Below are 57,671 nucleotides of genomic sequence, written 5' to 3' on the forward strand. Positions count from 1 at the left end.
GTTGAAAAGAAATTGTCCAACGAAAAATTTGTTTCCGGAGCGCCTGCAAACGTTGTAGAAATGGAACGTAAGAAGCAGAAAGATGCACAGGACAAAATTGTTTTGCTGGAAGAAAAACTGAAGACACTTTAGATTATTTCAAATTAACTTGAATAGTATTTATAGTGTCACGCTGAGCGTAGTCGAAGCGTTGCTAATAATGGAAACTTACTTTGTTTACATATTGAAATGTTCTGATAACTCTTATTATACGGGGGTTACAAGTGATTTAGAGAACCGTTTGGTACAACATCAGTCGGGCTTTTTTCCAGAAAGTTATACTCATAATAGAAGACCAGTTCAAGTGGTATTTCAACAAGAATTTAATGAAATAGACTTAGCGATTTTATTTGAAAAGAAACTAAAGGGATGGAGCAGAAGTAAAAAGGAGGCTTTAATAACTAATGATTGGACTGAGTTATCGAAAAATTCTGAATGTAAAAACGAATCTCATTTTAAAAATTTTAAAAAAGATTCCAATTGAACGCTTGGACTACGCTCAGCGTGACAGTGTTAATAATTTCGCGTTATTTAAAAGTTATCATTATTTAAAACATATTTCAAGGCTAAAAAACATTGCTTTTTTAGCCTTTTTTCTTTTATCTTTACTCTTTCATCTCACTTATGGAACACATCGATAACATCGCGAAACTATTTTCCAAAAATTTTGTGGAATCTCCTGCTTTAGAGACTTTCGAAGCAGGCAAGATTAATCTTCCAACGGGTAAACTTATTGCTTGTGACCCTTTGATTAGCAATGATATGCCCGAATTCGAGCAGGTTTTTCCAACCGGAAGTTTTGCCGTGAACGTTCATAAAGAGCGCGAAAGCAATTGCGTGGCTTACGTTGAAATTATTTTTTCGGAAAGGGAAATTGCAAATTGGAAATTGGCGACACGTTCCGGTGAAAATGCTTCTGAGCTAAAAGAAGGGGAAATTTTCGGATATCCTGTAGAAAGCGGAATGGGAAGTTTTATGGATTTTGAAACTCAGGATGGTCTAAATCATCTTGAAAAAAGACTGTTCCACAGAAAAGGAGCAGATTTCATGGGGATTTATGAAGAATTTTTCCACGATCATTTTTTTGATGAAAATGGCGCTATTGATCAGTTCGCTTTTCTGAAACCTGAAGATGAGAAGGAGGGAAATATTTTTGCTTTCGAAACCGGTTATGGCGAAGGTTTTTATGCAAGTTATATCGGATTGGATGGTGAAGGAAATCCTGCGAAAATTATTACAGAATTCATCGAAATTGAAAGTTAAATAAGCGTTAAATTTTATATCCGTAGTTTTTTAGTAATTAAATTTGAAACAAGAGTTAATTAAAGTAATGAACATAAGCGATCAGCAGCCGAAGATTATTGTAGTGGGAAGTTCTTCCGTGGATTTGGTACTTAATACCAATCACCATCCATTGCCTAACGAAACGGTGATGGCGGAAAAATCTGAAAGTTTTTTTGGAGGTAAAGGTGCCAATCAGGCTGTAGCAACATCCAGACTTGGTGCAAGTGTATATTTCGTGGGCTGCGTTGGGATGGATCCCTTTGGACAGCAAGTGATGCGTAATTTGGTAGATGAAGGTGTAAATGTAGGTTTTGTGAAGGAATCTGAAGAAACTTCAACAGGAACCGCTTACGTTACCGCAGCAGAAAATAAAAATGCCATAGTGGTTGTTCCTGCAGCAAATTTTGATCTTAAACCAAGAAATGTAGATGATGCTGAACGTTTTTTTCAAACTGCAGATTTGGTTTTAATTCAGTTTGAAATTCCAATGAATGTCGTAGAACATACCGTAAAATTGGCAAAAAAATACGGGACAAAAGTCGGGATATATGCTGCTCCTGCCATGAAATTGAGTGATGAAACCAAAAGCTACGCTTCTTTTATAGTAGCGAAAAGTAACGACCTTTCTGTAGTTTTTGGAGATGAGTCCCGCGATGAAATTCTTAAAAAATATGCCAATAAATTATTTGTTCGCGATGATACGAATTCCACCACCTATTTCAATGGTGAGGAAATGAAATATTACCGCAACGAAAACGAAGATTTTTCCTATAAAATGGGAATGGGAGACGCTTTTACTTCCGGTTTTGCAGTGGCTCTTTGCCATGGAAATTCTATTGACGATTGTGTAAAATTTGGTAACGAAGTTTCTAAAAAAGTTGCAGGAAACAGAGGTTCTCAACGCGGATTACCTTACCTGAAAGATTTAATGAACTAAACTGGCTTCAGCATAACGAAAATTAGTTTTGAAGAATGCCATATCAAAATAAATGTCCACTTTTACGTGGATTTTTTTATGAAAGAACTCAAGCTTTTTACCTCTGATAACGCTCTTATTACGGTTCATCTTTTTGAACCGCAAAATCCGAATGGAAAACTGTTGCTCATTAATTCTGCAACCGGTGTAAAACAGCAGGTTTATTTTTCTTTCGCGAATTATTTTAAGGAAAACGGTTTTACCGTAATCACTTACGATTACCGAGGAATTGGGCTTTCAAAACCTCAGAAAATGAAAGGCTTCAAAGCTTCCATGAGAATTTGGGGAACGCATGATTTCAAGGCGGTTACGGATTTTATTCAGGAAAAATATTCGGGTTTTCGAAAATTTTGTCTTGGACATTCGGTTGGTGCTTTAATTCTAGGGATGAATGAAGATTCCAAAATTTTTGAAAAATTTATTTTCGTCGGAACTCAGGATGCTTACATTGGGAATTTGCCGAAAAAAGTCGCCGCAACAGCTGTTTTGGGATTTGGTTTGGCAGTGCCGTTAACGTCCCATCTTTTGGGATATTTTCCTGCGCATTGGTTCGGTTTGGGCGAAACTTTGCCGAAAGGAAGTGCGATGGACTGGAGAACTTTAATTCTGAATAAAAAATCTACGTCAAAATTATTTGAAAAAATTGAGGAAGACCATTCGAAAAATCTTCATCAGGAAACCTTTGTAATTTATGCTGAAGACGACCCTTGGGTAAAAATGAAAGGAATGGAAAGCTTGATGAACAACGGTTATCCAAATCTCAAAAAAACCTATCGCGAAATTAAGGTCTCTGAATCACCGAAAAAAGAAATTGGACATATCAATTTTTTCCGAAGCTATAACAAGAAACTTTGGGAAATTGTTCTGGATGAACTTTGACCAAGTTTTGGAATCTTTTTAAAAGCTGAGTCATAATTTTAGTAATGCCAACTTTCCCTAACCTGAAGGGTAGCGAAAAGTTAGCATAAATTTGAATAAGGTTGTCAGTAAAAAACATGTAGAATGAGCAACTTAATACAAACCACCATTTCATTCGTTAAAGAAAAACTTCACGGAGCTGAAGCCGGACACGACTGGTTTCATATCGAACGCGTTTGGAAACTCTCCAAAAAAATTGCCGAAACCGAAAACTGCAACACTGAAGTTGTTGAATTGGCTGCACTTTTACACGACATTGCAGACCCGAAATTTCACAATGGCGACGAGAATTTAGCGCTGAAAATTTCACGAGAATTTTTAGAAAGCCAGAATGTTTCCGAAGAACTCATTGGACAGGTTTTGTTCATCATCAAAAATATCTCATTCAAAAACAGAGGAGAAGTTCCTGAAAATTTACCTTTAGAACTGAAAATTGTTCAGGATGCAGACCGAATTGATGCCATTGGTGCGATTGGAATTGCCAGAGCGTTCAACTTTGGCGGATTTAAAAATAATGTAATGTACAACCCACAAATTCTTCCGAAACTGAATATGAGTAAAGAAGAGTATAAAAAATCGGACGGAACCACAATTAACCATTTTTACGAAAAACTGTTGCTGCTGAAAGATATGATGAATACTGCAAAAGGAAAGGAAATCGCTGCGGAAAGACATGAGTTTATGCTGCAGTTTTTGGAGCAGTTTTACCATGAGTGGAATGTGGACTAAACATTCTGCCTAAAAATTTTATCTTTGTGCTGTTTATGGGATTTGCCGCTTTTTTAATTTGTATTGCTTTGTGTTTTGCGCTGTTTCTTTCTTTGGTAAAGAGAGGAAGGTTTGTTCTGCAGGCTAAACTTGCAAGATTTTTTATTGTTTTGGCAGCGCTTGCGTTTTTTGCCTTTTGGTTTGCAAAGAGCAGCATCGATAAATTTCAGGAAGAATCTATGGTGCTTCAAGTGATTAATCGTTTGCCGCAACCTATTGATTTTTATGTTATTAAAGTAAATAAAGCATCGGCGAAAAATAAATTTTTACTCAAGCATCTCGGTAAAATTCGTCCTGAACATTTTAGGGTAGAATATCTGAAAATGGAAAACTCCGATGAATATTGGATTGCAGGATATCTTGGGAAGAAAAATATGGTGTACTTTTCTCAACACGCCGTTCCGAATAAAAATATGGACCAAATTATTGATGTGAAAAACTACATCAACCAAAGTGTAAAACTTTCCGGAGAGGCTGCAAAAGAAGTGGATATCCACAAAAAGGAAGTGAACGGAACTTCAGTTTGGGTGTGTTTGGATTTGCTTTTAATATTCCTAAATACCGTCCTTTTAATCAGAAGAAAATAAAAAAATCCTGAACGAAATGTTCAGGATTGCTATTTGTTATTTGCCTTGTTTTTCTTTCAAAGCTTCTTTGTCTTTATCCGAGGGATTCCAAACTTTCACTTCGGAGTCTTTGGTTAATCCACTTAAAATCTGAACGTTAATTCCGTCTGAAGCACCCAGTTTTACATTTCTTTTCTTGAATTTCCCGTCGGGTTGTTTTACTTCAACAAAAGGTTGATCTTTTCCGTTTACTTTTTCGTACTGAATAAGAGATTCATCCAAAAGCAAGGCATTTTTCTGTGAGCTCAAAATAATTTCGCCGTTCGCTGAAAATCCGGCTCTGATGTATTCATTCGTGCTGTTGAAAACGTCGCCTTCAATCGGAAATTTAATGGTTCCGTTCACATCTTTACCTTTCGGAGCAATCATCGTTACACGTCCCGGAAAAGATTTGTTTTGTAGAGCACCAATTACAACGTTCATATTCATGCCTTCTTTCAGTTTTCCGGCTTGTGCTTCATCAATTTCGCCTTCAAAAATAAGGGAATTCAAATCCGCTACAGAAACAATCGTAGTTCCGGCGTTGAAAGAGTTAGCTTCAATCACCTGTGTTCCCACTTTTACAGGAACTTCTAAAACAGTTCCATTGGCTTTGGAACGGATTTGCGTCGTTGCCAAACTTGCCAGTTCCGGAGTTGCGCCGGTTCTTGCAATCTGTAAATTTTTCTGTGCTGTTTGAAGCTGTTGATTCGCATTTCTCAAAAGTTGCTGTTGGGATTGAAGCTGAGATTGTGCATTGAGATATTCCTGTCTGGAAATCACACCTTGGCTGTACAATCTTTGCTGCATTGCGAATTGTTTTTGCTGATTATCAACATTAATTCTCGCATTGCTGATTTGTAGGTTTGCGTTGTTGATTTCCTGTTGAGCAGCATTAACGTTCTGTACGCTTGGAACAATTTTTAAGGTCGCAACCAATTGTCCTGCAGAAACCTGGTCGCCTTCAGAAACCAGAATTTTATCAATAATTCCGGACATATTCGGTTTTATTTCTACTTCTTCGCGAGGTACAATTTTTCCGGTTGCCATTACTTTATCATCCATGTTTTGGATAACAGGTTTTTTGGTAAGGAAAGATTCGCTTTCCTTCGAATTGGATTTTACCAGATACGCAATTCCGGAAAATAATGCTGTCGCCAGAATTAATCCAAGGAAGATGTACAGTGCTTTTTTCCAGGTGAACTTCTTTTTCATATAATTAGTTTATTCTTTTTTTCTATTTTTTCAATCTTAAAATCTCAGAAACTCCGTTATTCGCTTCTCAATGCTTCAATTGGTCTGATTTTTACAGCTCGTTGCGCAGGAATCATTCCGACAATCAAACCTAAAATTACCATTACCGCCATTGCTCCGAAAACCTGTGCATAATCTACAGTTGGATTGTAGAACGGAAATTTATCCTGATCTCGCGTAAAAACATCAATCACCATCAACAATAAAATTCCGAAAATAAATCCGAGCAATCCGGAAGTAAGGGTAATCACTACACTTTCAAGCAGAATTTGGTTTCTTACTTCTGCGGGTTTTGCACCTAAAGCTCTTCGGATTCCGATTTCTTTGGTTCTTTCTTTTACGGTAATCAACAAAATATTAGAGATGGCAATAACGCCGGCCAAAATTGTTAAAGTTCCTACAACAATGGTCAAAAGCTGCATTCCGGTTAGAAATCCTGTGAGTTTTCCAAATTCTTTTCCAAGGTTGAAACTTCCATAGGCATTAGTGTCGTCGGGAGCAACATTGTACTTTTCCTTCATTACGCCTTTGGCTTCTTCTTCCACTTTTTGTAAGTCTGCTTCAGGTTTGCTTACAATCGCGAAAAATCCTACTTTATCGCCGTCATTATACATTTTGGTGTAGGTAGAAAGCGGGATAAAAACCGACTGGTCATTATTCATTCCTCCGTTTCCTTTTACTTTGAAAACTCCGATAACATTGAAGAAAATTCCTTTAATATTGAAGGATTTTCCGATAGGATTTTCGTTCTTTTTGGCATCAAAAAAGTTTTTGTAAACGGCTTCTCCAATCACGGCGACGTTTTTATTTCCGCTCACATCAGCGTCATTGAGATAACGTCCGAAGATGAGTTTTTTTTCTGAAATTTTGTTCCCAACCGGTAAATCTCCGGTTAACTGGTAAGATGCGGTTTTTCCGTCCTTCGTCATCTGTTCTGGTGGACTTCCAAAGTTTCCCCGCGAGTTTTGAGGTGAAATATAATCGATTTCCGGAATTTTTTTTATCAGCAAATCGCTGTCCGAAAGATGAATTTCTGTTGGTCTTCCTTTCGGAAAACCTTTGTATGGAATTGTGGTATTCTGCGCCCACATAAAAATTGAATTCGTTGCAAAGCCTGAAAAAAGTTTATCGAAACCGTTTTCCATTCCTTTTGCTGCGCCCAAAAGAGCCACGAAGAGAAACATTCCCCAACCAACGCCAATCATCGTAAGGAACGTTCGCAGCTTATTATTCCGTAAGGAATGATAAATTTCCTGCCATGTGTCTGCTTTAAAGAGGATGTTCATAAAGTCAATTTTTTTTGCTTTGCAAAAAGTGAATTCGCTTTGCTTGTCAATTGTGAATTTTTTCTCCTGTTAATTTTAAATTTTTAAAATTCACTATTCACTTTCAACAAAGTTGAAAAATTCACCATTCACACCATTCATCATTCGCTTCTCAACGCTTCAATTGGTTTAATTCTACTTGCTCTGTAAGCCGGAACAAATCCTGCGATCAATCCGGAAATCACCAAACTGATAAATGCCACGAAAATTAATCCCCAACCAACACTCGGGTCTTTGATGAAATATTTTTCGAGACTGTCGCCAATTAATTTTAATGTTAAAACACCGAATGCAACGCCAATAATTCCGGAAATTACTGTGATTACAATACTTTCCTGCATAATTAAACTCACAATGCTTTTGGGTTTTGCACCGATGGCTTTTCTGACGCCAATTTCCTGAGTTCTTTCTTTCACGATATACACCATGATGTTGCTGATCCCTATAATTCCTGCCAATAATGTTCCCAAACCGATAAATCCAACAATTAATGTAATTACAAAAAGAAACATGAAAGAATCTTTCAAACCTTCGGCTCTGTTGTTGACATATACTGCGTTTTCGTCATCAGGAGAAACTTTTTTACGTGCTTTTAAATCTTTTTTGAGTTTGTCGCTGTATTTGATGGCTTCTTCCGGACTCATTTTTTCATCATACGCGATAAAAACTGTACTTACCGTGTCCGAACCTTTTTTCATTTGTTGAAGTGTGGTAATCGGGATAGAAATCATCCTTTCGTCCCAGTCTCCACCATCATCCTGAAAAACGCCAATTACCTTGAAAATACTTCCGTTGATGTCCAGATTTTTTCCAATGGGGTCGCCGTTTTTAATTAAATCTCGCTGAACCATTCTGCCGATAACGGCAACATTCTGTTTGTTATCAATATCTCGCGGAGAAATAAATCTTCCGTTCAGTAATTTTCGGTTTTCAATTTTTACTTCATCCTGATTGGCACCGCTGATTTGATAATTTCCGCTTTCCTGACCATATTTTACATTCAGGTTCGTGGAATATCGTGGTGTGGAATACTGAACTTTCGCTGTGTCGGATTCGATAATTTTATCGTAATCATCATTGTTCATCGTTACAGTTCTGTCGGATTGAAGTCCGCCGTAAGCTATCGTAGTTTTCCCTGTAGAGATTGAAATCAAGTTCTGTGCGTCTCTTGTAAATCCTTCCTGGAAGGCATTTTGGAGTCCGTTTCCAATTCCGAAAAGCACGATAAAAATATAGAGACCCAACGCAACCGTAAAGCCCGAAAGCACCGTCCGCAATATATTACTGCGAATGGAATCAAAAATTTCTCTCCAGCGGTCGATGTCAAACATATTACTTTGTCAAATTTTGCTTTGCAAAGTCAATTCGCTTTGCTGTCAATCTTCAATTTTTTTAATTCACTATTCACTTTCCAAAAAAGTTGAAAAAATTCACCATTCACTATTTTACGCCAAAACTCTTTGGGTAATAAATTCATCACTTTCGATGATGCCGTCTTTCAATACGACGTTTCTTTTGGTTTCTGCAGCAACATCGGGTTCGTGCGTTACGACGATGATGGTTTTTCCTTCGCGGTTAATTTCCTGCAACAGTTTCATAATATCGTAAGTGGTTTTGGAATCCAAAGCTCCGGTTGGTTCATCAGCTAAAATTACTTTTGGGTCGGTAATTAAAGCTCTTGCAATGGCAACTCTTTGTTTTTGTCCTCCGGAAAGCTCATTCGGAAGGTGATTTGCCCATTGTGCTAATCCAACTTTTTCCAAATATTCCAGCGCCTTTAAGTTTCTTTCTTTTCTCGGAACGTTTTGATAATAGAGTGGAAGTGCTACATTTTCCAGCGCTGTTTTGTAACCGATAAGATTGAACGATTGGAAGATAAATCCTAAAAACCGGCTTCTGTATTCAGCAGCTTTTACCTCGGAAAGGTGTTCGATTGGAATTCCGTCCAGTTCGTAGATTCCTGAATCTTTTTCATCCAAAATTCCGATGATGTTCAGCAATGTGGATTTTCCTGAACCGGAACTTCCCATGATGGAAACAAATTCGCCTTCATCAATATTCAGGTTGATACCTTTTAGAACGTGAAGCTTGCTTTTCCCGGTGTCGTACGACTTGTGAAGATTCTGAATAACTAGCATGAGTTTCCGGATTGATGTTTAATGATAAGTAGCGCTAAAAAATGTTTTGTTACACCAAACCGTTTTATGCTAAGATTAAAAATGTGTTGTTTAATATATATTGCCTTAATTTAAAGTAAAAAGTTTGTTCTGTTTAACATATTTTATAATGGAATTCCCTTTATTTATTGAAGTTAATTAAAGAACCCACTGATACTGCAACTTCTGTGTTATTGTGGAAAACTTTTGATGCTTAAAGTCAGATATTTAATCGTTGCGTCTTTTTTCATTGGGTTGTATTTTCTATTTTTGTGATTCACTCTCTGAGAAAATATTATTGTAATTTGTTGATAAATTTATATTCTAATTATCTTTTAATCAATAAATTGCAGATTATTTTAACTTTATCCACAGAGAAGCTTAACATTTAAATATAAACGAGAAAAGAAATGGGAATTTTTGAGAAAAGAGTAAGTTACAAGCCATTTGAATATCCTGAAATTTTGCAGTTTGTTGAGGCCATCAACAAATCTTTTTGGGTACATTCTGAAGTAGATTTTACCGCAGATGTGCAGGATTTCCACTCTCAGCTGGAGCCGCACGAAAAAAATGCGGTAAAACATGCGCTTTTGGCTATTGCTCAAATCGAAGTTTCCGTTAAAACCTTCTGGGGAAATTTATATAACCATCTTCCAAAGCCGGAGTTCAACGGATTGGGTTCTACTTTTGCGGAGTGCGAATTCCGTCATTCTGAAGCGTATTCCAGATTGTTGGAAGTTTTGGGTTATAATGAAGAATTTCTTCATGTGGTAGAAATTCCTGCCGTGAAGAAAAGAATTGATTTCCTTAGCAATGTGTTGAAGCACGCTAATTCTGCAACGCCGAAAGAGTATGTTTCGTCTTTACTCCTTTTCTCTATTTTAATTGAAAACGTTTCTTTGTTCTCTCAGTTTGCGATTATCCTTTCTTTCACAAGATTTAAAGGATACATGAAAAACGTGTCCAACATTATTGCCTGGACTTCTGTTGATGAGCAAATCCACGCCAACGCCGGAATTTTCCTAATCAACAAAATCCGCGAAGAACAGCCTGATTTATTAACAGATTCTGATATCGAAGATATTTACACTTTGGTCGACCAGTCTGTGGAATTGGAAGGTGAAATTTTAGACTGGATTTTCGAGTTGGGTGAAATTGACAATTTCTCGAAAGAAGATTTGCTGAACTTTATGAAATACCGTGTTGATGATTCTTTAAAGAAAATCAACATGAACACAAGATACAACATAACGCCGGAACAGTACAGACCAATGGTTTGGTTTGAAGAGGAAGTTTTCGCCAATTCTCTGGATGATTTCTTCGCAAAAAGACCGGTAGATTACACGAAGCACGATAAATCGATTACCGAAAACGATTTGTTTTAGGAGCTGGAAGTCTGAAGCTGGAAGCTGAAAGTTTTTGGCGCGAGCGAAGCGAGCGTCGAAGAATGAAGATTGTAACCTCACATTTTTAGCGCGTTGATAAAGCTCAAGAGGAGCGAGACGTTTGTAGAAAAATTTCCCTGAATTGGCAGCGCTCCGTAGGAGCGAACATCTAAAACGACAACATGGAAATTTCGATAAACAAACCACCCGAAATTCTAGCCGCGATTGCACCGTCATCCTTTTGCAGAACGAAGTGGAGCAAAAGATACAGCGAAACCTAACGAAGTGGTTCGACGGAGTCAAAAGCGGGACACAACTTCAAAAGAAGCGAAAATGGTGGCGCTTCTAAAAAATAAAAACAAATAATCGCGAGATAGCTTCGCTACGCTCGCAATGACAAAAAAATATATGGATATGGAAGAGCAAGTAAACAATATATGGTGGCTTAACGAGGAGTCGGAGCAAATGCTGAACAGAGGTTACCTGTTGAAAGGAGAAACCGTAAAAGGCGCGATCGAAAGAATTACCACTGCCGCTGCAAAAAGATTGTACAAACCTGAACTGCAGCCTGCTTTCGAGGAAATGATTACGAAAGGATGGATTTCTTTCTCGTCTCCGGTTTGGGCAAATATGGGAACGCAGCGTGGATTGCCGATTTCGTGCTTCAACGTGCATATTCCGGATAATATTGAGGGAATTACGCACAAACTGGGCGAAGTGATTATGCAGACCAAAATTGGTGGCGGAACTTCGGGATATTTCGGGGAGCTTCGTAACCGTGGAACTGCAGTAACCGACAACGGAAAATCTTCGGGTGCGGTTTCCTTCATGAAGCTTTATGATACAGCGATGGATGTGGTTTCTCAGGGTGGTGTTCGTCGTGGAGCTTTTGCTGCGTATTTGGATATTGACCACGGAGATATTGAAGAATTTTTGTCGATTAAAGATATTGGAAGCCCAATTCAGAACCTGTTTACAGGAGTTTGTGTTCCGGATTACTGGATGCAGGACATGATTGACGGCGATATGGACAAACGTAAAATCTGGGCCAGAGTTTTGGAATCTCGTCAACAGAAAGGTTTGCCATATATTTTCTTCACGGATAATGTGAACAGAAACAAACCTCAGGTTTACAAAGATCTGGGAATGCCGGTTAACGCAAGTAATTTGTGTTCTGAAATTATGTTGCCTTCGAGCGCAGAAGAATCTTTCATCTGCTGTCTTTCTTCCATGAATCTTGAATTATACGATGAATGGAAAGATACGAACGCAGTAAAATTGGCAATTTATTTCCTTGATGCGGTACTTTCTGAATTTATTGAGAAAACAGAAGGAAACTATTATCTTCAGGGTGCAAGAAACTTCGCAATGCGTCACAGAGCGCTTGGTTTGGGAGTTTTGGGTTACCATTCTTACTTGCAGAAAAATATGATTCCGTTTGAGAGTTTCCAGGCAACACAGTTCAACGCGAGAGCTTTCAGACAGATTAAAGAACAATCAATTCAGGCATCGCAGGAATTGGCAAATATTTATGGTGAACCGGAACTGTTGAAAGGTTACGGATTGAGAAATACGACAACCATGGCAATTGCGCCTACAACGTCTTCGTCTGCAATCTTAGGACAAACTTCTCCTGGAATTGAACCTTTTGCATCCAACTATTACAAAGCAGGTTTGGCGAAAGGAAACTTCATGAGAAAGAACAAATATTTGGCAAAACTGTTGGAAGAAAAAGGTTTGGACAATGAAGAAACCTGGAGAACCATTATGTTGAACCACGGTTCAGTTCAGCATTTGAAAGAATTAACGGAAGATGAAAAAGCAGTCTTCAAAACATTTAAGGAAATTTCTCCGATGGAGATTATTTCTCAGGCAGCGCAAAGACAGCAGTATATTGACCAAGCGCAGTCTCTGAACTTGCAGATTCCTTCCACAATGCCGGTAAAAGACGTAAATTATCTTTACATTGAAGCTTGGAAAAAAGGCGTGAAAACCTTGTATTACCAAAGAAGTTCTTCAGTTTCTAAAGAACTGATGGTGAACTTTGTGAGTTGTTCTTCGTGTGAAGCGTAATTACAGATAATCAAATATGCAAAAACCGCAGAATTTCTGCGGTTTTTTTGATATCTCCAGGGTTACTAGTTTAAGAAATAATTTTGTGTAATCTCGTTTTCGGCGCTATTTCCGCAAAGCTTTTTCATGCTGCATTTGATGTTATTGTCTCTCCATAAACCATCGCTGGAACTCGGTGGGTTCTGTGAGTAATTATCTACACTGTAGAACAGCAGAAGCTCCTTACCATAACTTTTCATCGTAAATTGCCACTGACTTTCAGTTTCGTTCCAGAAAATTTTTGCGGGAAGACCCAGGTGAAATCCAAAATAGAAATTTCTTCCGTTGCAAATTTTCTCCGAAAGGTTGAGGTTGATTAAGGCATCAATTTTTAGAATCTGTAAATCGGTGTCCTGAGATTCTGTGTAAGGAATTTCGTGACTGTTTACCAGCTTTACCACCGCTTTGTAATCGGAATATTCCAGTTTTTTTTCTACATCACGTTTTAATGTAGGAAAATCGTGTGCAGAAAGATTCAGAACAAAAAAAAGCGCTAAAATGCAGTAAATGAGTCTCATGGTTAAACAAATATAATAATATCCTTAATTGTTTTAAATGTTTTCTGAAAACACTAACTTTGATTTTCAACAAAAAAAATCATCATTCCATGAAATTCGGACAGGTTGAAGACCCATCAAAAATAGATTTTACGCTTCCAAAAGACAATTCGCATACGAAAGAGATTCTGAAAAAATCGAAAGCAAAAAACATGGATATTTCCATCGGCTGTGCAAAATGGAACAAAACAGATTTGAAAGGATTTTATCCCAAAGGAACCAAAGATGAACTCACGTATTATGCGACGCAGTTTAATTCGATAGAATTAAATGCCACTTTCTACGGAATGCCTTCGCCTGATCAAGTTGTAACCTGGAAAGAAAAAACACCCTCGGATTTTAAATTTTTTCCGAAAATCACCAATACCGTTTCTCATTTCCGCAGACTTTTGAATATTGATGATGTGGTAACACAGTTTGCCACTGCCGTGATGAATTTTGATGAAAAACTGGGCATGGTTTTCCTGCAGCTTCATGATAATTTTAAACCGAAAGATTACGAAAGGCTCGAAAGCTTCATTAAAAAATGGCCAAAAGAAGTTCCTTTGGCTGTGGAATTAAGAAACAACGAGTGGTTTGCAGACGAGGAAATTTTTGAGAAAACCTGTCAGCTTTTTGAGGAAAACAAAATTGCGAATATCATTGTAGATACTGCCGGAAGAAGAGATATGCTTCATATGAGATTAACGACGCCAGTTGCTTTTATCCGCTATGTAGGAGCGAATGCCGAAAGCGATTATGAAAGACTGGACGATTGGTTGGAAAGAATTAAAAAATGGAAATCCGAAGGTTTGGAAAAACTGTATTTTTTTGTTCACCAAAATGTAGAAAAAGCATCACCATTACTTTCAGCCTATTTTATTGAAAAAATGAATAAGGAATTCGGTACAGAAATACATATTCCGGTAATGGCTGATACAAAAACGCTGTTTTAAATAATTACAAAATTTTCTTAGAAATGATTCCCCTTCTCTGAACGGGTGGATTTCGGACTTGTCCGAAAGACAGGGTAGTCAATTTTCACGCAGATTTTACAAATTTTTCTTTTTTTACAAAGTCAAAAAACCTTGCCCCTTAAAAGCTGTGGAAATTTGAAAAGAGTTTTCGCCTTTGCGTATAAGAACGTCTAATATAGAAAAGGCTTCTCATTCGAAAAGCCTTTTAATTTTATGCTAAAAACTCAAGTTCCTTATCCTTGAATTTGTTTTTCTGAACCAGCTTGTTCATTGCTTTCAGCATCTGTTTACGAAGTTTTGCGATCTTACGAACGTTTTTATCTTCACTGTAATCGAAAATATTGTCTTCAAACGAAAAAGTATCTCCTTTTTTAAACGTGATATTGTTTTTCTTCAGCTCTTTCAGCAACATCAAATTCGTCATTGTTTCCAGTAAAGCGTGTTCAGAATAAGCTAAGTTTTTCAACGATTTTAGCAGCTGTTTTTTATATTTCTTGTTTTTCTTCATTGTTTTTGAAATTTTTTAAGACCGTAAAGATACCCAAATTCTAATGAATTGCGTAAATTAGCGCAAAATAAATCTAAACATGCAAGACCCGATTTTCGACCTTATTGAAAAGGAAAGACAAAGACAAACCCACGGAATTGAATTGATTGCTTCTGAAAATTTTGTTTCAGAGAATGTGATGAAAGCAATGGGAAGTGTACTGACGAACAAATATGCTGAAGGATATCCCGGAAGAAGATATTACGGAGGTTGTGAAGTAGTGGATGAAGTTGAAAATTTGGCTATCGAAAGAGCAAAACAGCTTTTTGGGGTAGAATATGTAAATGTTCAGCCTCACTCAGGTTCTCAGGCCAATGCTGCAATTTATCTGGCCTGTTTAAAACCGGGCGACACTATTCTTGGTTTGGATTTATCGATGGGAGGTCACTTAACGCACGGAAGTTTTGTCAACTTTTCAGGAATTCAGTATAATGCTCAGTTTTATGGAGTCGATAGAGAATCCGGCCTGATTGATTATGATGCAATGCGTCAAAAAGCACTGGAAGTAAAACCTAAAATGATCATCGCAGGATTTTCAGCCTATTCCAGAGATTTAGATTATAAAAAATACCGTGAAGTTGCCGATGAAGTTGGAGCAACACTTTGGGCAGATATTGCGCATCCAGCAGGTTTAGTAGCAAAAGGCTTGTTGAACTCTCCGTTTGAGCACTGTCATGTCGTTACAACAACTACCCACAAAACTTTGCGAGGACCAAGAGGCGGAATGATTATGGTGGGCAAAGATTTCGAAAATACTTACGGACATAAAACTCCAAAAGGAGAAACCAAAATGATGAGTGCCGTTCTGGACAGCGCTGTTTTCCCAGGAATCCAAGGTGGGCCTTTGGAACATGTGATTGCTGGAAAAGCGGTGGCTTTCGGTGAAGCAATTGACGGTAAATTCGAAACCTACGCAAAACAGGTAATTTCAAATGCACAGGCTTTATCAAAAGCAATGGTAGATAATGGTTTTGATATTGTAAGTGGCGGAACAGACAATCATTTGATGTTGATTGATTTAAGAAATAAAAATGTCAACGGTAAAGAAACCGAAAAAGCATTGGTAAAAGCAGACATTACCTGCAACAAAAATATGGTTCCTTTTGATGATAAAACTGCATTTACTACTTCCGGAATCCGTTTGGGAACTGCTGCAATTACCACCAGAGGTCTTAAAGAAAACGATATGGCTACCATTGCAGGACTCATTAACGATGTTGTAATGAACATTAAAGACGAAAACGTAATTTCTGGTGTCCGCGAAAAAGTAAATGCTTTAATGGACGGAAAACCTTTGTTCAGCTAAAAATAATGACATAGAAGTCATTTGCGTTAAAAAAAATAAAATATTCTTCTTTAAAAAATTTCCACTGTTTGAGTGGCGGCAATAATTTTCTTAATCAAAAAGATTTCTTGTCCGCCCGAGTTTGGAAATTTTAGAAGAATATTTTATTTTTTAGCAAAATAAATTCAGTCTTGAATTTTTGGTTTTTTTGGTTCAAGCCAAAAGAACATTATTTCAAAATTAAGTACATTTATTTCTCATCATTTACTTTATGGAACATAAATCCTTTACTTTCGAAGAAATCAAACAGAAAATGGTGAACTATTGTGTTTATCAGGATCGCTGTCATTCCGAAGTAGAGAAAAAGATGCGTGATTTTCTGCTGAATCCGGAAGCAAAAGATGAAATACTGCTTTATTTGCTCAAAGAAAATTATCTGAATGAAGAACGGTTTACAAGAAGTTATATCCGTGGAAAATTTTATATAAAATCTTGGGGGAGGACAAAAATTAAAAGTCATTTGAAATTGAAAGGTGTTTCTGAAAAGTTGATTAGCAAGTGTTTTGATGAAATTGATGATGTGGATTACAGGAAAACCATTCAGAAAATTTGGGAACAGTATTATTCTAAACAGAAAATGTTAAAAGAATACCAGAAAAAATCAAAAACCATTAAATATTTATTGAGCAAAGGCTTTGAATATGAGGAAGTTTTGAGCGTTTTGAATGATAAAGAATAACTGTTAAAAAAAAATTATTTTATTTAAAATAATTTTAATTAATTTGCAAAGTCTCAGACAAAAAACTAATAATTCAGATAACCAAAAAATAACATGAAAAGACTGTCCATGTTAATAGCATTTCTAGCTATTTTAACTCTTAATGCCCAGGAAGAAATGAAGTGGGGTGTCACTGCCAATTTTCATAAGGGTTCTATCGTTGGAGTACATGATTATTCAAAAGGAAGATACGGAGGTGGATTAGGAATTTTTGGAGAAGTAGCCTTGGTAGAAAACGATGTGTAAGATTCAGCTTTCATGTATTTAATGGCTCAAGTTGAGTATTCAATGCAAGGTGAGGTTGCAAAAGCTGAACCCAACAGATTTGCTCCACAGAAATTTACCGGACATTATGTAAATGCAATGGTATATCTAAAATGGTTTTTTCATCAGGGAAATATGAAACGGGATATGTTCCTGTTCGCAGGTCCAAAAGTTGATTACTTGGTCTTAAGCAAAAAAGATGTTCCGGCAGATTATGATGCTGCCTATTACAAATATAATTTGGACAATACCGTAAAAAAGTTTGGTTATGGAGTTTCGGTAGGAACAGGTTTTGCCTTGTCGCATCAGTTTGAAGCTTACCTTCGTTACGACAGAGGGTTTAGTAAAGTTTATACTGATAACCCAAGAAATACATACAACAGACTTTTAGCCGTAGGGATTAATTACTATCTGAATGAAAACTGGTGGTAATAAATAATGTTAATTAACTAAAAAATCTGAGTTTACAGAGGAGAATTTTGTTCTTTTGTAAACTTTGTTTTTTAAAAATGAAAAAGATATTTTCACTGTACATTTTGTTTTTGCTTTTGGTGCTTTCGTGCAAGCCAAAACAGAACCTGGTGTACATGTCCAACAATAATTTTGAGGAAGAAGTTTCTCAGGCAAAATATAACGGTCTCCATATTCAGGAAGGAGATGTACTGGATATTGAAATCTCTGCCTTTGATGACATAGCAGTAAAGCCATTCAATAAATCTACAATGACGCAAACCGGAGTTAGTTCCGGAAGTGGTTCTTTGGGTTCTAATCTTTATACCGTTTCAACAGATGGTAACGTTAATATGCCGGTTTTGGGAAATGTTTTCTGCAGGGGAATGACAAAACAGAAACTAAAGGAAGATTTAGAAAACCGTCTTACAAGATATCTTACAGATCCAATGGTAACCGTAAGACTTACCAACTTTAATATTAGTGTTTTGGGTGAAGTTGGAAGTCCGGGACAAAAAACAAGTTCCACCGAAAAACTAAATATTTTTCAGGCTTTGGCTTTAGCAGGAGATATCAATCAAAACGGAAACAAAACCAATGTAAAACTTATTCGTGCTGATGAAAACGGAGGAAAAGATCAGGTGGTTTCTTTGGATTTATCGGAAGCATCTATTGTCAATTCTCCATACTATTATTTGCAGCAAAATGACATCTTGTATGTGGAACCGGATAAAAATGCGCAAATTTCTGCCAACAGCAACGCCAATGTAGATAAAGTTTGGTAATCCGGCTAAAGTAATTAAGATTGTTGGAAATGAAGAATAAGATTTGGCTTTCATCGCCACACATGGGAGGAGGAGAAATGAAGTATATAAAGGAGGCATTTGATGAAAATTGGATTGCTCCGGTGGGTCCTAATGTTAATGGATTTGAAAAAGATATAGAGACTTATCTGGGAGAGGATGTTCATGTTGCAGCATTAAGTTCTGGAACTGCTGCGCTTCATCTTGCGTTAATTATGCTGAATGTAAAAAAAGACGACTTCGTTATTTGCCAGTCTTTAACTTTCGCGGCATCTGCAAATGCAATTTCATATTTAGGTGCTAAACCAGTGTTTGTTGATAGCGAAATTCAAACCTGGAATCTTTGCCCTAACGCTTTAGAAGATGCTATAAAAAATTGTATTAGTAAAGGGAAAAAGCCTAAAGCGATTATTGCTGTAAGTTTATATGGAATGCCATTTCAAATAGATGAAATAATCGCACTTTCTAATAAATATGAAATCCCGGTAATTGAAGACAGTGCAGAATCTTTAGGTAGCACTTATAAAGGAAGACAGCTTGGGACTTTTGGCGATATTTCAGTCTTAAGTTTTAATGGCAATAAAATTATTACAACTTCAGGCGGTGGCGTGCTGGTTTCCAAAAATAAACAATACCGTAACGAAGCAATTTTTTTAGCCACACAAGCTAAAGATGATGCGCCACATTACCAACACACCAATATTGGCTTTAATTATCGTATGAGTAATGTATGTGCGGGAATTGGACGTGGACAAATGGAGGTACTAAACGAAAGGGTAAGCCAAAGACGCGAAAATCATTTATTTTACAAAGATCTTTTTAAAGACATTCAGGGAATTTCTCTACTTGAAGAACCTGATGCGGATTACTATTCAAATCATTGGCTTTCCGCAATCTTAATAGATTCAGAAATAACAAAAATCGACAGGGAAGCTATTAGATTATCATTCTTAGAAGATAATATAGAAACCCGACCTGTATGGAAACCTATGCATTTGCAACCAGTTTTTGCTAACGAAATTTATATTGGAGGGAATGTAGCGGAAAATATTTTTAATAATGGGCTTTGTCTTCCATCCGGATCAAATTTATCTCTTGAAGATAAAAATAGGATTAAAGAGGTTGTAGCAAAAATTTTCAAATAACTTTTTATAGCTTTACATAAGATTTAGAACTGTTTTCCTGATTTTTCAGGATTCTTTTTCCTAAATTTGCATTTGCCGATTTGAAATTTTATCAAATTAGGCACTAAAAGCATTGCTTGATGAGTTTTATAGACAGCCTGAAAAAGAAAATTTACGGCGGCGATAATATTGTTAGTCTTTCCGATATACGTTACCTTCCCAGATGGGTAATTTTGTTGATAGATATCTTTATTCTTACAGCTTCGGTTACGATATCATACTTTATCCTGTTTAAATTAGGAGTAAAAAATATCGAATATCTTCAATCCTATCAAAAATATTTACTAATTATTGTTGTAAATATACTTTTCATGTTCTTGTTCAGAACATATGCAGGTATTATCAGGCATTCTACTTTTATAGATCTGTTTAAATTATTGCTGGCGAGTTTCTGTACAGTAATTGCTTTAGGGGCAATAAACTTTGTATATTATTGGACATACAAAGTAAAATTATTGCACACGCCGGTTCTCATTGTGTATTTTGCTATTTCTTTTATGTTCCTTTTTCTTTTTAGATTATTCGTGAAAGAATTTTTTCATTTGGTAAGAGAGTTCAGAAGAAGTACGCTGAAGAAAAGAATTCTAGTTCTGGGGATTGATGAGCAGTCAATTGCAGTTGCAAGGGCAATTCTGGATAATCCCAATTTACCTTATTATGTTGTTGGATTTTTAACGCAAAGAACAGATTCAAAAAGAGCGAGGTTGTTGGGCAAGCCTATCTATTCCCGTGAAAAAGTTGAAGATAATTCAAAGGAAGACATAGGAATCGATGGTGTTTTAATTATTAAAGAGATGATGTCTAAAGATGAAATGAACAGTTGGGTAAGTTTATTTCTCGAAAAAGATATACAGGTTTTAAAATCACCAACAGTTCAAAAATTAAGGGAAAGCGATTTAGGAAACTCAATTAAGAATTTACAAATTGAAGATCTTTTGAACAGAAAGCCAATCAAAATTGAGAACGAAGAAGTCCGCAAAAGACATTTTGAGAAAAATATTCTTGTTACGGGTGGTGCTGGATCTATCGGCAGTGAAATTGTAAGACAGGTCGCTCAGTTTAATCCGTCACTTATTGTCGTTTTAGATCAGGCCGAAACACCTTTATATGATATTGAGCTGGAAATTAAGGAAAAATATCCGAATCTTAATTTCAAATTTGTAATGCTGGATGTTGCAAATTATTCAAGATTAGAGGCGCTATTTGAAAGGTATCAATTCTCAATGGTTTATCATGCCGCTGCTTACAAACATGTGCCATTAGTGGAAGATAACCCTCATGAAGCGATTTTCACCAATGTTTTGGGTAGCAAAAATGTTGCAGACTTATCTAGTAAATATAAAGTAAACCGCTTTGTAATGGTTTCTACTGATAAAGCAGTTAACCCAACCAATGTTATGGGAGCAACAAAAAGAACTGCGGAGTTATATGTTCAGTCTTTGCAAAATGTTGAAGGAAATATTACTAAATTTATTACAACAAGATTTGGCAATGTTCTGGGCTCAAACGGTTCTGTTATCCCATTATTTAAAAAGCAGATTGAAAATGGGGGACCAATTACCATTACTCATCCGGACATTATGCGATATTTCATGACCATTCCGGAAGCTTGCGAACTCGTTTTGCAGGCAGGAACTATGGGAAAAGGTAGCGAAATTTTCGTTTTCGATATGGGACAACCGGTAAAAATCCTGGATTTGGCAAAAAGAATGATTAAACTTTCCGGTTTTGAACCTGACAATGATATAAAAATTGTATTTTCGGGATTAAGACCCGGAGAAAAACTTTATGAAGAGCTTTTGAGCGATGATGCCAAAACATTACCAACTCATAATGAAAAAATTATGATATCTAAAGACCCAAACATGAGGCATGAGGATATCGACAGATTGGTTAAAGAGTTAGTAAGTACCTCTGAAAAACCTGAAAAAATAGAAGTTGTAAGAATCCTTAAAAATATTGTACCCGAATTTAAAAGCAACAATTCTGTTTATGAGATGCTTGATTAATAAATGGGAACTCAATTGGAATAATAATTGCATATGGGATGTGGCTTAAAAAGCTATTTTGTATTTAATATATTTGCACTTTAATAAAATAATGAAATTCAAAACATTTATAATTTTCGTTTCATCAGTATTTACGTTGGCATCTTGCAGTGTTTTTCAAAAACAGAATAAGGAAGAAAACGACCTTAACTACATGAAAAATATTGAGCAAGTAGCCGTGGATGCATCCTTAAAAAATTCGGTTAATACCATTCAGCCTGCTGATCAGCTTGTTATTGTGGTTTCTGGAAAAGACCTGGATGTTGTGAAGCCATTTAATCAAAATTATTCTTCAGGTGAGATGATTGCGGGTGCCCAAGCTGGTGGAAATACGCCTAGCCAAGGTTCTACAACACTAGTTGGGCCAACATATATTGTCGATTCAGATGGAAATATTGATTTTCCAATTATTGGACGACTAAATACCACTGGAAAAACCCTCGAAGAATTCAAATCTGAACTTCGAAACAAAATCGCAAGATATGTGATAAACCCGGTTGTTAGCATGAAACTGGCCAATTATAAAATTACAGTTTTAGGAGAAGTAAATAAGCCTGGTGAATATACCGTAGCAGATGGTAAAGCCACACTTTTAAGTGCATTAGGGATGGCGGGAGATCTTACGATGTACGGCAAGAGAGATGATCTTTTAGTAGTAAGAAATGTAAATGGAGAGATTTCAAAACAGCGTATCAACCTTGCTGATGCCAATTTTATCAATTCCGAATACTACAACTTGAAGCAAGGCGATGTAATTTATGTCTCTGCCAACAAAACAAAAGAAAAAACTTCAAAACTAGATCCTAATATGCCAATTTATATTTCTGTGGCATCAATCATCGTTACCATTTTGGCATTAGTTATTAAAAAGTAAATTTTTAGATGGATAATAACCTTCCTGTAAATACAGAAAACACCCAAGAATCTGAAATTCATATTAACGAAATTATTAAACCTTACATTAGAAAATGGCCTTGGTTTGTAATTAGTGCATTAGCTGCCCTTATTCTTGCTTATTTCTATTTAAAGATTGCCACTCCTGTTTATAATGTTAAAAGCACTGTTTTAATTAAAGATGCTAAAAGTAACAATTTAGGAGGAAGTGGCGTTGAAGCCGGAGTATTAAGGGATTTGTCCGGAATTGGGGGAATGAGCACCAACAGTATCGACAACGAAATTGAGGTTTTCAAGTCTAAGAAATTGATGCACGAAGTTGTTTCAAATAAAAATTTAGAGACAGTTATTATGTCTGAGTCGAAGTTCAGCGATAAAGAACTTTACGCAGATACTTCGCCGATAATTGTTAATGTAATTAATGAAAAGAAGAATGCAAAATTTCCAAAAGAACCAATATCAATAGATATAAAAGGAGATGTTCTTGTACTAAGTTCTGAAGAGCTGCCACAAAAAATTACTGCAACATTTAATAAAACCGTTAGTCTTCCGTATGCCAACATTATCATTTTAAAAAATAATTTATTTGATAAAGTAAAAGCTGGAGAATTAGGAGATCTGAAATTGTATATTGCATCAAAAGCCGCTCGTGTAAATCAACTTCAGTCAGCTACGAATGTAAGTTTGGTTAACAAAGATGCAACGGTGATTGGATTGGATATGAATTATCCACAGACAGATAAGGCTAAAGCTGTTCTTAATACCTTAGTTGACGCTTATAACAGAGATGCCTTAAATGATAAAAGAGGGGAGTCTGAACAAACAATGGCTTTTATTGAAGAACGTATTGCTAAGGTATCAGATGAATTGGGCGATGTAGAAAACCAGAAAGAACAATTTAAAGCGGCAAATAGGGTTACCGACATAGAGACAGAAGCAAAAATTAATCTGGAAAGTTCAGCTGCTGCCAGAGCAAAGCAATTAGAAACAGATGCTCAACTAGAATTAACAAACTCTTTAATAACTTATGTTAACCGTTCGGGATCTTATCAGGTTTTGCCATCAAATGTTGGACTAGCCAATCCGGAGGCAACTGCAAACATAAGTGCGTATAATTCTTTAGTGCTTGAAAGAAACCGTTTATTGGAATCTGCCACACCTCAACATCCGGCAGTCATAGAAGTCACCAAACAGATAAACAATTTAAAAGGGTCGATCTCCCAAAGTCTTCAAAAAAATAGGACAGGACTTGAATTAGCGCGAAACCAATATCAATCTGAACAGAATCAGGTTTCTGGTAAAATTTCAAAATTACCTGCGATTGAAAAAATGTTTAGAAGTATTGAAAGACAGCAACAAATTAAAGAAAATCTGTACCTGCTGCTTTTACAAAAAAGAGAAGAAACAGCTATTTCTCTTAATATTAAAGGCAATAAAGCGAGAGTGATCGATATGGCTTATGCTACTGATAAACCAGTTGCGCCCAAAAAAATGATGGTTTTGTTAGGAGCGCTGGCTTTTGGATTACTTTTACCATTTGCAATAATTTATCTTAAAGAACTATTTAATAATAAAATCAAATCAAAACACGATCTGGAAAAACTGTCTCATGCGCCAGTTTTAGCGGAATTACCTTCAGTTGAAAAAGGTCAGGATGAGTTAGTGAAAGTAAACGACCTTTCTCCAATGGCGGAAGCCTTTAGAATCTTAATTACTAATTTAAACTTTATGCTTCCTAAAAAAGATGGAGGAAAAGTGGTCTTTGTAACATCCACTGTTAAAGGTGAAGGTAAAACGTTTACATCTGTTAATTTAGCACTTACACTAGCTACTCCTAGCAAAAAGGTGATTATCATTGGTTCGGACATTCGTAATCCTCAACTTCAGAGATACAATACAGCACGCAGAGGATTAAGAGGGTTAACTGAATATTTATACGACAATAAAACAGAGTTGAACGACATTGTTCATGTAACATCTTTTAACCCACATTGTGATGTAATTTATTCTGGAAGTATTCCGCCAAACCCAACAGAACTTTTAAGTAATGGCAGATACGAGGAATTAATTAAAGAATTAAAACCTAATTACGATTATATCATTTTGGACACAGCACCACTAATGCTGGTAACAGACACATTCTTGTTCGCAGATTTGGCAGATGCCACTGTGTATGTAACCAGATCTGGCTACACTGAGAAAGGGTTGATTGAATTCGCCAATAAAAATATTGATCAAGCGAAAATTAAAAATGTTGGATTTGTTCTAAATGATGTAGACAAAGACTACTTTGGGTATGGGAACAAATATGGGTACGGTTACGGTGCCAAAGAGAAAAGTTTTTTTGATAAAATAAGAGAAAAATTATAATATGGAACATGATATTAGACCTTGGGGGGAATATTGGGTATTGGAAGATGCTGAAACACACAAGGTAAAAAGAATTCAGGTTAACCCAGGAGGGAGATTATCTTTGCAATATCATCATAAAAGAGCGGAAGTTTGGACGATCGTATCAGGGATTGGTACTGTTACGATAGATAATGAAGTAAAAGATTATAAAGCAGGCGAAGTAGCTCAAATCCCTCTGGGTGCTGTTCACCGAATAGAAAACAAATATAACGAACCCGTTGTCTTTATCGAAGTACAGCATGGAACTTACTTTGGGGAGGATGATATTGTAAGAATAGAAGATGATTATAATAGATCATAAATAAATTATGTTTAAAGATAAAACTTTATTGATTACTGGCGGAACTGGATCATTTGGCAATGCCATGTTGAAAGGTTTTTTAGATTCTGAGTTAAAAGAAATACGTATTTTTTCTAGGGACGAGAAAAAACAAGAGGATATGCGTATTGAATACAAAAATGATAAGCTTAATTTTGTTATTGGGGATATTAGAAATTTTAATGATATCAATCAGGCAATGATGGATGTTGATTTTGTATTTCATGCTGCTGCACTGAAGCAAGTTCCGTCATGCGAATTTTATCCGATGCAGGCGGTGCAGACCAACATCCTTGGCGCTGAAAACGTTTTGGAAGCTGCTGCCAGAAATAATGTGAAAAGGGTAGTCGTTCTTAGTACAGATAAAGCGGTATATCCTATCAATACCATGGGGATGTCCAAAGCCGTTATGGAAAAACTGGCAGTTTCAAAAGCCAGAGATCCGCGGGTACAGGCTGTAGATGCTGTATATACTGCTACAAGATATGGCAATGTGATGGCATCCAGAGGATCCATCATTCCGCTTTTTATAAAGCAGATTAAGGAAGGAAAACCGCTTACCATTACCAATCCTAAGATGACCAGATTTATGATGTCTCTGGATCAATCGGTAGAATTAGTTTTGTTTGCCTTTACTAACGGAAATCCCGGAGATATCTTTGTTCAGAAGTCTCCCGGAGCAACTATTGAAGTCCTTGCTCAGGCAATTAAAGAACTTTTTAATGCAGATAATGAAATCCAGATTATCGGTGAAAGACATGCCGAAAAAATGTACGAAACACTTTGCTCGAAAGAAGAAATGGCAAAGGCGGAAGATATGGGCAGTTTCTACAGAATTCCGGCGGACTTCAGAGATTTGAACTATACAAAATATGTACAAACTGATGGTCCTGCTTTGATAAAAGATGAATATAATTCAGACAATACCGAAAGACTTGATGTTGGACAGTTGAAAGAACTCTTGTTGACACTGGACTATGTGCAGGAAGAACTGGCCAATTATAAAAAAATATAACCATGATTCCAATAGTAAAACCCTACTTGCCGCCGGCTGAAGAACTGATGCCTGCTTTGCAGGAAACACTCTACAGCGGCTATATTGCGGAAGGGGAGAAAGTTTACGAATTTGAGAAACTTTTTAGCGAGTATATTCAGAATCCCAATTCGCTTTCGCTCAATTCAGGTACTGCTGCATTACATATTGCCTTGCTATTGGCGGGGGTTGGTCCGGGAGACGAAGTGATCAGTACGGTTTTAACCGCTGAGCCAACCAATGTCGCTATTAAACTTGTAGGTGCAAAGGTAGTTTGGGCAGATGTACAGCCTGACACAGGTCTTTTGGATCCACAATATGTTAGAGAAAAAATTACGGACAGAACCAAAGCCATTATGCTCGTGCATTATGCCGGAATGGTTTGCGACATGGACGAATTCAACAGAATTTCCGAAGAATTCAGCATCCCAATTATTGAAGACACGGCCCACGCGTTAGGGGCAAAATACAACGGGAAGCCTATTGGCTCCAATTCGGAATACACCATATTTTCGCTTCAGGCCATCAAGCACATGACAACCGTAGATGGTGGCTTTCTTTCATTAAGAGATGCTTCTAAAGTGGATGCCGCCCGAAAACTGCGCTGGTTTGGTCTGGATAAGAAAGTGGCGCGTCTGGATAACGACATCACCGTTCCGGGATACAAATACCATATGAACAATGTAAACGCAGCGGTAGGTTTAATCCAGATGAAGCACGTTCGTGAAATTGTTGGAAAATACATAGCGAACGGACAATTTCTGGATGAAAATTTAAAAAATACTTCAGGTGTCGAACTGCTCTCGTACAATCCCAATACCGAACCTTCATACTGGCTTTATACGATGAAGGTGGATAACCGCAATGGTTTTGTGAAAATGATGGCTGATAACGGATTTACAGCCTCAGAACTGCACTTAAGGAATGACCGCCACTCAGTTTTTAAAGAATCAGAAACGGTTCTGCCGGTGTTTGATGAATTTTATAAAAAAATGGTACACATTCCCTGCGGTTGGTGGCTTGAAGAATCAGACCGCGAAAGAATGGTGGAAGTTATTAAAAAAGGATGGTAATGATTCCGATTTACAAACCTTATATGCCGGAAGGAATTTCAGATACGCTGAATGAAATTCTTTATTCAGGGCAGTTGGCTTACGGAAAATATGGAAGGGAGTTTGAAAAGGCTCTCTCTGTGTTTATGGGAAATGATAAAGTGCTTTCCGTGTCCACTTACAATCAGGCTTTGCTGATGGTACTGTCGGTTTTGGATTTAAAGGCAGGCGACGAAATTATCGCAAGTCCTGTCTCTTGCTTGGCTTCCAATCAGCCTTTTGCGGTTAAAGGACTTAAAATTAACTGGGTAGATATCGATCCTAAGTCAGGAACTGTGGACGTTGAGAGTTTACGCTCAAAAATAAATTCAAACACAAAAGCCATTTTTAACAATCTGTTCTGCGGTTACTCGGGAGATTTGGATGAAGTGTACAGGATCGGACAAGAGTTTGGAATTCCTGTTGTAGATGACTGTATAGAAGCATTTGGTACAGAATATAAGGGGAAAAAGGCTGGAAATACCGGCGCAGATATTACGGTATTTTCTTTTCAGACAGTGAGACTTCCCAATACCATAGATGGTGGAGGTTTGGTTTTCAAAGATTCCGAACTTTACAATAAAGCCATAAAAGTAAGAGATTATGGGATAGACCGCTCACGATTCCGCACTTCCAACGGTGAAATTAATCCGGAATGTGATATTGTAATAGAAGGCTATGGTGCCACAATGAGTGAAATCAACTCCTTAATTGGTATCAAACAAATGACCGTAATAGGTTCACTTTTACAGAAGCAGACTGAAAATGCAAAGGCTTGGGATCAATATTTTGAAAATTCCGCTCATGTAGATTTATTGAAAATTTCAGATAATGTAAAGCCAAATTATTGGGTTTATGGGATATTGGCAAAAGATAAACCTGTTTTTATACAGAATATGAGGGAAAAAGGTTTTTATGCAACAGAGGTACATATTAACAATAATTTGTATTCCGTGTTCAAGAATGATACGGCTTTGCCAGGTGTCACTGAGTTTATGAATAAATTTGTCGCATTACCTTGTGGGTGGTGGGCAGAAATTAACAGTAAAAAATAAAATAAAGATGAGTAGTTCTACAAATCAAATAGATTCATCTGCAAAAATCCATCCCAATGTAGTAGTGGGAGAATACAACAGAATTGGAAAAAATGTGGTGATTGAAATATTAGGCGATAAAAATGCATCTGTAAATATTGGAGATAACAACATTATTAATGATAATACACGAATTTTTGTTCATGGCAAATTAGAAATTGGCGACTGGAATGTATTTCATAATGATATGCTCATGATGGCAGAAACAGAAATGAAAATTGGTCACAATTGCTGGTTTGGTCAGAATACTATTTTAGATGCAGCAGGCGGTCTGGAAATGGGTAATGGCGTTCGAGTGGGCATGTATTCACAAATTTGGACTCATGTGGCAAGTGGTGAGCAAATCGAAGGTTGTACATTGTATTCCAAAAGAAAAACAACGATAGAAGATGATGTGTGGTTGGTTGGTAGCTGCGTAGTAGGTTCTGGTTTACATTTAGGAAAAAGAAGTATCGCTTTAATTAATTCTGTACTCACAAAAGATACAGAGCCAAACAGAGTCTATGCCGGAAGTCCTGCAAAATTAATGGAAAAAGCCAATTTTTATAATGAGGTTACTTTGCAGGATAAACTAAATATGCTGAATGTTTGGTTGGATGAATATGTAACTTCAAATCCAAGTATTAGTATGACCAAATCAGAAGATGAAACCGTACTAACAGAAAATGCTGACAAAATGGTTTTCACAATTAAATCTGAGAAAACGGATGCTAAAGGAACTTTCTTTCTTGTTGACAAAACCTTCAACAAATCGAATTCTGAATTAGAAAGAAAAGTTTATAAATTCCTTTACAATAACAAAGCGAGGTTTATCCCTAACTAAATTGAAATATGAAAATTATGTTCCAGCGTAAAAAGGAAACGCCTTCCAAAACATTGGAGGATATTTGCAGTATAAAATCCAAAAGGTGGAATTATACGCAGGATCAATGCAAAGTTTGGATTGAGGAAAACTTGGAAGAGGATGATTATCATTTATGTATTTATATTAAAAATAATATCATAGCTTATATGAATTTTGTTTTCATAGAAGCTAAAGTAAATGATAGTATAATACCGTTTGTTGGTATTGGCAATGTATGTACTGCAGAATCCGGGAAAGGATACGGTGATTTGCTGATGAAAGAAGTCAATAAAATTATTGAAGAAAAAAATTGGAAAGGAATCCTGTTTTGCAAAGATGCATTAGTACCTTATTATGAGAAATACAACTGGGAATTGGTGGATTTAAACTGCATAATATCAGAAGAAATTAAAAAGCATAATACCATGCTTTATAACCTTGAAAAACCCATTGCTTCCTTCGAATATACTGGAAGAATGTTTTAAATGAAGAAAAATATTATTGCAAATCTCGCAGGTAGATTTTGGAGTATTCTTTCCAATTTCGCTTTCATTCCTTTATATATTAAATTTTTAGGTTTTGAGAGTTATTCTGTAATCAGCTTTACCCTAATGATAACGGGAATTATGGCTGTTTTGGATGGAGGTCTTACTGCAACACTCTCTCGCGAATTTGCTAGAAAAGATAATACAGAGGCAGATAAATACCGTGTTTTCAGGAGTTTGGAAGCAGGTTATTTGTTGGTGGTTTTTCTCTGTATTGCCATAATATTTTTGGCTTCGGGTTACATTGGTCAGCACTGGATTAGTGTGAAATCTTTTACGCCGGATCAAATAGCATTGTTTTTAAAAATAATGAGTTTCGAAATTGGTTTCCAGTTTTTGTTCCGTTTTTATATGGGAGGATTATTAGGATTAGAAAAGCAGGTGGAAGCCAATATGTATCAGATAGCTTGGGGCTTATTTAGAAACGGATTAGTCCTTATTGCAATTTACCTGTATCCGAGCCTACAAACCTTTTTCCTTTGGCAAACGGTTTCTACCATTATTTTCACATTACTGATAAAATTTGCCCTTCAAAACAAAATTTCTTCGGGTAGCCGGTTTGCATTTAGTTTAAAAATTGAGAAGGATGTGATTCAGAAGGTTGGAAAGTTTGCGGGAGGAATGATGCTAATTGCGTTAGTGGCTGCATTGAATACGCAATTGGATAAGGTAACAATCAGTAAACTTCTTTCCCTGGAGAATTTAGGATACTACACACTTGCCATATCAGTGAGTCAGGGGTTGATGATATTGACTAATCCCATATCTACAGCTTTATTACCAAGATTTACAGCACATTATTCATCTAGCGAAAAGCAACATGCTTCAGAATTATTTGGGAAAGTAAGCATTGGAGTTTCTGTTCTTATATTTTCTCTTATGGTTAATATGGCTTTCTTCTCATCAGATTTAATTTGGATATGGACGGGTAAAAAGGATATTGCGGAAAAAACCTATAAATTGCTTCCAATTGTAGCATTTGCCTACTCAATGATCGCCATTCAGATGCTTCCCTACAATATTGCAGTTGCAAATGGATACACGAAACTAAATAATATCCTTGGGTTATTAAGTTTAGTAATCACAATTCCGGGATACTATATCGCGACTAAAAATTATGGAGCTATAGGTGCTGCCGCAGTATTTTGTTTTGTTCAAACTGTAACAACCGTAATATATCTTTATTTCATCAATAAAAAATTTTTAGATTTTGCATTCTTCAAAGAAGTTTTTTTAAAACAATTTTTATTACCGTTAATGGTTACCGCTGGGATAGGGGCACTTTTGTATTTTATCCCAAACTATTTCAATGGGAATAGAGTATTAGATTTAATGTGGATAGGGTTTTGCACCTTAACAACCCTTTCCGTGAGTATATTTATTTTTGTTCCAAAATCTGAAATTAAGAATATAATTTCAGCAACCAATTTTAAAAGATAAATGGAAACAAGGCCTTTACTAAGCATTGCAATTGCAACTAAAAACAGAGTTAACTATTGTATTAATACGATAGATACAATTTTAAAATATAAAAACCAGAATTTTGAATTAATCATTCAGGATAATACGGATAATCGGGATTTAGAGGATTATGTAAAGAAAAATTATACAGATTCTAGATTAAAATACAGATACACTCCGCCACCGTTTTCTTCAATTGATAATTTTAATGCAGTATTGGAATTATGTACCGGTGAATATGTATGCTTATTAGGTGATGATGATGGTATTGTAGAAAATATTTTTCCTGTGGTAGAGTGGGCAAAAGCCAATAATGTAGATTCTCTTTGCCCGAAAGAATTTGTACATTATATTTGGCCCAATGAGAGTACAAATGGCAAAATGGTGATACCTTACTCTACTCATAAACTATGGGAGAATAAACCGGCACAGAACATTCAGGATTTAGTGGATGATGGCATAGTGATGTATATGAAGTTTAATATGCCCAAACTCTATCATGGTCTTGTAAGAAGAGACCTGCTGGAGAGAATGAAACAGAAAAATGGCTATTATCTGGGTGGTCTTAGTCCGGATATTTATGCCTGCGTTGCGCTTGCTTCATTGGCTAAAAAACACATTGTTTTAGATAGTCCCATTACAATAGCCGGAGCTTGTCCCAAGAGTACAACCATAGACCAAACAAAAGGGAAACACTCCGGAAGGATAGAAGATGCACCACATTTAAGAAGTAGAGAAGGATATGTTTGGGATGAAAATGTCCCTCGTTATTATTCGGTAGAGACCATTTGGGCAGAATCTGCAATTAAGGCGATAAAAGAATTTGATATCCCTGTTGATCTTTCAAAACTCAACCGAACAAAGATTTTAGCCTCAGCAATGAACACTGCGCCGGGCTACAAACAGTTATTTTTAGATGAAACATTTAAGATTTCAAAAAAGAAAGAAAATAACCTACAACTTAACATTTTAAGAAGGAAACTTTTTATTGAGAATTTCACTAAAAAAGTAGTGAACAGAATTCCTAGAAAGTATATCTTCAAGCATTACCGTTTTACAGGGGTTAAGGATATTGAAAGAGCAACTGAAATTTCAAACGAAGTTTTGAATAAATTAGAAATATCCAGCTTATTAGCTCAATATAAAGGAGAAACCAGAAAGATATAACATGGCAGATCATATAAAGTTTTCAGTAATTATCCCCCTTTACAATAAGGCGCCTTACATTGAAAGAGCGGTAAAATCTGTATTGTCTCAAGATTATCCTGATTTTGAAATTATCGTTGTAAATGATGGCTCCTCGGATGGTGGTGAAAAAATTGTGACTAAAATTGAGGATGAAAGATTAAAATTGGTTAGTCAAAAAAATGCAGGTGTTTCTGCAGCAAGAAATACCGGTGCAAAAGAGGCGCAGTATGAATATCTTGCGTTTTTGGATGGTGATGATACTTGGGAGCCCGATTTTCTCGACAAAATAGATAAGCTGATAAATGAATTTCCTAATGCGGGCATCTATGGATGCAGTAATAATTTTGTTTATCCAAATGGAAAGGTAGTAGCTGAAAATTTTGATTCTATTTTTAGAAGAAAGGAAACAGGCATTATTAAAAATTATTTTCAGTTGTTTGCCGATATACAGAAATCTCCGTTTTCCAATTCCAATTTATGCATTCCCAAAAGAGTTTATGATGAATTTGGTGGCTACAAAGTTGGAGTTAAACTTACGGAGGACAGTGATTTATGGTGCAGAATTGCAATGAAATATGATATTGCTTTCAATATTCGTCCTTTGGCAAATTATTATGTAGCATTGGAAGGCAGCACACACTCGCAGTTTGAACCTGTTGTTTTTGAAGTTTCTAAAACATTGAAAAAGGCTTTGGATTCAGGAGATGTAAAACAAGAATTCCGGGAAGGTGTTAAAAAACTTATTGTGTTTCAGGATTTAGGTTTAATAAAAAGGGCTTTGTTAACAGGTAATAAAGGTTATGCAATAACAAAACTGGCGGCAAATATTGACTTAATTAAATATTATCCCAAAGACACACTTCAGGCCCTACTATCTTTATTTTTGCCGATGCAACTTATAAATCGTTTAAGAAAGAAAAAATATAACTAATATATGCCGTATATTCTGCTTCCCCTATTAGCATTTTTTGCTTTTCTTTTCGAAAAGCCTGTTCATCAGACTAAACTATACAAAATTTTATTATGGTTTAGTATTTTGGCTGCGGTTGGTATAGTAGGCTTTAGAGGTGAAGGTATTGGGACGGATTATTGGCAGTACAGGGGGTACTTTTCGGAATGGGTATCTAAAATTGAACCCGGTTTTAACATACTTTCCGCAATCTTCCGATCTTTAGGTGCAAACTTCATAGTATTTTCTGCAATCTATTTTATATTAACTCTTTTTTTTAAAATTTGGGTTTTTAAGAAAATGTCCTTAAGTGCCGCTATTTCTTTAATGATTTCGTTCGGGTTTTGGTTGCTTGTTTATGATTTGAATGGGATAAGACAGGGACTGTCCGTTGCATTTCTTGGTGTTGCTGTATATCATACATACAAGAAAAATCTTTATCGGTATCTCCTTTTTGTGGTTTTAGCCATATCTTTTCACTATTCATCACTGGTTTTTCTGCCATTTTATTTCTTGGTAAATATCAAAATTGATAAAGTCGGGATGTTTATCATTGTAGCATTGATCTTTCTTTTCAATTTATTTGACCTTTCAAAATATATGTTTGCTTTTTTTATGGACAGTTCTGCCAGCGACAGCTACTTTCAGTCGAAAACATCTGCATATTCTAATATTGAAGAATATAACGCCAACGCACTTTTTTCGTTTGGGGTAATACACCGTTTAATAATTTTCTTACTCACATTGTTTACCGTGGAAAGGATATCAGCAGACGAAAGACTTAAGCGCATTTTTTTAATCGCTGCATTTCTAAACTTCTCAACTTATCTAATGTTGAGCAGTATTGAACTGATTGCTACGCGTGGGTCTCTGGGCTTTAGGTATGTAGAGTGTATTTATTTTTCGTATTTGCCTTTTTTATTTAAAAACAGATTTCTACAGTATTTGGCAGGCTTTATTATTCTGGCTTATGTTATTCTTCAGGTTTATCTAACCATTTCAGTGCCCGACGGAAATCTGGTTCCATATAGAACAATATTTGGTTAAGTTTTGTAATACAAACACAAATTTTGATCATGAAGAAATTACTTTTTTTAATACTATTTATAGCTCAACTCAGTTTTGCAAAGAATGTCAATTTAGTGCAAAATGGGAAAACTGACTTTCAGATTGTAATACCGTTAAAGAAAACTGAATCAGAATGGAATGCTGCATTTCTTCTGAAAAAGTATATTGACCTTATGGCCGGTGTTGCAATACCTGTTGTTTATGATAATGAAGCAACCCGGAAAAATGAAATATTGGTTGGTAAAACAAATAGGTCAACCTTTATTAATACGTATTCTTTACAGCCTGATGCTATAGTAATCCGTTCAAATAATGGGAAGATTTATATAACCGGAGGTGAAAGAAAGGGCGTATTGTATGCGACTTCTACCTTTCTTGAAGACTTTTTGAAGATAAAGAAATTTACTAAAGATTTTGAAGTAATTCCCTTCAGTAAAAATATCAGTGTCCCTTCAACTATTAATATAGCACATACACCGCCATTCATATACAGGACCACCTACTTTGAAGATTCAGAAAACTTAAATTATGCAGATTGGCATAAATTAAATTATTTTTTTGAGGAGAGAAGAAATTTTGCTCATTCTTTCAATCAGTATCTGCCTGACTCACTTTTCAAAACTCATCCCGAATATTTTGCCTTGGTTGATGGTAAAAGAACGCCTGTGCAACCGTGCTTGAGTAATCCTGATGTTTATAAAATAATGAAGACCAATTTGATCAAAGAAATGGTTAAATATCCAAACTTTGAAGTGTGGTCTATAAGCGCAACAGACGATGGTACTTATTGTCACTGTAATCTGTGTGAGCCAAAAAATAAAGCTGGAAATGGTTTTATTGAAACCTTAATGCCCTTTGTTAATAAATTTGCAAAAGATTTTCCTAATAAAACCATCAGTACACTGGCATACAGACAGTCAATTGAGCCTTCAAAATTTGTCAAGCCATTACCTAATGTGGAAATTATGCTTTGCTATACACATATCAACCGTGGTGTGCCAATTGCTACAGGTCCCGAAAATGCAGTATTCTTTAGAAATATTACCTCAAAGTGGAAAGCACAGACTAATAATATTTTTGTTTGGGACTATGTTATCAATTACCTAAATACACTTTCGCCATTTCCTAATTTACAGGTATTGCAGCCGAATGTTCAGTATTTGAGAGATCAAAATATTAAAAGTGTCTTTTTGCAAGGAAGTGGAGCTCAAAAAAGCGAATTTAATGAATTGAAATGCTATCTGATTGCCAAATTACTATGGAATCCGGACATCAATATCCAACAGGTTCAAAATGAATTCATCGATGCCTATTACGGAGCAGGTGCCCCGGAAATAAAGCAATACATTGCAGCCATGCAGACCGAAGTGAAAAAGCACAATGCCATTGTAGATATCTGGGCAGATCCGAAACTCAATAAAAATGATTTCTTAAGCGATGCCAATATTGCTAAATACAGGCAAATTCTAAACAGAGCATTAGATAAAACCAAAAATAATCCTACAATCTATAACAGAATTTTAAAAGAAAAACTTTCTGTAGATTATGCAGAAATACAAACATCTTCTGATCAGCTAAAGGCTAAGTTCGGAAAAAAAGCAACGAAAACAGTTACTGATTTTACGGAAGCTGCAACCAAAGCCGGCATTATTTACCTGAAAAATGGTGAGCAATCTCCCATTCAGTATAAGGAAAAATTATTAAGCAAGTAAGACATATGAATATAGTTTTTGATAATATAATTTATTCTTTACAGCGTTCTGGAGGTGGATCTGTCTATTGGACGGAACTGATAAAACGGTTTAACAGTTCAAAGGAAAATATTGAGTTCTATGACCATGAAAATGATAAGGATAATTTTTTTCGGCAAGAATTAAAACTCAGAAATACAAGTAAGGAAACAAAATTTCCCTTTGGGATAAGGAGGTATCTCCCTTTCACTGAAGAAATAACAGAAAAAAGCATATTTCATTCTAGCTACTATAGATACAGTAATTCTAAAAATGCAATAAATGTAACTACCGTTCATGATTTCACTACAGAATATTACAGAACAGGGCTGGCAAGATGGGTACATTTCCAGCAAAAAAAACAGGCGATTAAGAAATCTGAGGGAATAGTATGTATTTCTGAGAACACAAAAAAGGATTTGCTGAAGTTTCACCCTTGGGCAGCAAATAAAAAAATCAAAGTGATAAACAATGGGGTAAGTGATGATTTTTTTAAGATAGAAAACGAATTTAACTTAGAAAGTATCGATGAAAGATTTAAAAAATTCACAGATAAAAAGTTACTGATATTCATTGGACATCGTACTTCATACAAAAATTTTGATAAAGCGGTAGAAGCATATTCAAATTTAAATCATCCAGATTATCATTTTCTGATTATTGGAGAGGCATTAAATGAATCTGAACATAATTTGTTGAATGAAAAACTTAAACAAGATTCCTATACTGTCTTAAGCGGTATAAATAATTTTAAACTGAACCACCTGTATAACAAGGCCTTTTGTCTTATTTACCCATCATCTTATGAAGGGTTTGGAATTCCTTTAATCGAAGCAATGAAAACAGGTTTGCCTGTGATAGCTTCTAAAAATTCATCAATACCCGAAGTAGCTGGGGAAGCAGGTGTTTTATTAGATAACCTTGATGAAAACAGTATTAATCAGGAGATTATTAAATTAGAAGACAGCACTTATAGAAGCATGATTATAGAAAAAGGTTGGGTACAGGCTAAGAAATTTAATTGGGACAAGACTTTTGAACAGTATCACCAATTTTATAAAGAACTTTATGATGGTAAATAAACTGGCGCAATACGGTTTTATGGGATTGATTCAAATGTTTCTAAATCTCATCAAAACAAAACTCACATTTCCAAATGCTAGAATAATAAGATTTCCAATAGATCTTCGAGGAAAGAAATTTATTCATGTCTCAAAAGGTTTTACTACGGGCGTAGGATGCAGGATTGAAGCCTATCCCGAAACGGATAAAAAAGTATTATTTTTTGGTGAAAATTTTCAGATGAATGATTATGTTCACATCACTGCAATGGAAAGTGTTAAAATTGGTAATAATGTTCTGTTGGCAAGCAAAATTTATATTTCAGACTGTTCGCACGGAAGTTATTCAGGAGATGAAAATGACAGTCATCCTGACTCCATTCCACATGACAGACCATTATCTTCCAAACCGGTGGTGATTGAAGATAATGTATGGTTGGGAGAGTTTGTTTCAGTTTTGCCGGGAGTTACGATTGGTAAAGGATCAATTGTAGGAGCCAATTCTGTGGTTTCAAAAAATCTTCCTCCTTATGTTATTGCAGTAGGAACACCTGCAAAACCAATAAAAAAATTCAATTTCGGAACTAATAAATGGGAAAAATATTAATAATATGAAAAATATACTTATTACTGGCGGAGCTGGTTTTATTGGCAGCAATTTAGCACTAAAACTTATTGAAAAAGGTTATACCATTACGGTTTTAGATAACCTGTCAACGCAGATACACGGGGAAAATCCTGAAAAAACTTCGCCGCTTTATCAGTCCATTAAAGATAAAGTGAATTTTATAAAAGGCACGGTAACTTCCAGAGAAGACTGGGAGAAAGCTTTGAAAGGCCAGGATGCAGTGGTGCATTATGCGGCAGAAACAGGCACCGGACAGTCCATGTATTGCATCGAAAAATATGCGGAAGTCAACATGCAGGGAACAGCAATCATGCTGGATATTTTAGCAAACGACAAATCTCATCAGGTAAAAAAAGTAGTCGTAGCTTCTTCAAGATCTATTTATGGTGAAGGAAAATACCGCCATCCGGAACTGGGAATCGTGTATCCTACCGAAAGAAAAGAGAGAGATATGTTGGCAGGAGATTTTGAAGTGAAATACCAGGACAATCAACCTTTGGAATTATTGGCAACATCCGAAGATTCCAAAATTCACCCATCTTCTGTTTACGGGATTACAAAACAGAATCAGGAGCAGATGGTTATGACGGTTTGCCCTACCATTGGTATTGCTCCGGTAGCGTTCAGATATCAGAATGTATATGGAGCAGGTCAGTCTTTATCTAATCCTTATACGGGAATTCTTTCTATTTTCTCCACCCAAATCAGAAACGGAAACGGCATCAAAATTTTTGAAGACGGAAAAGAAACCAGAGACTTCGTGTATATCGATGATGTGGTAGATGCAACCATCCGCGGTCTGGAAATGGAAGAAGCCAACGGAGAAATTTTTAATGTAGGAACCGGCGAAGCTACGGATGTGCTGACCGTTGCCAATAGCCTGATAAGTGCTTATGGCATTGAAGTTCCTGTAATAGTTACAGGTAATTTCCGTTTGGGTGATATCCGCCATAATTTTGCAGATCTTACCAAAATCAATTCAAAGTTAGGCTTTGTTCCACAGGTTTCTTTTGAACAGGGCATCAATAAATTTACCGATTGGGTACTTCAGCAGGAAGTTCGGGAAGATAATCTGGAGAAGTCTTTGGAGGAGATGAAGAAAAAAGGTTTATATAAATAAAAATGACTCTAAAGGAAAGCATACATGGAAAAAAAATTCTGTTTTTTTCTGTTCAGACTTTTAATCTTGAAAAAGAGATTAAAAAAACGATGGAAGAGAATGGAGCTGTTGTGACTTATTATGATGAAAGACCTTCCAACAGTAATTTTACCAAAGGAATTATTCGTTTAAAGAGAGATATTTATCAAAAAAAAATTGATGAATATTATGCTTCTATCCTTGAAAAAATCAAAACTGAAAAATTTGATTATCTTTTCGTAAACAGAGGTGAAGTAATTACTAAAGCGTTTTTAGAGAAATTTATTGAAATGCAGCCGAACTGTGAGAGAATATTCTTCACATGGGATTCATTTGCAAACCATGGTCATCCTACCACAATTCTGAAATATTTTCACAGACGATTTACCTTCGATCCTAATGATGCCGAGAAATACAATATTGGATTTCGACCGTTGTATTTCCTGGAGAAATATAGAAGTATTAATCGAACTGATCAATCGGGTTATTTGTACGATTTGCTTTTTCTCGGAACGGCGCACTCCGACAGGTACATCATCAGTAATAAAATTGCAGATTGGTGTAAAAGTAAAGGCTTAAATGTTTTTACCTATTATTACATGCATGGTAAACTGGTTTATTTTTACCAGAAATTATTTGATAAAAGCTTTAAAGAATTTGATTATAAAAAACTGAGTTTTACAAGCCTTACAACAGATCAAATATTAGAATTGTATAAGCAGTCCAAGGTAATTTTAGATATCAACCATCCCGGACAAACCGGATTGACAATGCGGTCATTCGAATCTTTGGGTGCTGGTAAAAAATTAATTACGACAAACAAAGAAATTAAAAAATATCCGTTCTACAATTCCAATAATGTTTTCGTTATTGATAGAAATAATATTCAGTTGGATGAAAATTTCTTCAAAACAGAATATGAAGAAATAAATAAAGATTTATACGAAAAATGTTCAATCACAGGTTGGCTAAAAGAAGTAATGCTGAATCCTGAAAAGGATGATTGGAAACCACTAATGAAAAATAACTAATGAAAATAACCATCACAGGCGCATCCGGTTTTGTAGGTTCTAATCTTTCAAAATATTTGGAAGAAAAGGGAAATACTATAGATAAATTATCTTTAAGAAAGCCTGATTTTTCTTTGCAGAAAGATGCAAATGCTGTGATTCATTTAGCAGGTAAAGCCCATGATACGGCGAATACTTCTGCCGACAGGGAATATTTTGTAATTAATACTGAACTGACAAAGAAATTGTTTGATGATTTTTTGAATTCAGATATAAAAGATTTTATTTTTTTCAGCAGTGTAAAAGCCACCGCCGATACTTTGGAGGGTATTTTGGATGAAAACCATCCTTCCAGTCCGCAAACGCCTTATGGAAGATCGAAATGGGAGGCAGAAAAATATCTGCTTTCAAAAAATCTGCCGTCCGGAAAACGCCTGTTCATCATTCGTCCTTGTATGATTCACGGTCCGGGCAACAAAGGAAATCTAAACCTGCTTTACAAAGTGGTAGAAAAAGGCATTCCTTGGCCATTAGCCAGTTTTGAAAATAGAAGATCCTTTTTAAGTATTGACAATTTGAATTACCTGGTTGATAAAATCATAACTTCAGATATCCCTTCCGGAATTTATAATTTTGCAGACGATAAAGCCATCTCGACAAACGAATTGGTAAGAATTATCGCGAAAACCTCTGGTAAAAAGGAAAAATTATGGCATATTTCAGCGGGTTTAATTTCGGGTGTGGCAAAACTGGGCGATAAAATAAAATTGCCCCTCAATTCAGAAAGATTAAAAAAATTAACTGAAAGTTATGTGGTTTCAAACCAAAAAATTAAAACAGCCTTAAGCTTGAAAGCATTACCTTTGTCCGCAGAGGAAGGATTAACTAAAACAATCACTTCCTTTAAATCTAAGTCTTAACCTTACCCTCAACCTCAGATGATACGCTTTTTCGATTTTATATTTTCATTTTTCGGTCTGCTCTTCCTCTCGCCCGTTATGCTGGTATTGTACATTATTGGGCTTTTCGATACCGGTTCGCCAATTTTTGTTCAGGAAAGGGTAGGGAAGAACAAAAAACCTTTTAATCTGTACAAATTCCGCACAATGCACAAAGACACCAAGTCCGTGGCCTCGCATTTGGCGAGCAAATCATCCATAACGAAATTTGGAAATTTCTTAAGAAAAACCAAATTGGACGAACTTCCGCAGTTGGTAAACGTTTTGATTGGAGATATGAGTTTGGTAGGTGCACGTCCCAATCTTTTCAATCAGACCGAATTGATTGAAGAACGCGATAAACGAGGAGTGTACAGTCACGTTCCGGGCATTACAGGATTGGCTCAAATCAATGAAGTAGATATGTCCACACCAAAAAAACTGGCAGAAATGGACGCAGAAATGCTGAGATCGCTGACAGTTTCAGATTATTTTAAATATATTCTTGCAACGGTTGGTGGGAAAGGTCAGGGAGATCGCGTAAAATAATTTTTTTGGTTTGAATTGGTTTTATCTGGAGTATATAATTGTTGCAGTCGGTCTTTTCCTTTTTTTGCTGATATACTTTCGTATTGCCGAAAAGTTTAAGATCATTGATGTTCCCAATCACCGCAGTCAGCATTTCGAAATAACGCTGAGAGGCGGTGGCGTCGTTTATCCTGCTGCTTTTCTTTTTTTTGCGGTCAGTTTAATTTTTAACCCACCTTCGACTGCGCAGAATTTTTTAATTTTTGGAGCAGGTTTATTGATAATTTGTATTATAAGTTTTATTGATGATATCCGTAGCCTTTCAAGCAGATTGAGATTGGTTTTTCATTTTATTGCGGTGAGCCTGCTTCTTTACTTTGTGAATGCTTTTGCCATACTCCCTTATTGGTCCATTCCTTTGCTTTTTATAGTTACCATCGGTGTTTTAAATTCCTACAATTTTATGGACGGCATTAATGGAATTACGGGTTTATATAGTTTGATGAATTTAGCATCGTTGCTCTTTGTTAATGAAAAAGTGGCTCATTTTACCGATTCCCGTTTTATCATCTATCCACTTTTAGCAAGTGTAGTATTTCTGTTTTTTAATTTCCGTAAAAAAGCCAGATGCTTCATGGGTGATGTGGGAAGTTTGGGCATAGCTTTTTGGATTTTGGCACTTTTGGGCCTTTTAATAATAAAGACAGAGGAAATAAAATGGATATTATTCCTTACAGTTTACGGCGTGGAAACGGTTCTCACAATCATAGAACGGTTAAAATTAAAGGAAAACATATTCGACGCTCACCGGCGCCACCTTTACCAGCTCTTGGCCAACGAAAAAAAGATTGACCACAGATTGATCAGCCTGTCTTATGCCGCCTTGCAGCTGCTGATAAATAGCTTGGTCATAAAACTTACTGCTGAAAGCTGGTTTCTTTTTGCAGTCATAATAATTAGTACTATAGCTACTTATGTACTTATTAAAATTACGCTTAAAGAAAATCTCAGATTGTAAATGGATGGTAGAGCATTTACTACCCTTTACGTTCGGACAAAATAAATTCCACTATAAAGCTGGGGCAAAAATTTTTTTCCTAAAACTGGAAACTTACTAAATGCCATCCTTAAACGTGAAGAAATTTTCACCCTTTAGGGCTGGGGAAGGAAAACTTCTGGTCACTCCTTTGCTTATTCACTAGTACGAAGCCATCTTCTTCCACTCACCAGTCATATCTCTGTTCAAACGCAAAGTTTCCCACTATTAAGGTTCAAATCAGCAGATATGTTACAACTTTAGAGCCAAGGGGCAAGAAAATTTCATGAACAAAAAATGCTGCCCGGTTAAGGGCAGCATTCACAAAAAATTAATAAAATCTACGTCACTTTTACAATATTTAAACAGTTAAACTGATTATTGTTAAGTGGATATTGCACACCGTTGATTTCCTGGAGAAACTCGATCAGAACTGCAAAAATTTTCACGGCTCCGTTTGGAATTGACGCTCCTGGATCCAAGCTCAGCGTTGCAGGAACAGCATCCGCAGAACTGTTCATCAGGGGACTGTAAATCGTTTCCGAAGTCTTCAGGTCTCCATCCAATGCTGCAATCGCAATGCCGATTTGGACATGAGTCGCCTCTTTTGGCAGAATCAAACTGCTCTTCGGTGAAAAATTTTCGACCGTCAGCATCCCGGTGGTTTCATCAATTTGTAAAGGCACCGTGAGCAGAGTTTTCAGCTGAGAGTTGGCATTGAAATCAAAACTTTCCAGTAATAGTTTTCCTTCAGGTGTGGAAATTCCGGCGGAAGGAGTCCGTTCACCGCGTACCGCCGCTTCATCCAGATGTTTTATCTTGGTGAGTACGCTGGTCATGCGGTTACTGGCCTTCGAATCTGAAATTTTCCGCACGTAATTGGACAGCGATCCCCGGATCACTTTTCCGGTTTGCGCAACAATGCCGAATTCGTTCATGTTTTCTCTTGTTCTGGCGAACTTGGGGTCGTTGAAGATTTTACTCCGTTCAACGCCGCCTTTCATGCGTACCATACTTCCGTCTTTTGTCTTGTAAAAGGAGAAGTTTCCTATGTTGCCCTGCAACATCAAAATTGAGTTTTCTTTTGCCATGATTTGATTGATTTTAGGCTGTTAATATTAAATTTTGTAAATCCGGCCGGAGGTTTACAGAGCAAATATAAAAAGGCAAAGAACCCTTGGCAACAGGGATATAACAGATGATATTGTTTTAGTTTTATCAGGTCATTTTAATCGAATAAACTTCTTTGAGCTCATTTTGGTACATCTGCATTCTAATTCAGTCAGATGATAACAAAATAGTCTTTTTTCTCAGAATCTGTTCTTTCCATCCGTTAAAACAGTCCACTACTAACCTCTAACCTCTAACCTCTAACTTCCAACTTACTCTCATACCCGTGGATACTCCGTGGATACTCCGTGGATACTTCGTGGATGGTTGCATGTAGAGGGCATCTTTAAAATGATAAATTCTTTTTTTATGCTTAAGATTATAAAACAGTTGTTTAGTTTATAAATATTTACAAATAATTGAAAATCAAAGGTTAATGATAATGCAGAAATATTTTGTTTGAATAAAGTGTTTGCTGAACGCAGGTCTGTGTGATTGTGGATAACTTTTGATGTTAGTAACTATAGCAGAATTGAAAGATTTAATATTTTTGTTATGAAATATTTAAGATTTCAGGATGTTCTTTAAGGTTTCGGCGAAAAGTGATAAAGCAAATGACACTATGACACACACTATGGTTATTTCAGTTAGGTCTGAAATCCATTAAAGAACATGCCGCTCTGGGCGGCCTCTGACAATAACTAACACATCACAGATGATTGAATTAAGTTCTCGGCATTGTATGCGGATGCCAGCCAAAAAGTACACGCCTTCAGTCAGTAATAATAAAAATAAATCTACCATATGAAAAACAGCCAATCCTTAAATTTAGCTGTTTTATCTTTCTTTTCCCGTTTACCTTATTAACATTCTGAAGTTTTAAAGATTTGATGTGTATTAATCTTTAAAATTAACAGAAAATGAAAAAGAAATTATTCTTGGATTCGCATGACCTGCAGGTGATTACGAATTACAGTATTGGACATTGTCGGAAAATCCTCCGCGATATAAGGTCTAAAAAAATGAAATTAAAACATCAGAAAGTAACCGTGGATGAAGTGGCAGATTATCTTGGCCTGAATCCTGATGAAATTAGAAACGCAATTGAATAGGGAATACTCCAAAGAGTTTTTTTTGATGGTTTAGTTTTCATAAATTAGCGTTTTGTAAAGTGTTACTGAAAACCTTTGCTTAAAATAAAGCTTTATGAAAATCAAAGAAACCCCTTTAAAGGACTGCTACGTCATCGCACCAACAGTATTCGAAGACGATCGCGGTTACTTCTACGAAAAGTATAACGAGAAAAAATTTGAGGAATTAACCGGGATGAACGGTCATTTCGTGCAGGATAACATTTCCAAATCTTCTTATGGGGTTTTGCGGGGGTTGCATCTTCAAAAAGGCGAGCATGCACAGGCAAAATTAGTTTCGTGCCTGGAAGGGAAGGTGTTTGATGTTGCGGTAGATTTGCGTCCGGACTCACCAACTTTCGGACAGTGGTACGGGGTGGAACTCACTGCAGAAAACAAAACGCAGTTTTACGTTCCGCGTGGTTTTGGACATGGATTTTCCGTGTTGAGCGACACAGCTGTGTTTGCTTATAAATGCGATAATTTCTACAATAAAGAATCCGAAGGTGGCGTGCTTTGGAATGATCCAGAATTAAAAATCGACTGGAAACTACCCGAATCAGATGTAATTCTTTCCGAAAAAGATAAAATGCTGCCTACCTTTGCGGAAAGAAATTTTTAGAACATAACTACTCAATCCCTCAACACTCAATCTTGTCATCCTGAGCGCAGTCGAAGGATTTTTAACTGAACCACTAAATTACTTAAAACTCAACTACCCAAATGAAATCAATCATAATTACCGGAGGAGCCGGATTCATAGGTTCACACGTCGTTCGTGAGTTTGTAAAAAATCTACCAGACACCAAAATCATAAATCTTGATGCCCTTACTTATGCTGGTAATCTTGAAAATTTAAAAGACATTGAAAACGAACCCAACTACGTTTTCGAGAAAGCAGATATTACAAAGCCTGAAGAGTTAAAAGCAGTTTTCGAAAAATATCATCCTGATGCTGTCGTACATTTAGCAGCAGAATCTCATGTGGACAGGAGTATTACCGATCCGAATGCTTTCATTAATACCAACGTTATCGGGACTGCAAATCTTTTGAATCTTGCCCGCGAATTCTGGACTCTAAACGAAGATCATACCCACGGAAATTTTCCTGATGAGCAAAGAACAAATCTTTTCTACCACGTTTCAACCGATGAAGTTTACGGAGCTTTAGGTGAAACAGGTTTCTTTACAGAGGAAACATCTTACGATCCGAAATCACCGTATTCAGCTTCCAAAGCTGCTTCAGATCATTTGGTGAGAGCGTATGGAAATACGTACGGAATGCCGTTTATCGTTTCGAACTGTTCCAATAATTACGGACCAAACCATTTTCCTGAAAAATTAATACCGCTTTGTATTCACAATATTTTGAATGAAAAACCGCTACCAATCTACGGTGACGGTAAATATACGAGAGATTGGTTATATGTGATTGATCACGCAAAAGCAATTTTCCAGATTTTCCATGAAGCGAAAACCGGAGAAACTTACAACATCGGTGGTTGGAACGAATGGCAAAATATTAATCTGGTTAAAGAACTCATCAAGCAGGTTGACGAAAAAGTTGGAAATCCTGCAGGTCATTCAGAAAAATTAATCACTTTTGTAAAAGACAGACCGGGACACGACAAACGTTACGCAATTGATGCAACAAAACTCAACGAAGATTTAGGCTGGAAACCATCAGTAACTTTCGAGGAAGGTCTTTCTAAAACCATCGATTGGTTCTTAGAAAACAAAGAATGGCTCGATCATGTTACATCAGGAGATTATCAAAAATATTACGACAAACAATACTCTTAGTAGAGTAATCGAGTAGAGAATTATTGAGTAATTGAGTTAGAAATGGGCTTGGTGAAATTTCATAAGGATTTGATTGTATATCAGAAATCATTTTCTTCTGCTATGGAAATCTATCGAATTTCAAGAAAGTTTCCACGAGAAGAAACCTACTCTCTAACAGACCAAATTTTGCGTTCTTCACGTTCAGTAAGTGCAAATATTACTGAAGCGTGGCGTAAAAGAAGATACGAAAAATCTTTTGTCGCAAAATTAACAGATGCAGATGGTGAAGCTGCAGAAACCCAAAACTGGTTGGATTTTGCTTTTGCCTGTAAATATATTACTGAAGATGAACATTCAAAATTATTCGCGCTATATGATGAAATTTTGGCCTTATTAGTTTCAATGGTAAATAGCTCAGAAAAATGGACTTTTTCTGTTGAAAAAAAGAAAAGTGAAAACTCAATCACTCACAACTCAAATACTCACAACTCAAATCCTAAAAAATGAAAGGAATTATTCTCGCAGGAGGGTCAGGAACGAGACTTTATCCGTTAACAATCGCGGTAAGCAAACAGTTAATGCCCGTTTACGATAAACCAATGATTTATTATCCGCTTTCAACGTTGCTTTTGGCGGGCATTAAAGATATTTTAATTATCACAACTCCTCACGATCAGGAAGGTTTTATGAAGCTTTTGGGCGACGGTTCGTCAATTGGATGTAACATTCAATACAAAGTTCAGCCAAGTCCGGATGGTTTGGCGCAGGCTTTTATTTTGGGTGAAGAATTCATTGGTGACGATTCAGTAGCTTTGGTTCTGGGAGATAATATCTTCTATGGATCTGGACTTCCAGCTTTGCTTTCAAGTAAAACCAATGTCAAAGGAGGATGCGTTTTTGCTTATCAGGTTTCAGACCCGGAAAGATATGGCGTTGTAGAATTTGATGAAAACTTGAAGGCTATTTCCATTGAGGAAAAACCAACACATCCGAAATCTAATTTCGCAGTTCCTGGATTGTATTTTTATGATAATTCCGTTGTGGAATACGCTAAAAATTTAAAACCTTCACCAAGAGGAGAACTCGAAATTACAGATATCAACAAAATTTACCTTGAAAAAGGTGAACTGGAAGTTGGAGTAATGTCGCGTGGAACAGCTTGGTTGGATACCGGAACTTTCGATTCTTTGCATGAAGCATCAGAATTTGTAAAAGTTTTGGAGAAAAGACAGGGTTTCAAAATTTCATGTATCGAAGAAATTGCCTACAAAAAAGGATTTATTGATAAAGAACAGCTTCTGAAATCTGCCCAGAAATACGGAAAAAGCGGATACGGAGATTATTTGAAAGCATTGCTGTAAAAATCAGAAATAAATACAACTTAAAGAGAATCAATTACTTTGGTTCTCTTTTTTATTTCTTAAATTTGCACCCACAAAAATTACTCATTACCAATTACTTATTCATAAAGAAATGCGTACAAAATCAACAGGTAAAAAGAAAATCAATATCATCACACTCGGATGTTCCAAAAACGTGGTGGATTCTGAAGTTCTGATGGGACAGCTGAAAGCCAATGGAAAGGAAGTCGTTCACGAAAAACGTGGAGATATTGTTGTTATTAATACCTGCGGATTTATTGATAATGCAAAAGAAGAGTCGGTCAATACCATTTTGGATGCTGTAGAAGCTAAAGAAAGAGGAGAGGTTGAAAAAGTTTTTGTGATGGGTTGTCTTTCCGAACGTTACAAACCGGATTTGGAAAAAGAAATTCCGAATGTTGACCAATATTTTGGAACGCGCGATTTGCCGATTTTGTTGAAACAATTGGGTGCAGACTACAAACACGAGTTGGTCGGAGAACGTTTAACAACTACACCAAAGCATTTCGCTTACTTAAAAATTTCTGAAGGTTGCGACCGACCATGTTCTTTCTGCGCTATTCCTTTGATGAGAGGCGGCCACGTTTCTACACCCATTGAAAATTTGGTTATGGAAGCTGAAAATCTTGCTAAGAAAGGCACCAAAGAGCTGATCTTAATCGCACAGGATTTAACCTATTACGGACTGGATATTTATAAAAAAAGAGCTCTAGCTGATTTACTTTTAAGATTGGTAAAAGTGGAGGGCATTGAATGGATTCGTCTTCATTATGCTTTTCCTTCAGGTTTCCCTGAAGATGTTCTGGGCGTAATTAAAAATGAACCAAAAGTTTGCAATTATATCGATATTCCTTTACAGCATATCAATTCAGATTTGTTGAAATCGATGAAACGTGGAACAACTCATGAAAAAACAGATGCTTTATTAGCAAAATTCCGTGAGAAAATTCCGGATATGGCGATTAGAACGACTTTAATTGTTGGTTATCCCGGCGAAACAGAAGAGCGTTTTAATGAAATGAAAGAGTGGGTTCGCGAACAAAGATTCGACAGATTAGGTTGCTTTACGTATTCTCACGAAGAAAATACGGGAGCTTACAAATTGGAAGATGATGTTCCGCAGGAATTGAAGGAAGCGCGAGTAGAAGAGATTATGGAACTTCAGTCTCAAATTTCATGGGAAAAGAATCAGGAAAAAATAGGAAAGACTTTCAAATGTATTTTCGACAGAAAAGAAGGCGATTATTTCGTAGGAAGAACAGAATTCGATTCTCCGGATGTTGATAATACGGTTTTAGTAAAAGCCGACAATACCTATTTATCGATTGGTCAGTTTGCCGATGTGAAGATTACTTCTGCCGAAGAATTTGACCTTTATGGAGAATTAATTTAAGGAAAACTTGAAATAAAGACTCAAATCTTTGATCAAATTCAAATCAAAAAGCCACATTTCTTACGAGATGTGGCTTTTCGGTTAAATAACTGATATATAATTATTTATAAAGGTTTACTTGAGTAATTTTAGCAAAAAAAGTTAATAAAGTTAACTTTTTAGTATTTTTTTTAACACTTTTTAACAGATCTTGTTAAGCCCTTTTGTAAAGGGAATTACGTACTTGTTTAACAAAATTTTAACAAATTATTAATAATATTTAACAATAAGTATTTTGTTCGGATAAGTTCCTCTGTAATTTCGCCTCGTCAAAACCAATAAAATAATTCAAAATGATGAAAAGAGGTATTCTCGTAATCATAATGATGATTTCAACACTTGGTATTTATTCTTTCAACAAGTATAATGCCAATGATGCCAAAACAAGTTTTGCATCGTATTACCACGATAAGTTTAATGGTAGAAAAACTGCAAGTGGAGAAGTTTTTAATAATTCTAAACTTACCGCTGCAAACAGAACGCTTCCTTTTGGAACTAAATTGAAAGTTACCAATATCAAAACAGGAAAAAGTGTAATTGTGAAAGTGAACGACAGAGGTCCTTTCCATTCATCAAGAGCTTTGGATTTATCTAAAGCAGCGTTCAATTCAATTGGTAATCACGCAAGTGGTACTATTCCGGTTGAATATGAAATTGTCGATTAACATTTACGTTTTAAAATGTAAAACCGGTTCAATAGAGCCGGTTTTTTTATGTCGTTGATAAGAATGGGTTGAGTTTCAATTGTTTAAAATAACATTCTTACTTTTGTACCCTCAAATTAAGGATTCTATAAACACAAAATATTAAAGCTGTTTCCGGTAACGGAGCAGCTTAAATTTTATCTACCATTTCCCACACATTCGGATTGTGATTGTCCCAAATTTTCCAGATTCCATCAATTTTTTTAATGAAATAATTTTGACGGTTCAGAATATGATAGTGGTGAGGTCCGTTATTTTTGTTAATGAAATTAAGGTTCCAAAACTCCTGTGTAGAAATTACCGCCAAGTTTTCATCTTCGCTCTGCAGCTCGAAATTATATACTTCGTAATTTGAAGGTCTGTCTGAAAGAGTGAGTCCCTGTTCATTCAATTGCTCCAAATAACTGCTGATTCTGTTATAATAAGGAGAATCCGGATGAACGGTTTTTATTACATTTTTTAAATCAATCTTCGGCAGATTTTGAAGGTTTTCGAATTCCAGTTGCGCTGTTGCAAGAATAATTTTTTCAAAATCATCGGTTGATGCAACAGTTTCTTTATCTGCAGCTTCCTTGTTCTGCGAAATAAAATGATTAAAACTTTCAAAGCCTAAAAAAATACACAGCTTGTCCAAAGTTTTTATAAACCTTAAATCGTTGGTTGCATTATCCGAGAAACTTCCCTCAAAAAATCTTTTTAGGGTAATGGAAGAAATTGTTGTTCCCAGTTCGAATTTTCGTTCTCCCTGAAGATGGTTGTTTTTTTGAAGATTTTCGTTAATAATGTTCGAAAGTTCATTGTAATGCGAAGTCCGCCACTTTTCTGCAAAGGAGAGAAAACTGGTAGAAATCTGTGGATGCGACTTAATTCTTTCTTTAAGAAGTTCGAAAGGATGCATAAGTAATAACGTCTGCAATTTTTTTTGATAAATTTAAAGAAAATAAATTAAATTTCTACAAGAACCGGACAATGGTCGGAATGTACGGCTTCTTTTAAGATGACGGCTCGCTGCAAACGTTCCTTTAAACTATATGAAACAAAGTTGTAATCCAACCTCCAACCTTTGTTTCTGGCTCTGGAATTTTGCCTGTAACTCCACCAGGAATAGTTGTCGGGTTGGTCATTAAAATACCTGAAACTGTCTATCATTTCGCATTCTTCAATAAATTTTGTCATCCATTCTCTTTCCATCGGAAGAAATCCGGAGACATTTTTTAATCCTTCCGGGTTATGAATGTCGATGGCTTTATGACAAATATTGAAATCTCCACAAATCACAAGATTTGGAATTGTGTTTTTCAATTCTTTAATATAATCCAGAAAATCGTAGCAAAACTGCATCTTGAAATCCAGTCTTTCAATATTGGAAGCACTTGGCACATACACTGATATTACCGAAAAACCGTCAAAATCAGCACGGATAATTCTTCCTTCGGAGTCATAATGTTCAATTCCGCAACCAAATTCCACATGTTTTGGAGCGACTTTGGAAGCAATTCCAACTCCGGAATATCCTTTTCTCTGCGCGGAATGCCAAAAACTGGTATAACCTACTTTTTCCAGACTTTCAATATCAATTTGGTCATTTCCGGCTTTACTTTCCTGAATGCAGATAATGTCGGGATCCGCATTTTTTAGCCAGCCTAAAAAATCTTTGGTGAAAGCAGCACGGATGCCGTTGACGTTGTAGGAGATGATTTTCATAGAGCGAAAATAGTGTATTGAAATAAAAAGGGCGGAAAAAATCGAAGATTTTTTCCGCCCAATAAAACCCAAATCAAATAAACTATGAAAAAAAACTATTTGGGTTCCATTATGCTGATTGGAATAATGCACTCTTCCAGTGATATTCCACCGTGTTGATACGTTTCTTTATAATAATTCACAAAGTGATTGTAATTTTTAGGATAAGCTAAAAATGTATTGTTCTTCGCAAAAATGTATTTCGAACTCAAATTTCCCTTCGGTAAGAAAAGTTTTTCAGGCTGCGTTACGGCCCAAACATCTTTGTCGTCGTACGTTAAACTTCTTCCGGTTTTGTAACGGATGTTCGTGGAAGTTTCTCGGTCTCCAACAACCTGACTCGGTTTTTTCACGTAAATCGTTCCATGGTCGGTTGTAATGACCAGTTTAAATCCACTTTCCGAAGCCTGTTTAATAATCTTCATCAAAGAAGAGTTTTCAAACCAATTATATGTTAAAGAACGGAAAGTTTTGTCATCGCGAATCAATTGGTCGATAATATGATTATCGGTTTTCGCGTGAGATAAAATATCGATAAAGTTGTACACAATCACCAATAAATCATTGTTTTTATGCTGATTGAAATCATCCGAAATTTTTCTTTCGAAATCTGCATTCAAAATTTTCAGATATTTCATTGATTTTGATGAAAGTCCCAGACGCTTCATCTGGTCTTCCAGAAAATCTCTTTCGTGCTCGTTTTTGTTTCCTTCTTCATTATCATTAAACCAATATTGTGGGAATCTTTTTTCAATTTCCGAAGGCATTAAACCTGCAAAAAATGAATTTCTCGCGTACTGCGTTGCCGTTGGTAAAATACTGAAGTAATAATCTTCTGAAGTTTTATTGTAAAATCTCGTGAATAAAGGTTCGATGACTTTCCATTGGTCGTAACGAAGGTTATCAATCATTAGAAGCAAAACTTTTTGTTTCTCAACTTCAGTTTTTACTTTGTCTTTGAACAAAGTATGACTCATCATTGGTTTTTCATTGCTCTGCAACCATTCTTCGTAATTGTTCTCGATGAATTTTGCAAATTGAATGTTCGCCTCTTCCTTTTGAGACTGAAGCAAATCAGCGAATTCATTATCAAAAACGCGGTCGAACTTAATTTCCCAGTTCAGGATTTTCTTGTAATATTCTGCCCAATCCTGATAAGTTCTCAGGTAAGAAAGTTCCATCGAGAGATTACGAAACTCTTGCTGATATTCCAAAATGGTTTTTTGCTCTACCAAAATTTCTTCCTGAAGATTTTTCTTTAATGAAAGCAACACCTGATTCGGATTTACAGGCTTCAGAATATAATCTGAAATCTGGGAACCAATCGCCTGTTCCATAATATGTTCCTCCTCATTTTTAGTCACCATCACAATTTTCAGGGTGCTGTCTTTCTCTTTAATCATCGGGATGGCTTCAATACCGGTAATTCCTGGCATATTTTCATCCAGCAAAGTCAGCTGAAATTTCTCATTGTCAATAAGTTCCAGTGCTTCGTTGACGTTATTAACGGGCGTTACGTTGTAGCCTTTGTTTTCAAGAAATACGATATGCGGTTTCAGTAAATCCACTTCATCATCTATCCATAAAATCTTTCCTGCCATTATTCTTTTTTTGAATTTTAAATCCATCAAAAATACGACCAAAAGCTCTTAAAATTTGCCCAAAAATTGGTTGACAAAAGTTAAATATTAGTTAATCATTATTTTTACTTATCCTCATTCTAACAACTCAATTTTCCCTAAATTTGTAGCTTATTGCTTATCACTTTACACTAATAATGCAGAACAAACTGAAAATTATCAATGACCCGGTTCACGGATTTATCAAAATACCTTACGAAATCTTATTTGATGTAATTGAGCATCCCTATTTTCAGCGTTTGCGCAGAATTTCACAGACCGGACTTTTAAATTTAATTTTTCCTGGAGCGACACATACGAGATTTCATCATGCTTTAGGTGCGATGCATTTGATGTTTACAGCTTTGGAAACTTTAAAACTGAAAGGTGTAGAAATTTCCAGGGAGGAAGAAAAAGCGGCAACTTTAGCGATTTTGATGCACGATATTGGTCATGGTCCTTTTTCGCACGCTTTGGAAAATATGTTGATGGAAGATTGGCATCATGAAAAGCTTTCATTGTTGTTAATGAATGACCTGAACAGAGAATTGGATGGTGAACTGACGATGGCAATAGAAATGTTTCAAGGGAAATATCATCGGAAGTTTTTCAATCAGTTGATTTCTTCTCAACTAGATGTGGACCGTTTGGATTATTTGAAACGCGACAGTTTCTACACCGGGGTTTCCGAAGGTAATGTCAATACGCAAAGGATTATTTCGATGATGAATGTTACAGATGATCAACTTGTAATTGATGCGAAAGGAATTTATTCCATTGAAAATTTTTTAACGGCGAGAATGTTCATGTATTGGCAAGTTTATTACCATAAAACTTCGGCTTTGGCAGAGCATCTTTTGGTGAAAATTTTGGACCGCGCAAAAACTTTAGTTTCGGAAGGAAAAGAACTGAAAGCTTCAGATAATTTAAAATATTTCCTCGAAAAAAATAAGTTCGTTCGTGCCACAAAAGAAGATATCCAAAGATTTACAGAGTTGGATGATAACGATATAATTCAGGCGATGAAATTTTGGACAAAAAGTGATGATTTTATCCTTTCTTATCTGTGTAAATGTGTTATTCAAAGGAATTTTCCGAAGACAATGATTTCTTCAAAACCTTTCGAAAAAGATTTTGTTGAAGATAAAATTGCCAAAACAAACGCTTTCTTCAATATTGAAAATGGAGCGGAACTCGTGGATGAAATTTCAAGAACGCTGCTTCCGTACAATACCGAAAAACAGCCGATTCATCTTCTTCCCAAAAATGGTGAAAAATTCAGATTGGAAAATTCTGAAAATCAAATACTTTCTGCGTTTATCAATCAGCCTAATACAAAATATATTCTGTCTTTTCCAAGAGAGATTTAATTAGAGCCGAATCGGTTCAGTTTTTGCCGTTACTTTCAAAATTTGAAGTAATGAGAAAAGTTCTGTTGGTTCTGAGTGGTCTTTTTGTCATTTCCTGCATAAAGCAAAATTCTTCACAAAACACCTTCAAACAAGCTGTCAAAAAGGATTCCGTAGCGGTTAAAACACATAAAATTTCTGATAGTCCGACTATAGAGAATAAATCAGAAATAAAAATTGTTGAGGAAGAAAAGGGAGATCGAGAAATAAACCCAGAAGAAAGTCAAGACAAAAATACCGGCGAAGCCGATGCAGCTTTTCAGTGGAAAGCCAATCAAAAATTGGAAAAATTACTCAAACACTTTGGCAAAAATATTCCCGGGTATTATGGCGGAGCTTTTATCAACGATTCCGGTGACCTGGAAATAAATTTATTTGGAGATACGGCTAAAGGAAAAAGGGAAATTATTAAGATTATTGGCAGTGAAAACGTGCATTTCCACACGCAAAAATATTCTTATAATGAGCTCAATAAATTAATGACTTTCCTGAACGATTTTGCTCAGAATCCCGCAAATAAAAACTATGCGAAAAACATGTCTTTTTGGTGGGTGATGGAAAAAGAAGGATACATTCAAATGGGTTTGTTGGACAATAGTCCGGAAAAAATAAAGGAATTCAAAGCACACATTCATAATTCCCCCGCTATTAAATTTGTGAAATCAAGCGGAATTATATTGCAGTAAAAACACACGTTTTTAGGCGTTTAAAATTCTTAAAATTACGTTGTGTAAACCATATTTTCTTATCTTTGCAGGATATGGAATTTACAGCATCTCAGATTGCAGGTTTTATTAACGGACGTATCATTGGCGACGAAAACGCCTTGATTACGGGCGTTTCTCCAATTGAAAGTGGTGAACAAGGACATCTTTCTTTCGTAGCCCAGGAAAAATTTGCACCATTTATCGATTCTTCGAAATGTTCTGTTCTGATTGTTTCCGAAAAACTTTTAACCGACAAAACCTTTAATGCAACCATTATCGCTGTGGAAGATGCATACCTTTCTTTTCAGGTTCTGATGAATCTTTATCAGCAAATGAGAGGAAAAAAATCCGGAATTGAAGAAGGTTCTTTCTTCCACGAGAGTTCTCTAATCGGTGAAGATGTTTACGTGGGAGCATTTTCTTACGTCTCGGAAAAGTCTAAAATCGGCGACGGTTCTCAAATTTTCCCGCAGGTTTTCATTGGTAAAAATGTGAAAATAGGTAAGAATTGTATCATTTACAGTGGCGCAAGAATTTATGATTTCTGTGTTTTAGGAGACAACTGTATCATCCATTCCAACACCGTTATCGGTTCAGACGGTTTCGGCTTTCAGCCAACGAAAGACGGTTTCCAAAAAATTCCACAATTAGGAAATGTAGTTTTGGAAGACGATGTTGAAATTGGCTCGAACTGTTCAATAGACAGGGGAACTATAGGTTCTACCATCATTGGAAAAGGAACCAAAATCGATAATTTGATTCAAATTGCACATAATGTAAAAATCGGTCAGAACAACGTTATTGCTGCTCAAGCCGGAATTGCAGGTTCTACCGTAATTGGCGACTGGAACCAAATTGGAGGTCAGGTTGGAATTGTAGGACACATCATTATCGGAAATCAAGTGAAAATCCAGGCTCAAAGTGGTGTGAATTCAAGCACTAAAGACGGCGAAATTTTGTATGGTTCTCCTGCGATTGCTGCAAGCGATTATCGTAGAAATTACGTTCATTTCCGCAACCTTACTGACATCGTAAAACGGATAGACCAACTAGAAAATAACTCAAAAGAAAACACTGATGAGTGATAAACAAAAAACACTTAAAGAAGAAGTATCGCTTTCGGGAATTGGACTTCACACTGGAAGAGAAGTTAATCTTACCATTAAACCGGCAAAAGAAAATACAGGTTTTGTTTTCGTAAGAACCGATTTGGAAGGTCATCCGCAAGTGGAAGCCGACGTAAATTACGTTACTACAACCGAACGCGGAACCACCCTTGAAAAATTGGGCGTAAGAATTCACACTTGCGAACATTTACTTGCAGCGTTGGTTGGATGTGATATTGATAACGCAATTTTGGAAATGAATTCTGCAGAACCACCAATTTTGGACGGTTCTTCTAAATTTTTCGTTGAAGCCATTGAAAAAGCAGGTGTTGAAGAACAGCTGCAACCTCGAGAATATTTAGTGATAAAAGAAGTGATGAATTTCGTTGACCCTGCAACAGGTTCAGAAATTACCATTATTCCTTCTGAAAACTACGAAATTACAACCATGGTAGATTTTGGGACCAAAGTTTTGGGAACTCAAAATGCTACTTTAAAAGATATTACCGAATTTAAAGAAGAAATTTCTTCAGCAAGAACATTCAGTTTCCTTCATGAGCTGGAAATGCTTTTGGATGCAGGTTTAATTAAAGGTGGAGATATTTCGAACGCCATCGTTTATGTGGACAAAGAATTAACTCCTGAAACAGCGGATAAACTCAAAAAAGCTTTCGGTAAAGATGATGTAACCATCCTGCCAAACGGAATTTTAGATAACCTTACTTTAAATTATCCAAATGAAGCCGCCCGTCACAAATTGCTTGATATTATTGGTGATTTGGCTTTAACAGGCGTAAAAATTAAAGGGAAAGTTATTGCCAACAAACCGGGACATTTTGTGAACACCCAGTTTGCAAAAAAACTTAACCGTCAGTGGAAACTT

58 protein-coding genes (1 of these 58 running past the window's edge) are annotated in these 57,671 nt (G+C 36.1%); 48 read left to right on the plus strand and 10 right to left on the minus strand.

Annotation, left to right across the window (positions count from 1 at the left end; genetic code table 11):
• Window positions 1-12: 12 nt before the first annotated feature.
• The 7 genes from Q0252_RS12265 (at window position 13) to Q0252_RS01625 (ending at window position 4,572) form a co-directional block, all read left to right on the plus strand.
• The gene (locus Q0252_RS12265) at window positions 13-132 is read left to right on the plus strand and encodes a hypothetical protein (protein ID WP_367174805.1); all 120 of its coding nucleotides are present in this window, start codon (window positions 13-15) and stop codon (window positions 130-132) included.
• Between the two features lie 67 nt (window positions 133-199).
• The gene (locus tag Q0252_RS01600) at window positions 200-523 is read left to right on the plus strand and encodes a GIY-YIG nuclease family protein (RefSeq protein WP_297982955.1); all 324 of its coding nucleotides are present in this window, start codon (window positions 200-202) and stop codon (window positions 521-523) included.
• A gap of 140 nt (window positions 524-663) precedes the next feature.
• Window positions 664-1,302: a DUF4241 domain-containing protein gene (locus Q0252_RS01605; RefSeq protein ID WP_297982957.1), complete on the plus strand. Its 639-nt coding sequence runs from the start codon at window positions 664-666 to the stop codon at window positions 1,300-1,302.
• Window positions 1,303-1,369: 67 nt separating this feature from the next.
• Window positions 1,370-2,260, plus strand: coding sequence for a ribokinase (locus Q0252_RS01610; RefSeq protein ID WP_297982960.1), 891 nt, complete (start codon window positions 1,370-1,372; stop codon window positions 2,258-2,260).
• A 78-nt stretch (window positions 2,261-2,338) separates the two neighbouring features.
• Window positions 2,339-3,178, plus strand: a complete 840-nt coding sequence (locus tag Q0252_RS01615; protein ID WP_297982962.1) for an alpha/beta fold hydrolase — start codon at window positions 2,339-2,341, stop codon at window positions 3,176-3,178.
• A gap of 123 nt (window positions 3,179-3,301) precedes the next feature.
• Window positions 3,302-3,946, plus strand: coding sequence for an HD domain-containing protein (locus tag Q0252_RS01620; protein WP_297982964.1), 645 nt, complete (start codon window positions 3,302-3,304; stop codon window positions 3,944-3,946).
• Between the two features lie 35 nt (window positions 3,947-3,981).
• Entirely contained in the window at window positions 3,982-4,572 is a 591-nt protein-coding gene (locus tag Q0252_RS01625) for a hypothetical protein (RefSeq protein ID WP_297982966.1), read from the plus strand.
• 36 nt (window positions 4,573-4,608) lie between these two features.
• Here the strand turns inward: Q0252_RS01625 and Q0252_RS01630 are convergent, their stop codons facing one another.
• The 4 genes from Q0252_RS01630 to Q0252_RS01645 form a co-directional block, all read right to left on the minus strand.
• Complete coding sequence (locus Q0252_RS01630) at window positions 4,609-5,805, minus strand: efflux RND transporter periplasmic adaptor subunit (RefSeq protein ID WP_297982968.1); 1,197 nt, start codon at window positions 5,803-5,805, stop codon at window positions 4,609-4,611.
• Window positions 5,806-5,861: 56 nt separating this feature from the next.
• Entirely contained in the window at window positions 5,862-7,130 is a 1,269-nt protein-coding gene (locus Q0252_RS01635) for an ABC transporter permease (RefSeq protein WP_297982971.1), read from the minus strand.
• Window positions 7,131-7,270: 140 nt separating this feature from the next.
• Window positions 7,271-8,500, minus strand: coding sequence for an ABC transporter permease (locus Q0252_RS01640; protein ID WP_297982974.1), 1,230 nt, complete (start codon window positions 8,498-8,500; stop codon window positions 7,271-7,273).
• Between the two features lie 114 nt (window positions 8,501-8,614).
• Window positions 8,615-9,307 carry an ABC transporter ATP-binding protein gene (locus Q0252_RS01645; protein ID WP_297982976.1) on the minus strand — a complete coding sequence of 231 codons (693 nt, stop codon included), beginning with the start codon at window positions 9,305-9,307 and terminating at the stop codon, window positions 8,615-8,617.
• Window positions 9,308-9,735: 428 nt separating this feature from the next.
• On the opposite strand from Q0252_RS01645, the gene Q0252_RS01650 reads away from it, so the two are divergent.
• A complete protein-coding gene (locus Q0252_RS01650; protein ID WP_297982979.1) occupies window positions 9,736-10,710 on the plus strand; it encodes a ribonucleotide-diphosphate reductase subunit beta in 975 nt (324 codons plus the stop codon).
• A gap of 393 nt (window positions 10,711-11,103) precedes the next feature.
• Window positions 11,104-12,783: a ribonucleoside-diphosphate reductase subunit alpha gene (locus Q0252_RS01655; RefSeq protein WP_297982982.1), complete on the plus strand. Its 1,680-nt coding sequence runs from the start codon at window positions 11,104-11,106 to the stop codon at window positions 12,781-12,783.
• 65 nt (window positions 12,784-12,848) lie between these two features.
• On the opposite strand, the gene Q0252_RS01660 is transcribed toward Q0252_RS01655, so the two are convergent.
• Entirely contained in the window at window positions 12,849-13,340 is a 492-nt protein-coding gene (locus tag Q0252_RS01660; RefSeq protein ID WP_297982985.1) for a hypothetical protein, read from the minus strand.
• Window positions 13,341-13,429: 89 nt separating this feature from the next.
• Between Q0252_RS01660 and Q0252_RS01665 the strand changes: the two genes are divergently transcribed.
• Window positions 13,430-14,314 (plus strand): DUF72 domain-containing protein, encoded by an 885-nt coding sequence (locus Q0252_RS01665; protein WP_297983160.1) that lies wholly within the window; start codon window positions 13,430-13,432, stop codon window positions 14,312-14,314.
• A 232-nt stretch (window positions 14,315-14,546) separates the two neighbouring features.
• Here the strand turns inward: Q0252_RS01665 and Q0252_RS01670 are convergent, their stop codons facing one another.
• Entirely contained in the window at window positions 14,547-14,843 is a 297-nt protein-coding gene (locus tag Q0252_RS01670; protein WP_297982988.1) for a hypothetical protein, read from the minus strand.
• A 79-nt stretch (window positions 14,844-14,922) separates the two neighbouring features.
• Between Q0252_RS01670 and glyA the strand changes: the two genes are divergently transcribed.
• The 27 genes from glyA (at window position 14,923) to Q0252_RS01805 (ending at window position 42,643) form a co-directional block, all read left to right on the plus strand.
• Complete coding sequence (gene glyA, locus Q0252_RS01675; protein ID WP_297982991.1) at window positions 14,923-16,188, plus strand: serine hydroxymethyltransferase; 1,266 nt, start codon at window positions 14,923-14,925, stop codon at window positions 16,186-16,188.
• Between the two features lie 250 nt (window positions 16,189-16,438).
• Window positions 16,439-16,906, plus strand: coding sequence for a regulatory protein RecX (locus tag Q0252_RS01680; RefSeq protein WP_297982993.1), 468 nt, complete (start codon window positions 16,439-16,441; stop codon window positions 16,904-16,906).
• Between the two features lie 93 nt (window positions 16,907-16,999).
• The gene (locus tag Q0252_RS01685; RefSeq protein ID WP_297982996.1) at window positions 17,000-17,191 is read left to right on the plus strand and encodes a hypothetical protein; all 192 of its coding nucleotides are present in this window, start codon (window positions 17,000-17,002) and stop codon (window positions 17,189-17,191) included.
• 21 nt (window positions 17,192-17,212) lie between these two features.
• Window positions 17,213-17,641, plus strand: a complete 429-nt coding sequence (locus Q0252_RS01690; protein ID WP_297982998.1) for an outer membrane beta-barrel protein — start codon at window positions 17,213-17,215, stop codon at window positions 17,639-17,641.
• Window positions 17,642-17,718: 77 nt separating this feature from the next.
• Window positions 17,719-18,444 carry a polysaccharide biosynthesis/export family protein gene (locus Q0252_RS01695; protein ID WP_297983000.1) on the plus strand — a complete coding sequence of 242 codons (726 nt, stop codon included), beginning with the start codon at window positions 17,719-17,721 and terminating at the stop codon, window positions 18,442-18,444.
• A 29-nt stretch (window positions 18,445-18,473) separates the two neighbouring features.
• Window positions 18,474-19,607 (plus strand): aminotransferase class I/II-fold pyridoxal phosphate-dependent enzyme, encoded by a 1,134-nt coding sequence (locus Q0252_RS01700; protein ID WP_297983003.1) that lies wholly within the window; start codon window positions 18,474-18,476, stop codon window positions 19,605-19,607.
• A gap of 119 nt (window positions 19,608-19,726) precedes the next feature.
• Complete coding sequence (locus tag Q0252_RS01705; protein ID WP_297983006.1) at window positions 19,727-21,655, plus strand: nucleoside-diphosphate sugar epimerase/dehydratase; 1,929 nt, start codon at window positions 19,727-19,729, stop codon at window positions 21,653-21,655.
• A gap of 91 nt (window positions 21,656-21,746) precedes the next feature.
• Complete coding sequence (locus Q0252_RS01710) at window positions 21,747-22,568, plus strand: polysaccharide biosynthesis/export family protein (RefSeq protein WP_297983009.1); 822 nt, start codon at window positions 21,747-21,749, stop codon at window positions 22,566-22,568.
• Window positions 22,569-22,576: 8 nt separating this feature from the next.
• Window positions 22,577-24,958: a polysaccharide biosynthesis tyrosine autokinase gene (locus Q0252_RS01715; protein ID WP_297983011.1), complete on the plus strand. Its 2,382-nt coding sequence runs from the start codon at window positions 22,577-22,579 to the stop codon at window positions 24,956-24,958.
• 1 nt (window position 24,959) lies between these two features.
• Window positions 24,960-25,301 carry a phosphomannose isomerase type II C-terminal cupin domain gene (locus Q0252_RS01720; RefSeq protein WP_297983014.1) on the plus strand — a complete coding sequence of 114 codons (342 nt, stop codon included), beginning with the start codon at window positions 24,960-24,962 and terminating at the stop codon, window positions 25,299-25,301.
• A 7-nt stretch (window positions 25,302-25,308) separates the two neighbouring features.
• Complete coding sequence (locus Q0252_RS01725) at window positions 25,309-26,334, plus strand: polysaccharide biosynthesis protein (RefSeq protein ID WP_297983017.1); 1,026 nt, start codon at window positions 25,309-25,311, stop codon at window positions 26,332-26,334.
• A 2-nt stretch (window positions 26,335-26,336) separates the two neighbouring features.
• A complete protein-coding gene (locus Q0252_RS01730) occupies window positions 26,337-27,425 on the plus strand; it encodes a DegT/DnrJ/EryC1/StrS aminotransferase family protein (RefSeq protein WP_297983020.1) in 1,089 nt (362 codons plus the stop codon).
• Complete coding sequence (locus Q0252_RS01735) at window positions 27,425-28,498, plus strand: DegT/DnrJ/EryC1/StrS family aminotransferase (protein WP_297983022.1); 1,074 nt, start codon at window positions 27,425-27,427, stop codon at window positions 28,496-28,498. Before Q0252_RS01730 ends, Q0252_RS01735 begins: the two co-directional genes overlap by 1 nt.
• Window positions 28,499-28,505: 7 nt before the next feature.
• Complete coding sequence (locus Q0252_RS01740) at window positions 28,506-29,360, plus strand: hypothetical protein (RefSeq protein ID WP_297983025.1); 855 nt, start codon at window positions 28,506-28,508, stop codon at window positions 29,358-29,360.
• A gap of 8 nt (window positions 29,361-29,368) precedes the next feature.
• Window positions 29,369-29,866 carry a GNAT family N-acetyltransferase gene (locus Q0252_RS01745; protein ID WP_297983027.1) on the plus strand — a complete coding sequence of 166 codons (498 nt, stop codon included), beginning with the start codon at window positions 29,369-29,371 and terminating at the stop codon, window positions 29,864-29,866.
• Window positions 29,867-31,366 carry an oligosaccharide flippase family protein gene (locus Q0252_RS01750; RefSeq protein ID WP_297983028.1) on the plus strand — a complete coding sequence of 500 codons (1,500 nt, stop codon included), beginning with the start codon at window positions 29,867-29,869 and terminating at the stop codon, window positions 31,364-31,366.
• Window positions 31,367-32,554 carry a glycosyltransferase gene (locus tag Q0252_RS01755; RefSeq protein WP_297983030.1) on the plus strand — a complete coding sequence of 396 codons (1,188 nt, stop codon included), beginning with the start codon at window positions 31,367-31,369 and terminating at the stop codon, window positions 32,552-32,554.
• A gap of 1 nt (window position 32,555) precedes the next feature.
• The gene (locus tag Q0252_RS01760; protein WP_297983033.1) at window positions 32,556-33,506 is read left to right on the plus strand and encodes a glycosyltransferase family 2 protein; all 951 of its coding nucleotides are present in this window, start codon (window positions 32,556-32,558) and stop codon (window positions 33,504-33,506) included.
• A gap of 3 nt (window positions 33,507-33,509) precedes the next feature.
• Window positions 33,510-34,571, plus strand: coding sequence for an EpsG family protein (locus tag Q0252_RS01765; RefSeq protein ID WP_297983036.1), 1,062 nt, complete (start codon window positions 33,510-33,512; stop codon window positions 34,569-34,571).
• Between the two features lie 29 nt (window positions 34,572-34,600).
• On the plus strand, window positions 34,601-36,304 hold the full coding sequence (locus tag Q0252_RS01770; protein WP_297983039.1) for a DUF4838 domain-containing protein: 1,704 nt from the start codon (window positions 34,601-34,603) through the stop codon (window positions 36,302-36,304).
• A 5-nt stretch (window positions 36,305-36,309) separates the two neighbouring features.
• A complete protein-coding gene (locus tag Q0252_RS01775) occupies window positions 36,310-37,404 on the plus strand; it encodes a glycosyltransferase family 1 protein (protein WP_297983041.1) in 1,095 nt (364 codons plus the stop codon).
• Window positions 37,391-37,990, plus strand: a complete 600-nt coding sequence (locus Q0252_RS01780; RefSeq protein WP_297983044.1) for a DapH/DapD/GlmU-related protein — start codon at window positions 37,391-37,393, stop codon at window positions 37,988-37,990. The genes Q0252_RS01775 and Q0252_RS01780 overlap by 14 nt, the downstream gene beginning before the upstream one ends.
• Window positions 37,991-37,994: 4 nt before the next feature.
• Complete coding sequence (locus Q0252_RS01785; RefSeq protein ID WP_297983047.1) at window positions 37,995-39,131, plus strand: NAD-dependent epimerase/dehydratase family protein; 1,137 nt, start codon at window positions 37,995-37,997, stop codon at window positions 39,129-39,131.
• A gap of 89 nt (window positions 39,132-39,220) precedes the next feature.
• Entirely contained in the window at window positions 39,221-40,180 is a 960-nt protein-coding gene (locus tag Q0252_RS01790) for a hypothetical protein (protein ID WP_297983050.1), read from the plus strand.
• Window positions 40,180-41,079: an NAD-dependent epimerase/dehydratase family protein gene (locus tag Q0252_RS01795; RefSeq protein WP_297983052.1), complete on the plus strand. Its 900-nt coding sequence runs from the start codon at window positions 40,180-40,182 to the stop codon at window positions 41,077-41,079. Before Q0252_RS01790 ends, Q0252_RS01795 begins: the two co-directional genes overlap by 1 nt.
• 18 nt (window positions 41,080-41,097) lie before the next feature.
• On the plus strand, window positions 41,098-41,646 hold the full coding sequence (locus Q0252_RS01800; protein WP_297983055.1) for a sugar transferase: 549 nt from the start codon (window positions 41,098-41,100) through the stop codon (window positions 41,644-41,646).
• Between the two features lie 10 nt (window positions 41,647-41,656).
• On the plus strand, window positions 41,657-42,643 hold the full coding sequence (locus tag Q0252_RS01805) for a glycosyltransferase family 4 protein (RefSeq protein ID WP_297983058.1): 987 nt from the start codon (window positions 41,657-41,659) through the stop codon (window positions 42,641-42,643).
• Between the two features lie 359 nt (window positions 42,644-43,002).
• Here the strand turns inward: Q0252_RS01805 and Q0252_RS01810 are convergent, their stop codons facing one another.
• Window positions 43,003-43,752, minus strand: a complete 750-nt coding sequence (locus Q0252_RS01810; protein WP_297983060.1) for a hypothetical protein — start codon at window positions 43,750-43,752, stop codon at window positions 43,003-43,005.
• 939 nt (window positions 43,753-44,691) lie between these two features.
• Here Q0252_RS01810 and Q0252_RS01815 point away from each other — a divergent pair.
• From Q0252_RS01815 to Q0252_RS01845, 7 genes are all read left to right on the plus strand, one after another.
• Window positions 44,692-44,883 (plus strand): hypothetical protein, encoded by a 192-nt coding sequence (locus Q0252_RS01815; protein WP_297983063.1) that lies wholly within the window; start codon window positions 44,692-44,694, stop codon window positions 44,881-44,883.
• A 94-nt stretch (window positions 44,884-44,977) separates the two neighbouring features.
• A complete protein-coding gene (gene rfbC / locus Q0252_RS01820) occupies window positions 44,978-45,523 on the plus strand; it encodes a dTDP-4-dehydrorhamnose 3,5-epimerase (RefSeq protein WP_297983065.1) in 546 nt (181 codons plus the stop codon).
• Window positions 45,524-45,624: 101 nt separating this feature from the next.
• A complete protein-coding gene (rfbB, locus tag Q0252_RS01825) occupies window positions 45,625-46,704 on the plus strand; it encodes a dTDP-glucose 4,6-dehydratase (protein WP_297983068.1) in 1,080 nt (359 codons plus the stop codon).
• Window positions 46,705-46,746: 42 nt separating this feature from the next.
• Window positions 46,747-47,193 carry a four helix bundle protein gene (locus tag Q0252_RS01830; protein ID WP_297983070.1) on the plus strand — a complete coding sequence of 149 codons (447 nt, stop codon included), beginning with the start codon at window positions 46,747-46,749 and terminating at the stop codon, window positions 47,191-47,193.
• Complete coding sequence (rfbA, locus tag Q0252_RS01835) at window positions 47,190-48,047, plus strand: glucose-1-phosphate thymidylyltransferase RfbA (RefSeq protein ID WP_297983072.1); 858 nt, start codon at window positions 47,190-47,192, stop codon at window positions 48,045-48,047. Before Q0252_RS01830 ends, rfbA begins: the two co-directional genes overlap by 4 nt.
• 112 nt (window positions 48,048-48,159) lie before the next feature.
• Window positions 48,160-49,461: a 30S ribosomal protein S12 methylthiotransferase RimO gene (rimO, locus tag Q0252_RS01840; RefSeq protein WP_297983075.1), complete on the plus strand. Its 1,302-nt coding sequence runs from the start codon at window positions 48,160-48,162 to the stop codon at window positions 49,459-49,461.
• A 332-nt stretch (window positions 49,462-49,793) separates the two neighbouring features.
• The gene (locus Q0252_RS01845) at window positions 49,794-50,165 is read left to right on the plus strand and encodes a septal ring lytic transglycosylase RlpA family protein (RefSeq protein WP_297983078.1); all 372 of its coding nucleotides are present in this window, start codon (window positions 49,794-49,796) and stop codon (window positions 50,163-50,165) included.
• Between the two features lie 169 nt (window positions 50,166-50,334).
• On the opposite strand, the gene Q0252_RS01850 is transcribed toward Q0252_RS01845, so the two are convergent.
• The 3 genes from Q0252_RS01850 to Q0252_RS01860 form a co-directional block, all read right to left on the minus strand.
• Window positions 50,335-51,120 carry a hypothetical protein gene (locus Q0252_RS01850; RefSeq protein WP_297983081.1) on the minus strand — a complete coding sequence of 262 codons (786 nt, stop codon included), beginning with the start codon at window positions 51,118-51,120 and terminating at the stop codon, window positions 50,335-50,337.
• A 29-nt stretch (window positions 51,121-51,149) separates the two neighbouring features.
• On the minus strand, window positions 51,150-51,908 hold the full coding sequence (locus Q0252_RS01855; protein ID WP_297983084.1) for an exodeoxyribonuclease III: 759 nt from the start codon (window positions 51,906-51,908) through the stop codon (window positions 51,150-51,152).
• Window positions 51,909-52,003: 95 nt separating this feature from the next.
• The gene (locus Q0252_RS01860) at window positions 52,004-53,548 is read right to left on the minus strand and encodes a PglZ domain-containing protein (RefSeq protein ID WP_297983087.1); all 1,545 of its coding nucleotides are present in this window, start codon (window positions 53,546-53,548) and stop codon (window positions 52,004-52,006) included.
• Between the two features lie 176 nt (window positions 53,549-53,724).
• On the opposite strand from Q0252_RS01860, the gene Q0252_RS01865 reads away from it, so the two are divergent.
• The 4 genes from Q0252_RS01865 to Q0252_RS01880 form a co-directional block, all read left to right on the plus strand.
• Window positions 53,725-54,936, plus strand: a complete 1,212-nt coding sequence (locus tag Q0252_RS01865; RefSeq protein WP_297983088.1) for an HD domain-containing protein — start codon at window positions 53,725-53,727, stop codon at window positions 54,934-54,936.
• A 50-nt stretch (window positions 54,937-54,986) separates the two neighbouring features.
• Entirely contained in the window at window positions 54,987-55,661 is a 675-nt protein-coding gene (locus Q0252_RS01870) for a hypothetical protein (protein ID WP_297983091.1), read from the plus strand.
• Between the two features lie 74 nt (window positions 55,662-55,735).
• Window positions 55,736-56,767, plus strand: coding sequence for a UDP-3-O-(3-hydroxymyristoyl)glucosamine N-acyltransferase (gene lpxD, locus Q0252_RS01875; RefSeq protein ID WP_297983094.1), 1,032 nt, complete (start codon window positions 55,736-55,738; stop codon window positions 56,765-56,767).
• Window positions 56,760-57,671, plus strand: partial view of a bifunctional UDP-3-O-[3-hydroxymyristoyl] N-acetylglucosamine deacetylase/3-hydroxyacyl-ACP dehydratase gene (locus Q0252_RS01880; RefSeq protein ID WP_297983096.1) — the 5' portion only. Its footprint extends 486 nt past the window's final position; 912 of the gene's 1,398 nt are visible here — the first part of the coding sequence; its start codon is at window positions 56,760-56,762; its stop codon lies beyond the right edge, outside the window. Before lpxD ends, Q0252_RS01880 begins: the two co-directional genes overlap by 8 nt.

Source organism: uncultured Chryseobacterium sp. (assembly GCF_936933875.1).
In the GTDB taxonomy this organism is placed as follows: domain Bacteria; phylum Bacteroidota; class Bacteroidia; order Flavobacteriales; family Weeksellaceae; genus CAKZIK01.

Coding starts and splice junctions, on each gene's coding strand:
- Q0252_RS01600 (WP_297982955.1), top strand. CDS start 200: ATGGAAACTTACTTTGTTTACATATTGAAATGTTCTGATAACTCTTAT.
- Q0252_RS01605 (WP_297982957.1), top strand. CDS start 664: ATGGAACACATCGATAACATCGCGAAACTATTTTCCAAAAATTTTGTG.
- Q0252_RS01610 (WP_297982960.1), top strand. CDS start 1,370: ATGAACATAAGCGATCAGCAGCCGAAGATTATTGTAGTGGGAAGTTCT.
- Q0252_RS01615 (WP_297982962.1), top strand. CDS start 2,339: ATGAAAGAACTCAAGCTTTTTACCTCTGATAACGCTCTTATTACGGTT.
- Q0252_RS01620 (WP_297982964.1), top strand. CDS start 3,302: ATGAGCAACTTAATACAAACCACCATTTCATTCGTTAAAGAAAAACTT.
- Q0252_RS01625 (WP_297982966.1), top strand. CDS start 3,982: ATGGGATTTGCCGCTTTTTTAATTTGTATTGCTTTGTGTTTTGCGCTG.
- Q0252_RS01630 (WP_297982968.1), bottom strand. CDS start 5,805: ATGAAAAAGAAGTTCACCTGGAAAAAAGCACTGTACATCTTCCTTGGA.
- Q0252_RS01635 (WP_297982971.1), bottom strand. CDS start 7,130: ATGAACATCCTCTTTAAAGCAGACACATGGCAGGAAATTTATCATTCC.
- Q0252_RS01640 (WP_297982974.1), bottom strand. CDS start 8,500: ATGTTTGACATCGACCGCTGGAGAGAAATTTTTGATTCCATTCGCAGT.
- Q0252_RS01645 (WP_297982976.1), bottom strand. CDS start 9,307: ATGCTAGTTATTCAGAATCTTCACAAGTCGTACGACACCGGGAAAAGC.
- Q0252_RS01650 (WP_297982979.1), top strand. CDS start 9,736: ATGGGAATTTTTGAGAAAAGAGTAAGTTACAAGCCATTTGAATATCCT.
- Q0252_RS01655 (WP_297982982.1), top strand. CDS start 11,104: ATGACAAAAAAATATATGGATATGGAAGAGCAAGTAAACAATATATGG.
- Q0252_RS01660 (WP_297982985.1), bottom strand. CDS start 13,340: ATGAGACTCATTTACTGCATTTTAGCGCTTTTTTTTGTTCTGAATCTT.
- Q0252_RS01665 (WP_297983160.1), top strand. CDS start 13,430: ATGAAATTCGGACAGGTTGAAGACCCATCAAAAATAGATTTTACGCTT.
- Q0252_RS01670 (WP_297982988.1), bottom strand. CDS start 14,843: ATGAAGAAAAACAAGAAATATAAAAAACAGCTGCTAAAATCGTTGAAA.
- glyA (WP_297982991.1), top strand. CDS start 14,923: ATGCAAGACCCGATTTTCGACCTTATTGAAAAGGAAAGACAAAGACAA.
- Q0252_RS01680 (WP_297982993.1), top strand. CDS start 16,439: ATGGAACATAAATCCTTTACTTTCGAAGAAATCAAACAGAAAATGGTG.
- Q0252_RS01685 (WP_297982996.1), top strand. CDS start 17,000: ATGAAAAGACTGTCCATGTTAATAGCATTTCTAGCTATTTTAACTCTT.
- Q0252_RS01690 (WP_297982998.1), top strand. CDS start 17,213: ATGGCTCAAGTTGAGTATTCAATGCAAGGTGAGGTTGCAAAAGCTGAA.
- Q0252_RS01695 (WP_297983000.1), top strand. CDS start 17,719: ATGAAAAAGATATTTTCACTGTACATTTTGTTTTTGCTTTTGGTGCTT.
- Q0252_RS01700 (WP_297983003.1), top strand. CDS start 18,474: ATGAAGAATAAGATTTGGCTTTCATCGCCACACATGGGAGGAGGAGAA.
- Q0252_RS01705 (WP_297983006.1), top strand. CDS start 19,727: ATGAGTTTTATAGACAGCCTGAAAAAGAAAATTTACGGCGGCGATAAT.
- Q0252_RS01710 (WP_297983009.1), top strand. CDS start 21,747: ATGAAATTCAAAACATTTATAATTTTCGTTTCATCAGTATTTACGTTG.
- Q0252_RS01715 (WP_297983011.1), top strand. CDS start 22,577: ATGGATAATAACCTTCCTGTAAATACAGAAAACACCCAAGAATCTGAA.
- Q0252_RS01720 (WP_297983014.1), top strand. CDS start 24,960: ATGGAACATGATATTAGACCTTGGGGGGAATATTGGGTATTGGAAGAT.
- Q0252_RS01725 (WP_297983017.1), top strand. CDS start 25,309: ATGTTTAAAGATAAAACTTTATTGATTACTGGCGGAACTGGATCATTT.
- Q0252_RS01730 (WP_297983020.1), top strand. CDS start 26,337: ATGATTCCAATAGTAAAACCCTACTTGCCGCCGGCTGAAGAACTGATG.
- Q0252_RS01735 (WP_297983022.1), top strand. CDS start 27,425: ATGATTCCGATTTACAAACCTTATATGCCGGAAGGAATTTCAGATACG.
- Q0252_RS01740 (WP_297983025.1), top strand. CDS start 28,506: ATGAGTAGTTCTACAAATCAAATAGATTCATCTGCAAAAATCCATCCC.
- Q0252_RS01745 (WP_297983027.1), top strand. CDS start 29,369: ATGAAAATTATGTTCCAGCGTAAAAAGGAAACGCCTTCCAAAACATTG.
- Q0252_RS01750 (WP_297983028.1), top strand. CDS start 29,867: ATGAAGAAAAATATTATTGCAAATCTCGCAGGTAGATTTTGGAGTATT.
- Q0252_RS01755 (WP_297983030.1), top strand. CDS start 31,367: ATGGAAACAAGGCCTTTACTAAGCATTGCAATTGCAACTAAAAACAGA.
- Q0252_RS01760 (WP_297983033.1), top strand. CDS start 32,556: ATGGCAGATCATATAAAGTTTTCAGTAATTATCCCCCTTTACAATAAG.
- Q0252_RS01765 (WP_297983036.1), top strand. CDS start 33,510: ATGCCGTATATTCTGCTTCCCCTATTAGCATTTTTTGCTTTTCTTTTC.
- Q0252_RS01770 (WP_297983039.1), top strand. CDS start 34,601: ATGAAGAAATTACTTTTTTTAATACTATTTATAGCTCAACTCAGTTTT.
- Q0252_RS01775 (WP_297983041.1), top strand. CDS start 36,310: ATGAATATAGTTTTTGATAATATAATTTATTCTTTACAGCGTTCTGGA.
- Q0252_RS01780 (WP_297983044.1), top strand. CDS start 37,391: ATGATGGTAAATAAACTGGCGCAATACGGTTTTATGGGATTGATTCAA.
- Q0252_RS01785 (WP_297983047.1), top strand. CDS start 37,995: ATGAAAAATATACTTATTACTGGCGGAGCTGGTTTTATTGGCAGCAAT.
- Q0252_RS01790 (WP_297983050.1), top strand. CDS start 39,221: ATGGAAGAGAATGGAGCTGTTGTGACTTATTATGATGAAAGACCTTCC.
- Q0252_RS01795 (WP_297983052.1), top strand. CDS start 40,180: ATGAAAATAACCATCACAGGCGCATCCGGTTTTGTAGGTTCTAATCTT.
- Q0252_RS01800 (WP_297983055.1), top strand. CDS start 41,098: ATGATACGCTTTTTCGATTTTATATTTTCATTTTTCGGTCTGCTCTTC.
- Q0252_RS01810 (WP_297983060.1), bottom strand. CDS start 43,752: ATGGCAAAAGAAAACTCAATTTTGATGTTGCAGGGCAACATAGGAAAC.
- Q0252_RS01815 (WP_297983063.1), top strand. CDS start 44,692: ATGAAAAAGAAATTATTCTTGGATTCGCATGACCTGCAGGTGATTACG.
- rfbC (WP_297983065.1), top strand. CDS start 44,978: ATGAAAATCAAAGAAACCCCTTTAAAGGACTGCTACGTCATCGCACCA.
- rfbB (WP_297983068.1), top strand. CDS start 45,625: ATGAAATCAATCATAATTACCGGAGGAGCCGGATTCATAGGTTCACAC.
- Q0252_RS01830 (WP_297983070.1), top strand. CDS start 46,747: ATGGGCTTGGTGAAATTTCATAAGGATTTGATTGTATATCAGAAATCA.
- rfbA (WP_297983072.1), top strand. CDS start 47,190: ATGAAAGGAATTATTCTCGCAGGAGGGTCAGGAACGAGACTTTATCCG.
- rimO (WP_297983075.1), top strand. CDS start 48,160: ATGCGTACAAAATCAACAGGTAAAAAGAAAATCAATATCATCACACTC.
- Q0252_RS01845 (WP_297983078.1), top strand. CDS start 49,794: ATGATGAAAAGAGGTATTCTCGTAATCATAATGATGATTTCAACACTT.
- Q0252_RS01855 (WP_297983084.1), bottom strand. CDS start 51,908: ATGAAAATCATCTCCTACAACGTCAACGGCATCCGTGCTGCTTTCACC.
- Q0252_RS01860 (WP_297983087.1), bottom strand. CDS start 53,548: ATGGCAGGAAAGATTTTATGGATAGATGATGAAGTGGATTTACTGAAA.
- Q0252_RS01865 (WP_297983088.1), top strand. CDS start 53,725: ATGCAGAACAAACTGAAAATTATCAATGACCCGGTTCACGGATTTATC.
- Q0252_RS01870 (WP_297983091.1), top strand. CDS start 54,987: ATGAGAAAAGTTCTGTTGGTTCTGAGTGGTCTTTTTGTCATTTCCTGC.
- lpxD (WP_297983094.1), top strand. CDS start 55,736: ATGGAATTTACAGCATCTCAGATTGCAGGTTTTATTAACGGACGTATC.